This window comes from Sorangium sp. So ce117 (assembly GCF_051524395.1).
GTDB classification, from domain to species: Bacteria; Myxococcota_A; Polyangia; order Polyangiales; family Polyangiaceae; genus Sorangium; species Sorangium cellulosum_B.
Genome location: NZ_CP150309.1, coordinates 9,032,052 through 9,089,088 on the forward strand (window position 1 = coordinate 9,032,052; position 57,037 = coordinate 9,089,088).

Genomic DNA, 57,037 nt, shown 5'->3' on the forward strand with positions numbered 1-57,037 from the left:
CTGGCGCGGCTGCCGAACCACCCGCTCCTGATGGAACGGCTGCGCGAGGTCACGGAGCTGGCCTCGGACGCGCGGGTGGTCGTGCGGGCGGCGACCGACAACGAGAGCGGCACGCGGGCCGTCCCGCGCGGCAGCGAGCGGCCGGACGAGGATCGCGCGTTCGACATCGCCGAGTCGCTCAAGATGATCGACGAGCTCGAGGTCGTGCCGGGCTCGGTGACGGGCGTCCAGGACGATCCGCGGCAGATCAGCGTCGAGAGCGTCTTCGAGCAGTTCAAGGCGGGCGTCGCGGCGCAGATCTCCGAGTCCGACGCGTCGACGCACTACGATCTCGGCGTCGCCTACAAGGAGATGGGCCTCTACGCCGACGCCATCGGCGAGTTCGAGCTCGCCGCCCGCGACCCCGGGCGAGAGTGCGTCTGCCAATCGATGATCGGCGTCACCCACCTCCAGATGGGCAACATCGAGGCGGGCATCGACGCGCTCATCCGCGGGCTGCACGCCTCGCACAAGACGGTCGAGCAGGAGCTCGCGCTGACCTACGAGATCGCGAACGCCTACGAGCTGCGCGGCGTCCCCGAGCAGGCGCTCTACTACTTCCAGCGCGTCGCCCGGATGAGCCCGAGCTACAGCGACCCGCGCGGCAGCGTGGCGGAGCGGCTGCGCCGCATCGACGTCCCGAAGCCGGCCGCGCGCGCCGTCGGCGCCGAGATGATCGCGGACGAGTTCGACGCCGCCTTCGACGATATGCTCCCGAGCGGCAAGCTGCCCTGACAACCGCTCGCGTGCGGTCGCGCGGTCGCGCGGGCGCGCCCGGGAACCGCCAGAAATTGGGCCACGGCGAGCGCTCTCCGGTACCGGACGAGCATGAACCGACCGCTCCTCCTCGCCGCCCTCACCTCGGTCCTGGCTGCTGGCTGCGGCGCCGGGATCGAGACGAACGCTCGCTCCGGTCGCCCGCAGGACGCCTCCGCCAAGGTGGCGGCGCAAGCGCGGCGCGAGGTCCCGCAACGCGCGAAGGGCTCGGACGAGCGCGGCCCGATCGCCGAGGAGGCGCCCGGCGCGCGCAAGCCCGGCGATTATGTGGCCTACCGGTTCTCGGGCAGCTTCAGGAAGACGCCGCTGCTCCTCACGCAGCGTGTGGTCGCGCGCGAGGGGGACGTCCTCGTGGTCGACGTGACCCTCGAGGACGGCAAGAAGACCGAGGCGCTGCGGGTCCGCATGAGCGACGAGCCCAGCAGGCGCGGTGAGATCCTCGGCGCGGCGTGGATCGACGACGGCGCGGAGCGGCCGGCGACCCTCTCGGCCTACGACGCGATGATGGCCAAGACCGCGCTCGCCGCCGACGAGAACGAGGACGTGCTCGGCAGCGAGGCGGTGAACGTCGAGGTCGGCGGCTCCTCCATCCCGTGCCAGCGGACGAGCTTTCGCGTGCGCATCGGCAAGACGAAGGCGACGATGCGCACGCTCCAGAGCGACGACTTCGCCTGGGGCGACGTGGGCGGTGAGATCACGGCGGAGGACGGGCGCGTGCTCTACCGCGCCGAGCTGATCGACAGGGGCCACGCGGACACGGATGAGCGCGCGGCCGCCAGCGCAGAGCCCGGCCCCGCGCCCCGGCCGGCGACCGTGGCGCGCTCCGCCGACGAGGACGAGGCGTACGACGACTACGAAGACTGAGCCGACAGGGGCGCGTCGCCCCGATTTCCCTTCGCGACGAGGATCTCGATCGAGCGCGCGGCCGCCGCTTTGACAAGGTGGCCCATCTTCGGGTGCTCGGGCTCGAGATCCGGCTCGATCCCCTCGGCGCGCAGCGCCTCCGTGCAGACCGGCCCGATGGACGCCACCACGCCCCGCGCGAGCGCGGCGCGCAGCCGCTCGACGAGCCCCTCCTCGGCCGCCACGAGGAGCGCGTGCTCGACCTGCGCGCGGCTCGTGAAGAGCGTGATCGCCGCGCCGCCGTCCGCCATGAGGCGGAGCGCCTGCCGCAGCGGCGCCGTGTCCTCCGGGAGCGCCCAGCGGTACACCGGCACCGGCGTGACCTGCGCGCCGGCCGCCGAGAGGCTCGCGTAGAGCTCGTGGCTCGGCGCGCCGTGCTCCTGGACGGCGACGCGCTTTCCGCGCAGGTCGCCGAGCGCGCTGACGGCCTCGACGATCTCTCGCCAGGTGTTGGGCTCACGGACGGTGATGAACCCGGTCAGACCCAGCTCGCGCAGCGCCGCGGCCGGCTTGGGGCCGCGCACGACGATCTGCACGGACGAGAGCGCCGCCGCCAGGAGAGATACGCCCTGGGCGTCCGCGCCACCGTCGCTAGCGGACGCCCCGCCGCCGCCCTGGTTCGGCTCGAGCGCAGGCGCCGCCTCAGCCACGAGCGCCCGGGTCCCGACGCCGGTCATCAGGACCACGAGGTCGAACTCGGCGCCCGCGAGGCGCCGCGCGAAGTCGAGGGCGCGCTCGTTCCTCTCGATGGGCACCTCGCGGAGCGTGGGCGCCGTGACGGGCACGCCGCCATACCGCTGGATCAGCGAGGCCATCTCGGAGGCGCGGCGGCTCTCGAAGCAGATGACGCGGCGCCCGGCGAAGTCAGACGGCGCGGGCGGAGAGGGACGGTCGTTTCGTGGGTGGGTGGGCGTGCTCACCCGCACAGCATAGCCCGGGTCCGGCGCTGGCGGGTTTCGGGCGGTGGACCAGTTTGCTAAGCTCCTCCGTGTGAGCCATCCGATGAGCAACGAGGCTTCCGGGGTCCAGGGGAGCGGGCTCTCGCGTGCGACGTCGGAGAACGACGTCGGCCCTGATCCCGTCATCGGCGCGGGCATCGCGCTGCTCGGCATCTTCTTGATGGGGGTGGGGGGCGCGCAGGGCGCGCACTACCTCTTCAACTTCGGCGTGCTCGTGGCGGTGCTCGGGGCCGTCCTGTTCGTCCTGTTCGTGGCGCTCACGGCGCTGAAGCAGCGACGGGCGCTCGGCCTCGCGAGCCGCGCTCCGAGCCCTGAAGGCAGCGCCGAGCAGCGCGACGCGCGCGACTGATCGGCCGAGCGCCACTGGCGCCCGGCAGCAGCGCGACGCGCGCGACGGATCAGCCGAGCGCGCTCGCGCCCGGCTCACGCCGGGGGCTCGCCGCCCGGATCGCTCCGATCGTCCGGCGGCGCCGGGGAGCCCGCCTGATGGCCGGCCTCGACGGAGAGGTCGGGCTCGATGTCAGCGAGCGAGACGCCGAGCTCCTCGGCGATGCGCTCGATCTCGGCCCGCTCGGCCGGCGTGGGCGCGCCGTCCGCCGCCGCGAGCCGGATCAAGAGGCGCACGACCTCCACCCGCTCGCTCGCGTTGCAGAGCGCCTTGAGCTCGCGGTAACAGCGGTCGACCTCGCCCTCCTGGAGCGCGGGCAGCTTGCCCTGGAGGGCGTTGAACACCGCCTCGACGCCGCTCGGCGCGAGCCCGTCGACGTGCGTGAGCAGCTCGCGGAGCAGCTCGTCCTCCTTGTCGGAGAAGCGGCCGTCGACGCAGGCAACCTTGCCGAGCAGGACGATGACGGTGGCGATGTAGCGGAGGACGACCGCCTCGTCGTCCGGGAGCGCCGTGCGGAGCTCCGTCAGGAGGGCGTCGAGGTTCGGGAACGAGCCCCCCTGCTTCAGGCCGAGCCAGGCGAGGAGTCCCACGTGATGAGGCTACCAGATCCTCGCCGGGCAGGGCAGCCCGGCGGAGCACCGCCCTCTACGCCCGTCACCGCGGTCGTCCATGTCGCCGTGGCTGTCGTCCCATTCGTCCATTTCCCAGCGGCCTACTCCTCGCCGCCGCGGTCCGCAATCCAATCGTCCACGGGGTTGTCGGACTTCGGGGTCTTCAGGATCGAGCCGTCAGGCCCGTCCTTGCGCACGACCAGCGTGCGCCGCGTCGTGGTGTCGGGCGTCTCGCGCGCGACCACGGTGATCACGTTGACCCCCGGCCGGAGCGGCGCCTCGAACGCGAACTCGGCCTTCTTCGGGTCGGCGCCGTCGCGGTTCGACTTGTAGTAGAGCTTCCGCGACCCGACGAAGATGAAGGTGTCGAGCAGCCGCTCGCTGTCCGACGCCGTCCCCGTGATCTTCATGGTGCCGGCGGTCGTCGCCAGCGCCGCCGCGGCGATGTCCAGCGTCGGCGGCGCGTGCGAGTAGAGGTCCTCGAACGCGACCGCCGCCGGGGCCGGCCCGCCGCCAGGGGCCACCTCGCGCGCCGCGACGAACGCGAAGCGCCCCGCGCCGAGGTCGATCTTGAGGAACCCGCCTGGCGCCTCGCCGAGCACCTTGACCACGGCGCCCGCCGGGAGCCGGCCGAAGCCGCGCGCGCTCGCCTCGGGCGACGGGAGCAGGGTCGCCCCCTCCGCCCCGGCCTTCATGGTGGAGCCGCCGCCGCTCAGCTGGATGCGCGGCGAGATCGGGATCTTCACCTTCTCGCTGGCGAACTCGCGGAGATCGCGATCGCCGACCGAGAGCGTGAGGGTCGCCTCGGGCTCCGACAGGTGCTGCTCCACGTCGAAGCTGAAGACCACCTTGCGCACGTCGCCCGGCTTGATGTTCGAGACGTCGAAGCGCCCCGCGTGCAGCATGAGCCCGTCGCCCGAGAGGTTCGCGATGTTCGCCTGCGTCTCGTACGACGGCCCCTTGCCGACGTTCTTGACGGTCAGGTACATGCTGACCCGCTCTCCCTTCTGGATGAGCCCGTCGCCGTTGCCCTCGCGGTCGTCCGCGAGCTGATAGGCGTACTGGAAGAGCGGCCGGTCGAGCGCGCGCACCGTGGGCCGGATCTCGACCGCCGGCGGCTCCGGCGCGGCGGCGACCTCGAACTTCACCTTGAGGCCGTCGCTCCGCGAGAGGGCGTCCATCGGGATCGTGCAGACGCGCTTCTCGTTCGCCTTCCTCGGCTTCGTCGAGCCGACCTTCCGCCCCTCGACCTCGCACCAGCCGAGCGGCACCTTCGCGCTCTTCGTCTGGCCGGGGCCGATCTTGCCGAAGATGAGCTCCTTGCTGTCGAAGTACGGGTTGTCGCTCTCCGTCGTCCCACGGAGCCGGTAGACCGGCTGCTTTCCGTTGTTCTTGACCGTGACCCGGAGCTCCATCGGCTGCCCCGCGGTCACCTCGGCGTTGGGACGATCGGTCTCGACCTTCACGTCGAGCTCGGACTTCGCCGCCGGCGTGACCCCCTCGGGCGCGTCGGACCAGTCGACGCCGAGCTTCGTCAGCTCGGCCGCGACCTTGCCGAGCTCCTCCTTGCCGACCTGATCGATGTAGTCGTGCATCGCCCGGAGCTGCTGGAGCCTCGGCGTGGAGGGCGGCATCCGCGCGGCGAGCTCCCGCGCGAAGCGGATGGGGAAGTCGACGGAGAAGTCCTCGTCGATGTCGCCCCCGCGCTCCCGCATCTGCTCGCGGTCGGCGCTCGTGAGCTGGTAGCGGACGACCTCGGACGGCTTGCCCGCGGCCGCCGCGCGCGCGTTCGAGAGGTGCGCCGAGAGATCGCGCTCCCGGAGCCCATCCTTCTGGACCGTGAGATCCATCTCGAGCTCGTCGACCGTCATGGGATCGAGCTCGATGTCCGGCGTGACGCCGACGCCCTGGATGGAGATGTCGCCCGGCGTCAGGTACTGCGCGATCGTGAGCTTGAGGGCCGCCTTCTCGGCCGTGACGTCGGGGAAGACGAGCTGCACGCTGCCCTTGCCGAACGTCTGCGAGCCCACGATGACGGCGCGATCGTTGTTCTTCAGCGCGCCGGCCACGATCTCGCTCGCGCTCGCGCTGTTGCCGCTCACGAGCACCACGATCGGGTACAGCGGCTCGGTGCCCGGCCCCTTGGCGCGCTTCTCCTCGCGCCCCTCGGAGGCGCCGACCGTGGACACGATGACGCCGTCGGCGAGGAACTTGTCAGCGATGCGCGCGGCCTGATCGAGCAGGCCGCCCGGGTTGCCGCGCAGATCGAGCACGAGCCCCTTCAGCTGCCCCTTGCTGCGCAGCCCGTCGAGCGCCGCGTCGAGCTCCGCGGTCGAGGTCGCCTGGAACGTCTTGAGCCGGACGTAGCCGACGCCGCCCTCGAGGGCGCGCGACTCGACGGACCTCACCTTGATCACCTCGCGGGTCAGCTCGAAGGCCTTCGGCCCCTGCCACCCGCCGTCGCCCTCGCGGGTCACCCACACGGTGACCGGGGTGCCGGGATCGCCGCGGAGCCTCCGCACAGCGTCGTCGAGCGGCATGTTGAGCGTCGACTCGTTGTTGATCTTCACGATCCGATCGAGCCGCTTGAGGCCCGCCCTGCCCGCGGGCGTGTCGGGCATCGGGTTCAGGACGGTGAGCATCTGGTCGCGGATCGAGATCACGACGCCGAGCCCGCCGAACGCGCCCGACGTGGAGAGGTTCATCTCCTTGTACGCCTCGGGGCTCAGGAACGACGAGTGCGGGTCGAGCGTGTGCAGCATGCCGTTGCACGCGGCGTACTCGACGTCCCGCAGATCGACCTCCGTGCCGCGGAGGTTCTTCTGGAGGAAGGTGAAGACCTCGCGGAGGCGCGCGGAGACGTCCCAGGGGCCCTGGATGTTGTCGATCCGGAACTTCTTCGCGCTGGTCTCGACGCGGACGGTGACCTCGTTGGGATCCTCGTTGAGGACGATCACCTGCGCGACGTCGCGCTGGACGGCGTTGAGCGCCGACAGCAGCATCTCCTTGGGCTTGACGCGATCCGGCTCGACGTACTTGTCCCGGATCATCTTCAGCGTCTCGTTGACGGCCTCGAGGCGCGTGAGGTCGTACGGCGCCTTGGCCACCTGCCCGGTGACCGCGAGCGCCGGCTCGAACCCGCGCCAGAGCCCGCCAGGGCCGAACTGAAGGACGAAGTACGCTGCCAGCGGGAACGCGGCGGAGACGACGAGCGCCTTGGCGACGCGCTCCAGGGGTCGGTGAGGCATACGGCGATCGAGTATAGACGCACCCCAGCGAGCGTCGACCGACGTCGGCGCTCGATCGCCCCGATCGCCCCCGAACGCCACGTTCCAGCGCGGGCGCTACACGGGCTTCTGCGTGTCTTCTTGCTTCTCTTCGGGCTTCGCCGGCAGCTGCTTGGCGGGATCCTCTTCCTCGTCGTCGCGGATCCCCTTCTTGAAATTCCGGATGCCCTCGCCGATCCCCTTCCCGATGTCGGCGATCCTCCCCGCGCCGAAGAGGAGCAAGGCGAGGCCGATGAGCAGGGCGATTTCGAGCGGTCCGATGCGGCCCATAGCGTTGATCCCTTGAAGGCTGCCGCGCGCTCGGCGGCAGGTCGGCGGGCCACGGCCCGGTTTGCGTCGACCCATACCACCCATCCTCCGCACCGGCAATGCAGCGGTTCGAAGCGCTGAGACCCGTGCTAGGCTCGCGCACCGGCTTCGCTGGAGGAGAGACGAGGCGCGTATGCGCCCGCTCACTCCGCCAGCGGTTCACAAATCAAGACCGGCTCGACGACCCACACGGGATCGCCGGCCGGCCGGCCCGGACGCCGGCCTCGGATGAGGCCGGCGGTGATCCATGGCTTGAGCCCTCGCAGGCTTCGCGACAGTCGACACGGGGAAAACACGATGCCGATGAACCGCTTGAATCGAAAGGCAGCGCATTGTCTGGCAGGAGCGTCGGTGGCCGCGGCGGTGCTCGCCGGCGCCGCCGGGCGCGCGAGCGCTCAGGAGGCGAGCGAGGGCGACACGGTGAGCGTCGACGGCAAGGGGATCGTCGGCGGCGCGCTGCTCGGCGGCGAGGTCGTGATGCTGACCATGGGGGCCATCGGGGTCGAGCGCGCCTGGCCGTACCTCGTGTTCGGCGGGCTCGGCGCGGTGGGCGGCGGCGTCGCCGGCTACTTCGTCGAGGCGGCGGATCCGCCCGCGGAGGTGCCGCTCTACATGCTCGCCGGCGGCATGGCGCTGGTCATCCCGACCGTCGTCGTCACCCTGAACGCCACCGCATACAAGCCCCCCGACTCCGACCAGAGCGAGCCGATCCGCAACGAGCCGGCCGCCGAGCCCCCGCAGCCGGGGATCAACGTCCAGCTCACGACGGACGCCGCGCAGATCCTCCGGCGGGCCCGCTGGGAAGAGCCCCGGCTCGGCCTCGTCGACATCACGCCGCGCCGGGTCGCGCTCGGCGTGCCCGCGCTCTCGTTCAAGCCGCTCTACTCGCAGGACGAGATGTTCAAGTTCGGCGTGGCGCAGGGGCATGAGGTCCGCGTCCCCGTCCTCCGGGCGACCTTCTGAGGGGCCCGGGGTCGCCCCGGGCGGCGGCGGCGGGGCAGGCGCCCCCCTGCCCCGCGCGCCGGTCTCTGTGCCGATCCCTACGCTCGGCGTTAGGCTCTCGCCGTGGCCGACCTCCACGATCCTCCGCTCCCCTGGTCCACGCGGCTCTGGTTCGCCTTCGCCTGCTTCTTCCGCGTGCTGTTCGATTCCCAGTTCGCCGCGCGGGCCTGGCAGGCGCGCGCGGCGGCCGCCGCCCTGCCGCCGGCCGAGCGCGCTGAGCCGCGACGGCTCGAGCGAGATGGAGCAGGCCGCGCGCCCGCCGCCCCCGAGGCCGCCGCGAGCGAGCCCGCCCCCGCGCCGGTCGCCGCCCCCGCGCCGGTCGCCGCCCCCGCGGCGAGCTCGGCGCTCCAGCTGCTCTCGCTGCTCCAGCGCGAGGGGCGGCTCGTCGACTTCCTCGAGCAGGACATCGCCTCGTTCGGCGACGCGGACGTCGGCGTGGCGGCGAGGATGGTCCACGAGGGGTGCCGCAAGGCGCTGCGCAGCCACGCAAAGCTCGCGCCCGTGCGGCGCGAGGACGAGGGGGAGAAGGTGACGCTCGAGGCCGGCTACAACCCCTCCGAGATCAAGCTCATCGGCAACGTGTCCGGGACCGCGCCCTACAGAGGGGTGCTGCGCCACCGGGGCTGGCGCGCCGACGACGTCTCGCTGCCGACGCCGGTCGCCGGCCACGACGCCAGCATCATCGCCCCCGCGGAGGTCGAGCTATGAGCGCGCGCTACATCATCGGCATCGATCTCGGCACCACCCACTGCGCGCTCGCCTACGCGCCCCTGCCCGAGGACGGAGCCGACGCGCGGCTCACGCCGTCGCCCGAGGTGATGGCGGCCCCGCAGCTCGTGGCGCAGGGGACGCTCGAGGCGCGCCCGCTCCTGCCCTCCTTCATGTACATCCCTCACGAGAGCGAGGGCCCCCAGGCGCTGCCCTGGGACGCCGAGCGGCGCTTCGCCGTCGGCGAGCACGCCCGCGCGCGCGGCGTCGACGCGCCGGCGCGCCTCATCTCGAGCGCGAAGAGCTGGCTCAGCCACGCTGGCATCGACCGGCGCGGCTCGACGCTCCCGCTCGGCGCGCCCGAGGACATCGAGAAGATCTCGCCCGTCGAGGCGTCGTGGCGGTACCTCGAGCACCTCACCGAGGCGTGGGATCACCTGTTCGCGAAGGACGATCCGGCGCTCGCCCTCGCGAAGCAGGAGCTCGTGATCACGGTGCCCGCGTCGTTCGACGCCGCCGCGCGCGATCTCACCGTCGAGGCCGCGAGCGCCGCGGGGTTCGAGGACCTCACCCTGCTCGAGGAGCCGCAGGCCGCCGTGTACGCCTGGATCGACGCGGCCGGCGAGGCGTGGCGCAAGCACCTCCAGCCGGGCGACGTGCTGCTCGTGATCGACGTCGGCGGCGGGACCACCGACTTCTCCGCGATCGCCGCGGTCCCGCGCGACGGCTCGCTCGAGCTCGTCCGCGTGGCGGTCGGCGACCACATCCTGCTCGGCGGCGACAACATGGACCTCGCGCTCGCGCACGTCGTGAAGGCGAAGCTCGCCGCCGAGGGCAAGGAGCTCGATCGCTGGCAGATGTCGTCGCTGACCCACGCCGCGCGCGTCGCCAAGGAGCGGCTGCTCGGCGATCCGTCGATCAGCGAGGCGCCGATCGCGATCGCCGGCCGCGGCTCGAAGCTGCTCGGGGCGGCGATCCGGACCGAGCTCACGCGGGACGAGATCACCCGGACGCTCGTCGACGGGTTCTTCCCCGAGGTCCCCTCGTCCGCGCGCCCCGCGACCCGCGCGCGCGCCGGCCTGACGCAGCTCGGCCTCCCGTACGCGCAGGACCCGGCGATCACCCGCCACCTGGCCGCGTTCCTGGGGCGGCAGGCCGGCGCGACGTCGAAGCTTCCGGGCTTCGCCCCGCAGGGAGGAGCGAACGCCGAGCCCGGCCGAGCGCCGCTCCTCCTGCACCCGACGGCGGTGCTCTTCAACGGGGGCGTCATGAAGAGCGCGGCGCTGCGCGAGCGGCTGGTCGCGACGCTCGGCGCCTGGCTCGAGCAGGACGGCGCGCCCCGGCCGCGGGTGCTCCCGAGCGACGACCTGGATCTCGCGGTCGCGCGCGGCGCCGCCGCCTACGGCCTCGCGCGGCGCGGCCGCGGGCTCCGGATCCGCGGCGGGACAGCGCGGGCCTACTACGTGGGCATCGAGGGGGCCGTCCCCGCGGTGCCCGGCCTGGAGCCGCCGATCACGGCGCTCTGCCTCGCGCCGTTCGGCATGGAGGAAGGCACCGAGGCGACGCTGCCGCCGCAGGAGTTCGGCGTGGTGGTCGGCGAGCCGGTGCGCTTCCGCTTCTTCAGCTCGTCGGTGCGCCGGGATGACCAGGCCGGGACCGAGCTCGAGAGCTGGAAGCCCGGAGAGCTCGAGGAGCTCTCGCCGATCGAGGTCACCTTGCCCGCGGAGGGCCGCCGGGAGGGCGACATGGTGCCGGTGCAGCTGCGCGCGTCGGTCACCGAGGTGGGGACGCTGCTCCTGGAGGCGATCCCCCGGGAGGCGCAGAAGCCGAACGAGCGCTGGCGGATCGAGCTGTCGGTGCGCGCCGAGGCATGAGCACGGGGGTGCCCGACATGGCACCGACGATTCGCAGGCTCCGCGTCGTCCATTCGACGAGATACACCTACGATCGCCCGGTGGAGCGCAGCGTGCACAAGCTGCATCTCTGCCCGGTGCACGACTGGGATCAACGGGTGCTCTCGCACACGCTCACGATCGATCCCGGCGTGACCACCATGGAGTTCGAGGACGTCTTCGGGAACCGGGCCACACGCTTCGAGATCAACGCCCCGTATACCGCGCTGACGATCTCGGCCGACTCGACCGTGGAGCTCTGCGACGCCGATCCGTTCGCGTTCGCGAAGAAGAAGATCCGGCCCGCGTTCCCCCTCGTCTGGATGCCGTGGGAGCAGGCGATCATCGCGCCGTACGTGCGCCCGGCGGAGCTCCCCGACACCCGGCTCCAGGCACTCTTCGATTACGCCATGTCGTTCGTCGAGAAGAACGACGCGGACCTGATGGAGACGCTCTTCGCGATCAACTTGACCCTCTTCCGCGAATACCAGTACGTGCCGGGCTCGACGAACCTCGCGACCACCCCGTATGACGTCTTCGTGAACCGGCGCGGGGTCTGCCAGGATTTCGCGAACCTGTTCATCTGCATGGCGCGGCTGCTCGGCATTCCGGCGCGCTACGTGTGCGGATATCTCTATACCGGCAACGTCGGCGCGAGCCGCGCCGGCTCCGACGCGACCCACGCGTGGGTGCAACTCTACATCCCGAACATCGGCTGGAAGGGGTTCGACCCCACGAACGGCGTGCTGGCCAGCCTCGACCACGTGCGGGTCGGTTACGGCCGCAACTACATGGACGTAACGCCGACAGCGGGGACGCTCTACACGGCCGCCGCCGAGACAATGAACGTCGATGTGACGGTGAGCGAGGTCGACTAGGTCTCTCCGCGGGATCGCCCGCCCACCGACAGGCGCCTGTCGCGCCGAGCCCACAGCGACAGCGGAGAGCGCGAAACAGCGGCCGCGGGCGAGGCAGGCGTCCCGCCCCTCCCTGCGGCCGCAGCACGAATCGCCGAAGGTCGCACGGACGGATCCGCGAGACCTCGGCGCGTCGCGATCACTGGCCGTCCTGGAGACAGGCGGTGCCCTGTTCGATGCACGCGCCCTCAGCGGTGGTGGCCGCCGCGGTACCGCACGCCTCGCACTCGGCGTCCGGTGCCTCGTCCGAGTTCGGGTCGCACGCGGCAAAGCAGGGGTCGCCCTCCGCCGCGCCACACGTCTCGCAGATACAATCCGTAACCGCCTGGTATTTCGGAATCGAGGACTCGCAAAGGTCCGCCGGGTCGGCGTTGGCCACGAGAGGCGCCGAGCAGGTCACACACGCGTCGCTGCCGCCCGTGCCGCCGCCACCGCCCTCGCCGCTGCCGCCCTCGCCGCTGCCGCCCTCGCCGCCCGTGCCGCCGCCGCCACCCTCGCCGGCCGAGCTGCTCGCGGTGGTCCCGCCGCCCGTGCCCGTCTCGGTGTCGTCCCCGCAACCCGCGGAGAAGGCGGTCGCGCCAAGGATGAGAGCCATCGAGCCAATGCTGACAAGATTAATATTACGCATGTTGTCCTCCGGCGCGCTCGAACGAGCGCCCGTCGTCGATCGTCGCTTCGTCTGTCAGTCCCAAGGGGACTCGCCGGTCGCGACAACCCCCGCGTGCCGGCGGCGGCACACTACTCCACCCAGGCTGTGACGCTCAACTATCTTCCATGCGGCGCTCGAAAACAGCTGTCCGCGCCTCGCCCGGTCGAGCGACCCCAAACACCATGGCATGAGCGTTGAGGACGAGCCCACCAGCGCCCGCGGCTCGGGGATCGCCCGACTCCGACGCCCGGACGAAACCACACCGAAATCACGCGTCGCGAACCGCGGGCATCGCCGTGGCCGGGGGCTCGCGGCTCACGCTCGCGGCGAGCGTCGCAGCGAATGCCGCAAGTCGCGAGTTCCGAGCCTCCTTGTGCTCCACGGAACGCCGCGCCGTCGCCGGGATCGCCGCCGCCCGCGCCGTGCGCTGACCGCAGCGCTGCGCCATCTCGATGCCTCGCGGGAATCTGGAGATGGCGGCGAACGTCGCCCGGAGCGCGCGCCTTCGACGACTTGAAGGTGGAAGTTGGAAAGCGCTCGTGACAGCGGCCCTTGAGCACGGATCTGCTATGATCAGAGGCGCGGCGCCTGCATCGCGCGCGATCGCAGAGCCCGGCCTCGCGCTGCGATCGCGCGCGACGGGCGCCAGCGATACGGCCCCACGCGCGCCGCGAAGCGACGGCGAGGCGCGGGGCTCGTCGCGCGTCACGGGGGAGGGCACGATGGGCATTTGTTTGCGCGTGTTGCGCGTATTGCGCGTGTGTCTGGCGGCGACGCTCGCGGGCCTGTGCGCCTGCGCGAGCACGTCCGTGCAATGGCCCTCGCCGGAAGGGCAGCCGAAGCTCCCGCCCCCACGGGAGATCAACGCCGTCGCGCGGCCGGACGCCGCGCGCTGCACAGCGATCGTCGGGGCCACGCTCATCGACGGCCGGGGAGGGCCGCCCGTGCGCGACGCCGTCGTCGTGGTCCGCGGCGACCGCATCGTCGCCGCGGGCGCGCGCGGCGCCACCGACGTCCCGGCCGGCGCGGAGGTCGTCCCGGGCGTAGGGCTCTCGGTGCTGCCCGGCCTCATCGACGCGCACTTCCACCTCGACGCCGATGACGGGCTGCCCGGCGTCGTCCTGCAGCGCGGCGTCACCTCGCTGCGCGAGCCGGGGAACTGGATCGAGGCGTACGACGCCGCGCGCAAGCTCGGCCCGACGCCGCGGCTCTTCCTGGCGGGGCCGCTGCTCGACGCGCCGTATCCGGCCTATCCGGAGAGCGCGATGCTTGTGCGCGACGCGGCCGAGGCGCGCTGGGCCGTCGATCAGCTGGTCGAGCGCGGGGCGTCGGCGATCAAGGTCTATTTCCGCCTGCCCCTCGGGCTCGTCGAGGAGGTCGCCAAGGCCGCGCACGCGCGCGGGGTGATCGCCGTCGCGCACCTCGAGACCGTGGACGCCGCGGCCGCGGTCCGCGCCGGGCTCGACGGCATCGAGCACATCACGTCGCTCGGCACGGCCCTCGTGCCGCCGCGCGAGGCGGAGCGCTACCGCCAGTCGGTGATCGCCGACAACGACGCGCGCTTTCCGGGGCGCTTCGAGGTCTTTCGCGGCATCTCCCTCGGCGCGCCGCGGACCCGAGCGCTGCTCGGGCTGCTCGCGGCGCGGGGCACCTTCCTCACCCCGACGCTCGCCATCTTCGAGCGCCGCGCCGGCGACGCGGGCGCGACGGAGACCCAGGTGCGCGGCTTCGAGAACATGATGAAGCTCACCCTCGCGGCGCGCCGCGCCGGGGTGCGGGTGGTCGTCGGCTCCCACGGCAAGGCGCCGGGCGCCGAGCGAGGGTGGGCCTACCAGCACGAGATGGAGCTGCTCGTCGAGAGCGGCCTCTCGCCCATGGAGGTCCTCGTCGCTGGCACGCTGGAGAACGCCAGGTACTTCCGCGCCGACGACCGGCTCGGCAGCGTCGAGCCGGGCAAGCTCGCCGACCTCGTCCTGGTCGAAGGCGACCCGCTCGCGGACATCCGGGCGATGCGCCGCGTGAAGCGGGTCATGCTGAACGGGAGGTGGGTCGGCCCAGCTCAGGCCGAGTGAGCCGCACGCGCGCTCGCCGCCGCGGGCTCGGCGCGCGCGTTACGTGGAGTCGCGCGGACAGGGCGAGCGCACGCGGAGCGCGCCGCCGCCATCGCGCGGCGCGCTCCGACAGAGGGCCTTCAGCCCATCTCGATCTCGACGCGCACCGTCGAGCCGGCCGGCGACAGGGGAATCACGTTCCCCGCGACGGTCTTGCCGTCCACGGTCAGCTTCTTCACGCCCTTGCACACCCCCGAGTTCTTGACGCTGATCTCGTAGGTGGCGCCGCGGAAGCGGCGGGAGATGGAGAAGCTCTTCCACGCCTTGGGCACGCAGGGATCCAGCTTCAGGCCGTCGTACTGGGGCTGCACGCCGAGGATACCCTGGCTGACGGACACGAACGTCCAGGCCGCGGTGCCGGTGAGCCAGGCATTCTTGGCTTCACCGAAGACCGGGGCGTCCTTGCCGGCGATCATCTGCGCATAGACGTAGGGCTCGGCGCGATAGGTCTCGATCTGGCTCTCCTTGGCCGAGGGGCAGATGGAGAGATAGTACTCCAGCGCGCGCTCGCCTTCGCCCAGGAGGCACCAGCCGAGGTGGATCCAGGTGTTGTTGTGGCAGAAGATGCCCGCGTTCTCCTTCACGCCCGGCGGATACGAGGTGACCTCGCCGAGCTCGAGGTGATAGGTCGAGTACGCGGGCTGCTGCAGCACGATGCCGTTCTTCGTGTAGAGGTGCTTGTGCACGCTCTCCATCGCCTGCTTGGCGCGGCCGTTGTCGGCGCCAGCGCCGCCCAGGACGCACCAGCCCTGGCTCTCGATGAAGATCTTCCCCTCCTCGTTCTCCTTGCTCCCGACAGGCCGGCTCTCGGCGTCGTAGGCGCGGCGGTACCACTCACCGTCCCAGGCCTCCTTCTCGACAACGGCCAGCATCTCGGCGTACTGCTCACGCATGCGCGCGGCGTCGGACTTCTGGCCCGTCCAGTCGTACAGGGCGGCCATCTCGCGGCTGGCATAGAGGAAGAGGCCGGCGATCATCACGGACTCGGCCTTCGAGTCCTTCACGTCACCCGCGGTCTGGAAGCTCTCGTTGGGCTCGGTGCTGAAACAGTTCAGGTTGAGGCAGTCGTTCCAGTCCGCGTGGCCGATCAGCGGCAGGCCGTGCGGGCCCCGCTTCTTCATCGTGTAGGCGATGGACGTCTCCAGGTGGTGAAGCAGGTCCTCCTTGGAGCCCGGCTTGTCGGCGTAGCCCACCGCCTCCTTGAGGATGCCCTTGTCGCCGGTCTCCTTGATGTACGCGCACGTGGAGAGGATCAGCCACAGGTGATCGTCGTAGAAGTCGCCGCCGATGTCGGCGTTCCCCTTCTTCGTCAGCGGCTGGTACTGGTGGTAGCAGGTGCCGTCGCTGAGCTGGGTGGCCGCGATGTCGAGGATGCGCTGGCGGGCGCGCTCGGGGACGAGGTGCACGAAGCCCAGGAGATCCTGGTTCGAGTCGCGGAAGCCCATGCCTCGACCGATGCCGGTCTCGTACATGCTGGCCGACCGAGAGAGGTTGAAGGTCGCCATGCACTGGTACTGATTCCAGGTGTTGAGCATGCGTGTCGCGTGCTCGTCCGGGCAGTCGGCCTGGAAGTTCGAGAGGATCCCGGCCCAGTCCGCCTTCAGCTGAGCGAACGCGCCGTCCACGACGCCGGGCGCCGAGTACTTGGCCAGGATCTCCTTGCCCTTCTGCTTGTTCAGGACGAAGGGCGCCTTGAACTTGGGCAGGTCCCCGTGATCCACGTACGAGAGCACGAAGCTCAGCGTCTCGCTCGCGCCGGGCTCGAGCGAGAGGCTCACCTGGTGGCTGCCGATCGGGTTCCAGCCAAACGCCTTGGAGTTCGTGGCCTTCCCCTTGGCCGGCACCTGGGCCTCGTGGAGGCCGTGGTGGACGCTGCCGCAGAAGGCGTCACGGCTCGTGTCGAAGCCGTCGATGGCGCGCGTGCAGGCGAAGAGCGTGTAATGGGACCGGCGCTCGCGGAACTCGGTCTTGTGGTAGATGGCGCTCCCCTCGATCTCCACTTCGCCGATGGAGTAGGTGCGCTGGTAGTTCGTCATGTCGTTGAGCGCCTCGAAGAAGCAGAACTCCTGATAGGAGAACAGCTGGATGTCCTTCTTCGCGCCGCTCTTGTTGGTGACCCGGGTGCGCCAGATCTCCACGTTCTCGCCGGGAACGATGAAGTAGAGCACCTCCACCTCGACGCCGTTCTTCTCGCCCGTGATCTTCGTGTAGCCCAGGCCGTGGCGGCACTCGTAGCGATCGAGGGCCGTCTTGAGGGGCTTCCACATGGGGTTCCACACGACCCCGCCGTCGTTCACGTACAGGTAGCGCCCGCCGAGGTCCATCGGCACGTTGTTGTACCGGTAGCGCGTGAGCCGGCGCAGCTTGGCGTCCTTCCAGAACGTGTAGCCGCCCGCCGTGTTGGTGCAGAGGCCGAACATCTCGTCCGAGCCCAGGTAGTTGAGCCAGGGCAGCGGCGTGTCGGGCCGGGTGATGACGTACTCGCGGCTCTCGTCGTCGAAGTGGCCGTACTGATTGCTCATGGACGCGCGGTCTCCGTGGATAGCGACAGAAAAAAACCCGGAGGCAGCGCTGCCCCGGGTCGGATAAGCCGTTATTTGTCAGGCCTGGGGCCTCCGAGCGAGCTCAGAGGGCCGCCACTCTAGACCCCGGCACCTCCGCTTGTCAACCGGGCCTGGGGGCGCGCCTCGCTCGCAGAGCCACGTATCCGCCGCTTCAACCTACCTTGAACGTGTCGTAACGGCCGGCGCGCGGCGCGACGCGCGCCTCCAGCGCGGCGCGCTCGGCGGGCGGCATCGGGAAGGAGAGGGACCGCGCGCCCAGGTTCTCGCGCACCTCGGCGATCGACGAGCAGCCGATGATCACCGTGTCGGCGTGGCTGGCCGCGTAGTGGATGAGCTCGCTCGCGCTCGCGGCGCGATCCTGGAGCAGGCGGCCCGCGGCCATGATCTTCATGCCGATGACGCCGACGCCGCGCCGCCGCGCCTCCTCGACCACGGTCGTCAGGAACGGGAGCCGCGCCGGATCTGCGGGGTTGACCGCGCAGAGCACGGTATCCACAGGATAACGCCGCATCGCCTCCAGGAGGATCCGCGGGTCGTGGTGGCCGGTGATCCCGACGTGGCGCACGCGGCCATCCGCCCTGGCCTGCTCCACGGCCTCGATGGCGCCCCGCTTGCCGAAGATGGCGTCGAGCTCCTCGATCTCCCGCAGATCGTGCAGCTGCCATGAATCGAGGTGGTCTGTCCCGAGCCGACGCAGGCTGTCGTCGAGCAGCCGCAGCGCGCCGTCGCGATCGCGCGCGTGGGTCTTGGAGGCGAGGAAGACCTGCTCGCGCGCCTTCGGGCCGGCGGCGCGGAAGGCTTCACCGTAGTAGTCCTGGCTCTGCTGGTATGCAGGCGCGGTGTCGCAATACCTGACCCCGAGGCGCAGGGCCTCCAGGATCACGGGCACCGCCTCGCGGTGACGGCCGGTCGTCCGGAGGATCCCCTCGCCCCCGAGCGACACCGGCTCCACCTGCGCGCCCGTCCGCCCGAGCGTGCGCGACGGCGCCTCGCCGGCCGCAGGCGCCGCAGGCGACGGGCAGCCGGCCGCCCCGACCGCCACGGCCGCTGCGGTCGTGGCGACCGCTCCCAGCACGCCACGACGGCCACCGTCGGCACTTCCCGTCTCGCTCGGCTCGCGCATACGGCCCTCCTTGGAGAGGACTCTACCAACCGACAGGTCGAACGTAAACCGAGGCCTGGATCTTCGGCGAGAACGGCGCCGACGCCGCGCGCGCGGCGAGGGTCCGGCGCTGGTGGTACGCGCGATGTCCGGCCTCGCGCCGGGCACGGCTTCAGGCCTCGGCAGAGCCGAGCTCAGCGGGCCACCGATTCGACCGCCCACGACCTCATGGACGAGCCTTGGGCACGCGGAAGTGGCCGCCAGTCACTCGCTACCACCGGTCGTCGGAGTCGTCGTCGTCCGACCGATCGTCGTCCTCGAACACCAGCCTGCCAATCACCACCTGGCGCACCGTCGTGGCGTAATAGGCCGTGACAGCGGCCGTGCTCCAGGTGTGCCCGACGATGGTTTTCGAGGTGTTCGTGTAGAGCCGCATCGTCCCGTAGCCGGCGCCGGAGGCCCCCCGGCCGCTCGAGGCGTACCTGGAGTCGGACGAGCCGTGGTGCGTGCTCGTCGAGTCGACGATGCTCACCTCGAACTGGAGTGTGCCCGCGACGAGGGGTGTGACGGGGAGCTTCGCCCTCGGCGTCCGGCGGAGTATCGCGACGTGCCCGGTCGACGACTCGCCAGCGGGGTAGCGGATGGCGATGATGTCGGCGGCGCGCGCGTCCTTGGGGTCGTGGATCCTCTCGAATCCGTTCTCCTCGACGATGGCGTCGTAGTAGGCAGCCGCGCTCGGGCTCCGGCTGCCCAGCCAGTCGTTGAGCGACGCTTCGGTGAAGCCGTAGCCCCGCTTGAGCAGCTCCGTCAGGAAGCTGGCGCACTGCGTCCGGTTCGCGTAGCGCCGCGCGCCGGCCACGCCGGCCCAGCTGATGAAGCTGGGGCTCGATTTGTATTCGTTGTTCTCAGGGCTGATGTTGTCCACGAGGCTCTCCGCCCACCTGAGATGGTCGGCGTGATGCGCATCGGCGGTGCGCGGCGAAAGCCACGCGAGCCCCGGAAGGACGAGACAAGCGATCTCCAGCATACGACGACGAACGCTCGCCATGATCCACCTTGCAATGCAGTGAGTTGCTCGAACTGGCGCGTCGCACTCAGCGCGCGGATTCCCGTGATGTATTAAGTACGATCGAGAGGCGCCGTTCAATGCAAATTTGCAGCACAATCATCTTTGGGAGTCGCTTGTCCCACAGGCGCACAGACGGACAGACGGACAGACGGACAGACGGACAGACGGACAGGCATCCTCGCGCTCGCGCGCCTCGGCACGCGCCGACGTCGACGAAATCAGTCGATTTCGAATGAGGGTCTGTGTTAACCTGGCCTGTTGTTCCGATGCCCGGATGGCCGGGGGAGCAGGCGCGGGGAGGAGCGTGTCGGACCTGGAGCGACGAGCGGGCGGCCTCGATCGGCCGCCAGCCGGTCACTTCGACTTGATGCGGAACTCCACGCGCCGGTTCACGGCGCGGCAGCCCTCGTCGTTCGTGAAGCAGAGCGGCGCGCCGGCGCCGTACCCCGGCGCCGTCATCGGCGTCGCGACGCCGCGCTGGACGAGGTAGCGGACCACGGCGTTCGCGCGGCGCTCCGACAGCTTGATGTTGTGCTCCACGCTGCCCTGGTTGTCCGTGTGCCCCTCGACCGTGAGCGCGGTGATCTCCGGGTGCGTCCGCAGGATGTTCGCCACCGCGTCGAGGACCGAGAACGACTCCGGCCGGATCTCGTCCTTGTCGAGGTCGTAGAAGATCGGCCGGGCGATCTTGATGCGATCCCCCTCGATGACCGCCTCGGCAGGCGCCGCCGGCTGGACGGCCACGGGAGGAGGAGGCGGCGGCGGCGCCGCGCTCGCCGCCACCGACATCTCGGTCTTCGCCGACCCGCACCCCGCCGCAAGGGCGCCCAGGACCACAAGCCAGATCGCTCGCTTCGCTCGCATTTCGCGGCTCTAGCACGGGGAATCGCCCGGAAGAACCGGAACAAGTACGCCGACCCCGCCTACGGCTCCCGCGCGGGCGCACGCGACCGGAGGACGGGGGCGGCGGCGGTGCGCCCTGCGACGCCCCCCCGCGCGAGCCGGCGCGGCGGCGCGCCGGACCTGCGGAATGCGCCGCGGCGATCCAGTATCGTTGCTGCGCGCACGCATGTCCGCCCCCGCGAAGAGCCCGAGCCTGATCGTCGGAATCGACCTCGGCACCACGCACACCGTCGTGGCGTGGGCCGAGCGCGACGCCGATCCCGGTGCGATCCGCGTCTTCTCGATCCCGCAGCTCGTGACCGCCACCGAGATCGAGGCGCGCCCGCTGCTGCCGTCCCTGCTCTACGCGCCCCTCCCCGGCGAGGCGCAGGCCGATCCTTTCGGCGACGCGCCCTTCGCGATCGGCGAGCACGCGCGCCGGCGCGGCGGCGAGATCCCCGGGCGGCTCGTCGCCTCGGCGAAGAGCTGGCTCTGCCACCCCGCCGTCGACCGCACGGCGCCCATCCTGCCCTGGGGCGCGGCCGAGGAGGCGGCCTCCCTGCCGCGCGTCTCACCGCTCGACGCGAGCGCCCGGATCCTCGCCCACGTGCGGCGCACCTGGGACGACGCGTTCCCGGAGCGCCCGCTCGCGGCCCAGGAGGTCGTGCTTACCGTGCCGGCCTCGTTCGACGAGGTCGCGCGCGAGCTGACGGTCGAGGCCGCCCGCCGCGCCGGCCTCTCGGCGCGGCTCCTCGAGGAGCCTCAGGCCGCGTTCTACGACTTCATGCGCCTCGCCGGCGCGGACGGCCTCGATGCCCTGCTCGAGCGCTCGGGCGGCCAGGCGATGGTCCTCGTCTGCGACGTCGGCGGCGGCACGACGGATCTCTCGCTCATCCGGGTCGCTCGGGGCGCCGGCGCGGCCAAGGGCCACCCCGAGGTCTCCCGCGTCGCGGTCGGCCACCACCTCTTGCTCGGCGGCGACAACATGGACCTGGCGCTCGCCCACCTCTGCGAGCCGCGCCTCGTGGGCGCAGGGGAGAAGCTCGACCCGGCGCGCTTCGGCCAGCTCGTGCTGGCCTGCCGCGCCGCCAAGGAGCGCCTGCTCGCCGGCGGGGCCTCGTCCGGCGGCGCCGACAGCGCCGCGCCTTCGCCGCGGGACGACGCGCCGGTCACGGTGCTCTCGCACGGCGCGCGGCTCGTGGGCGGCGCGCTGACGACGCGCCTCGGCCGCGACGAGGTCGAGGGCGTCGTGCTGGACGGCTTCTTCCCCGAGGCGCCGCGGGACGCCCGGCCGCAGCGCGGGCGGAGCGGGCTCGTCGCGTTCGGCCTGCCCTACGAGCGGGACGTCGCGATCACCCGGCACGTGGCCTGGTTCTTCGCGCGCCACGCCCCGGAGGCGCGAGGGCCGACCGCGCTGCTCCTGAACGGCGGCGTCTTCCGCGCCCGCCGCGTCGCGGAGCGCCTCGCGCAGGTCGTCGAGCGCTGGGGCGGCCCGCCGCTCGATCTGCTCCCGCACGCCGACCCCGACCTCGCGGTGGCGCGGGGCGCGGTCGCGTATGGCCTCGCCCTCGCGGGCCGCGGCGTGCGCATCGAGGGAGGCGCGGCGCGCGGCTACTACGTCGGCCTCGAGCCGCCCGCCGGCGGGGGGCCGCGGCCGGCGGTCTGTGTCGTGCCGCGCGGCGCGAAGGAGGGCAGCGTCCACGCGGCGGCCGGGCGGACGTTCGCGCTCGTCGTGGGGCGCCCGGTGCGGTTCGACCTGTTCGCGTCGGACGACGCGCGCGCCGATCGCGCGGGCGACCTCGTCCCCCTCGAGGACGACCGGTTCGAGGCGCTGCCGCCGATCGCGGTGGCGTTCGACGCGGGGGACGCGGCGCGCGCCGCGATCGGCAAGCAGGCGGAGGTGCGGGTGCAGATCGAGGGAGAGCTCACCGCGATCGGCACCCTGGATCTCGCCTGCGTCGAGGTGGACGCCGCGGCGCCGCGCCGCTTCCGGCTGGCGTTCCAGCTGCGCGAGGATGGCCGCGGCGCGCGCGCGACCGAGGCCGAGGGAGGCGCGCCGGGCGGCGCCCCGGCGGAGCGGGCGCAGGCGAGGCCTCACGCCGCGGCGACGCCGGGCGGCAAGCGCCTCGACGAGGCCCGGGAGGCGATCGAGCGGGTGTTCGGCAAGGGGCGGCCCGACGTGGCGCCGCGGGAGGCGAAGAACCTCGTGCGCGAGCTCGAGCGCGTCCTCGGGGAGCGCGCCACCTGGACGACGGAGACCGCGCGGGCGCTGCTCGACACCCTCGTCCCGAGCGCGCGCTCGCGGCGGCGCTCGGCCGATCACGAGCGCGTGTTCTGGTCACTCGCCGGCTACTGCCTCCGCCCCGGGTTCGGCGACGCAGGCGACCCGGCGCGCGTCGCCGCGCTCGCGCCGCTCTTCGCCGAGCGGCTGGCGTTCCCGCAGGAGGCGCGCTCCTGGCAGCAGTTCTGGATCGCCTGGCGCCGCATCGCGGGCGGCCTCGACGAGCCGCTGCAGGTCGCGATCCGGGATCTGGCGGATCCGTTCCTGGCCCCGGCCGAGCAGCGGCTGAAGAAGCCGAAGGGGGTGAAGCCGGAGGCGCTCGACGATCTGCTCGAGCTGTGCGCGTCGCTGGAGCGCGTGCCCGCCGGCCGGCGGAGCGAGCTCGGCGCGTGGATCCTGGAGCGCACATGGACCGACCGCGACGCGCGGCTCTGGGCGGCGATCGGCCGCCTCGGCGCGCGCGTCCCGGCCTACGCCAGCGTCCACCACGTGGTGTCACCGGCGGCGGCCGAGCGGTGGATAGACCACCTGCTGCGCGAGAAGTGGCAGGAGCTGCCGTCCGCGGCGCCGGCCGCGGTGCAGCTGGCGCGCAGGACCGGGGACCGGGCGCGCGACGTCTCGGACCGGGTCCGCGGCGATGTGGAGCGGCGGCTCGTCAAGGTGGGCGCCCCCGAGGCGTGGCTCAAGGCGGTGCGCGAGGTGGTGGCCGTCGAGGAGTCCGAGCGCGCGGCGTTCTTTGGAGAGGGGCTGCCGGTGGGGCTGCGGCTTGTGAGCGAGTAGGGAAAGCCCTTCTGCGCGCTTCGAGGTCCACTGGCGACCTCACTTCCAGAAAGAGCAGGCGCCGCCCACACCCCCGCAGACCACCTCCGGGCTCAGGCGGTCTCGGGTCGAGATTCCGTCGCTCGGCGGGTGATCATGGCAGAGATCGCCGCCGCAGCGTTCAGCGGCGAAGTCGGCCCCTGAACTGCACCCCGCTCTACTCGCCGGAAGCCGCCTCGATGCACGCATCGAGCTCCGGAGTCGCCCGCCAGCCGCACTCGCCCGACGCGCCCCGCTCGCACACGCTGTGCTCCTTGTAACACCCGTACTCCTCGAGCCACTCGCACGTGGTGACGATATCCGCACCCTTGTCCGCGCAGATCTGCCCGCTGCAGCCCGTCGCCACGCACGGCGCAGCCTCGCCGCCGCCGATGCACGCTTCGAGCTCCGGCGTCGCCCGCCAGCCGCACTCGCCCGACGCGCCCCGCTCGCACACGCCGTGCTCCTTGTAGCACGCATACTCCTCACGGTACTCGCAGGTCGTGGCCACCTCCTCATCGGCGCAGACCTGACCGCTGCAGCCGGTCACCACGCACGGGGCAGGCTTGTCGCCGCCAATGCACGCCTCGAGCTCCGGCGTCGCCCGCCAGCCGCACTCGCCCGACGCGCCCCGCTCGCACACGCCGTGCTCCTTGTAACACCCGTACTCATCGCGCCACTCGCAGGTCGTGGCCACCTCGTCATCGGCATCGGCGCAGACCTGACCGCTGCAGCCGGTCACCACGCACGGCGCAGGCTCACCGCCGCCAAGGCACGCCTCGAGCTCCGGCGTCGCCCGCCAGCCGCACTCGCCCGACGCGCCCCGCTCGCACACGCCGTGCTCCTTGTAACAGGCATATTCCTCCCGGTACTCGCAGTCCGTGACCACGTCCTCGTCCGCGCAGACCTGGCCGCTGCAGCCGGTCACCTGGCACGAGACCGGCTCGCCGCCCGCCACCCCACCTCCCCCAGGGCCTTCCCCCCCGCCCTCGATCGGGCCCTGACAGCCTTTGCCCTTGGCGCCGGTGAGCAAAGGTACGAAGAGCACGAGCATCGCAACGACAAGTCGGTGACGTTTGCTGAAAAGATCCATCGTCAAGCCTCCTATCAAATAGTGACGAACCTGCCATTCGGCAGCCGCAGGCGCCAGGATTCACACCTCGTGCCAAGCACGGCACCGGCGCATCCCCACGCATCCCCGCGCGCAGACGCGATGCTCCCGGGGTGACGAGCGGCTGCCCACAAGCCGCGTGAGCCGCCTCCAGGTCATGAGAGCTCACCCCGGGATCAGGGCATCGAACATCGCCACGGCGCACGCCTTGCGGGCAGGCCCATGACCGCCGGCAGCCCGCCGGCCGCACACTCTGGCACAAGCCACGGGAATACCCGCAAATTCCTTGGATCTTCCGTGGGGTTCCGCATGGCCCGTTATTTGCTGAGTGCGCCGGGCACGGGACCTGAACAGTGCACGCGCACCGGCGCAGACATGACGCCCTGTGTCTCGTCCTCAACGAGGTGAACTATGACCTTCCTGTCTAGAACTTACGCCGGCTGGCTCGTCCTCGCGACGGCGGCGGCCTCGGCCGGACTCACCGGCTGCGGGAAAGGCTCGACGGGGCCTTCCGAACCCGGCTCGACCGATTTCATCTCTGACAATCCGAGGGCCGGCGGTGGAAGAGATACGGCCGCCGATGGCGGCGGCGAGGGCTCAGCGGGCACCGGAGGCGACGGCGCCCCGACCGCGCCCCCGGCCGACGGCGACGCCGAGCGCGCGATCACCGAGGCCGACATCATCCAGGTCAAGGACGGCAAGCTCTACGCGCTCTCGCAGTACTCGGGGCTCAGCATCATCGACATCTCCCGGCGCGACCGGCTGAGCCTCCTCGGGCGCTACCGGGCGAGCGGGATCCCCTTCGAGATGTACCTGCGCGACGGGGTCGTCTACGCGATGTTCTCGTCGTGGACCCAGTACATCTACGACGCCGCCACCGGCGAGTACTCCTATGAGCAATCGAGCCACATCGAGGCGCTCGACGTCTCCAACCCGGCGGCTATCCAGCAGATCGGCTCGTTCGACCTGCCGGGCGCCATCTCCGACTCGCGCATCGTCGGCGACGTGCTCTATACCGTCACGTTCGAGGACGGCGGTTGCTGGGGGTGCAAGGAGTCGCGGAACACAACGGTCACCTCCCTGGCCGTCAGCGACCCCGCCGAGATCGCCGTGGTCGATCAGCTGAGCTACGACGACGACCCCAACGACTACGGGTGGCAGCGCAGCGTGAGCGTCACCCAGGACCGCATGTACATCGCGGGCATCGAGTGGGACGGCACCGACGAGGGGCACTCCACCATCCAGGTCGTCGACATCTCCGATCCCGGCGGCGCGCTCGTCGAGGGCGCGAGCGTCGAGGCCGTCGGCCAGATCCAGAGCCGCTGGCAGATGGACGAGCACGAGGGCGTCCTCCGCGTCGTCAGCCAGCCCGGCCTCTGGCGGACCGACGCGCTGCCCGGCGTCCAGACCTTCACCGTCGCGTCCTCGCAAGAGCTCACGCCCCTCGGCTTCACCGAGCTCACCCTGCCCAGGCCCGAGACGCTGCGCTCCGTGCGCTTCGACGGCGACCGCGCCTACGCGATCACGGCGGAGCAGACCGACCCGCTCTTCACCATCGATCTCAGCGATCCGGAGCACCCCGCCCAGCTCGGCGAGCTCGAGATGCCCGGCTGGGTCTACCACATGGAGCCGCGCGGCGACCGGCTGCTCGCCCTCGGCTTCGACAACGCCGCCACCGACGGCGCGCTCCACGTCTCGCTCTTCGACGTCTCCGACCTCGCGAAGCCCACGATGCTGGAGCGCGTCCATTTCGGCGGCGACTGGGCGAGCTTCGCCGAGGACCAGGACCGGATCCACAAGGCCTTCACCATCCTCGACGATCTCGGCACCATCCTCGTGCCGTACAGCGGCTGGGACATCGACGAGGCCGAGGGCTGCGGCTCGTACGAGAGCGGCGTCCAGCTCGTCGACTTCACGGCCGACACGCTCACGAAGCGCGGCTCGGCGCCGGCGCGCGGCCAGGCGCGCCGCGCCTTCGTCCACGACACGCGGCTCTTCGCCGTCTCCGACCAGGAGGTCGGGACGTTCAACATCGATGATCGCGACGCCCCCGTCGAGGCCGCCGATCTGGCCCTGGCAACGGTCGTCAGCAACACGGTCGCCACCGGCGATCTCGTGGTCCGCATGGGCGCGGACTGGTGGACCCAGGCCGCGGAGCTCGAGGTCGTGTACGCCGCGGACCCGGGGCGCGCCGAGCCGATCGGCAAGCTCGACCTCTCGACGCTGGCCTCCGGATCGAAGAGCGACTGCTATGGATCCGGCCTCTCCAGCGCGCAGCTCTTCGCGCATGGGCAATACGCCTACCTGCTCTGGCCCTCGTACACGGACTCGACGAAGACGAGCCTCGCCGTCATCGATCTCACGAACCCCGAAGCCCCCCGGATCGCGAGCCAGCGCGATCTGCCGTTCACCAGCAACGCGCTCTACTATAACGGGTACTACGGCAGGATCGTCTCGACGGGCGCCGCCGTGGTCCAGGCAGGGAGCACGCTCGTGCTCCGCAACGTCGAGGACCCGTACTACTACTACGAGGACGGCGGCGGCGCCCCGCCGCCGCAGCCCCGCGATCCTTCGCTCGAGATCATCGACCTCTCGAACCCGTCGAGCCCGACGCACCGCTCGCTGCCCCTGCCCGACGGCGCCGGTTACACAGGCCTGCAGCTCGACGGCACCACCGTGCTGACGTCGCACTGGGTGCCGCTGCAGGGCGACTCCTCCAGGGCGCGCTTCTACCTCGACCGCATCGACGTGGCCGATCCCTCCTCGGCGGTCGTGCGGACGCCGGTCAACGTGCCCGGCTCGCTGCTGGCCTTCGATGGCGCGTCGGACCGCGCGCTCACGGTCGATTACGAGACGATCGAGTTCCAGGTCCCGGGCTACCAGGAGTGCTTCAGCGCGTTCAGCTACTACGCCGAGTTCGTGCCGGCGAACCAGCAGAACTACGATGGCCCCGGCGTCTGCCGCGGGACGCGCCACACCCTCAAGCTGCTCGACGTCGGCAGCGCGAGCGCGAGCCTCCGGGACGAGCACACGCTCGACGACGACATCCGCCTGGACCAGGTGTTCGTGGGCGATGACCGCGTGTTCATGTACACCTCCGGGTACTACGCCGTGGGCGACGCGGTGGGCGGGGAATCGTACACGTCCGGGATCCTCGTCGCCAGCGGGCTCGAGGGAGGCAGCATCGATGTCGCGACGAAGGAGCTCTCGAGCCCCGACGCCGGCTGGCCGCGCGCCGTGGACGGGACGCGCCTCCTCCTCGCCGGCTACAACCCGCCCGGGCTCTCGGTGCTCGACGCGGCCGACCTCGACGAGCTGACGCTCGAAATGAAGGGCGAGCTCTCGTCGTACGTCTCGCAGGTGACGATCTCCGGCGACAACGCGCTCTGCGCGCTCTGGTACCACGGGCTCGAGGTCGTCGACCTCGGCGACTGATCCGCGCGCCGCCCCTTCACCCCGCGCGGCTCGTCACGGGCCGCGCGGCGAAGGCGCCGCGCGGCCGCTACCCTCCCCCGTAGATCTGCCCGATCTTCTGCACCGAATCCCACACGTACACGCAGCCCGAGCTGAGCAGGAGCCCCGGCAGGATCACCGCCGACCAGGCGAGCGAGAGCCGCGCGCTCGGCGCGGGGCGCTCCGTCTCCGCCAGCGCGTCGCGGGCGAGGCGCCGGACCGCGTCGGCCCGGGCCGGGTCGAGCGGGGCGACCGGCGGCAGATCGGCGAGGCCCCTCGCCAGCGGATCCTCTCCTGAGAACGGCTTCATCGAGTACCTCCCCGCGTCTGTCCATCCGGCGCGTCCGCGGCGTCCGCTGCGGAGATCGAGGTCGTCGATCCCCGCCGGGGCCGCTCAGCATTTCGCCTTTCGAGGCGGGCCGCAAGCTCGGCGCGGGCGCGCGACAGGCGCTTGCGGGCGGCGTCCTCGCGGATGCCGAGCACCTGGGCGACCTGCGCCGTGTCGAGCCCCTCGACGGCCCCGAGGAGCAACACCTCGCGGTGCACCGCCGCGAGATCGCGGAGCGCCGCCTCCAGCGCCGCCACGTCGGCTCGGGCGTCCGCCGTGCCCTCGGGCTCGGGCGCGGCCGGCGCGGGCTCGCGGGAGAACAGCGCGGCGCGGGCGAGGTCGAGCAAGGCGGAGCGGCGGTGGCTCCGGTAGCGGTTCCTGGCGATCGTGAACAGCCACGCGGCGAGATCGGTGTCCTCGGCGAGCCGGCCGGCGTGGCGCGCGACGGCGAGCCATGTGTCCTGGAACAGGTCCTCGGCGACGTCGCGCCGGCCGGAGAGGCGCACGAGGAAGCCGAAGATCCGGGGGTGGTAGCGCGCGTAGAGCGCGTCGAAGGCGCGCGGATCGCGGCGCCTCAGGCGAGCCGCGAGCTCGGCGTCGGACGGAGCTGCTGCGCCCTCCCTCTCCACGCCGGCATAACGCGCGAGGGCCGCGGGCGTGACAAGGAAGTTTTCCGGTCACGGGATCCGCGGCGCCGCGTTGGGGCTCGTGATGGCCGGCGCACACGGCGGCGGCGGCGATACGCGGCAGGCAGAGAAGAGCAGACGAGAGGGAGGCACCGATGTTCGATTTCTTCGTCGAGGGCGGCTGGGGGATGTGGCCTATCCTGGTCTTCGGGATGGTCACGGTCGGCGCGGGGCTGCAGTTCGCCCTGCGGCCGGAGCCCGGGAAGCTCGGGTTCATCGCGGCCATGGGGCTGACGACGCTGGTCGCGACGATCCACGCGACGTGGATCGACCTCGGCGCTGTGTTCAGCTACCTGTCCGACCCGGCGAAGGTGCCGGACGGCGAGATCGCGCGTGTGCTCGTCGTGGGGCTGAAGGAGAGCACGCGGCCCGGGTCGCTCGGCGGGTTGCTGCTCGCCATCGCGTGCCTGCTCTCGGCGGTGGGCGTGCTGCGCGCCGGTCGGGCGGCGTGATCCGCGGCGCGTCGGCGCTTGGCGCCGGGGCCCGGGTGCGGCACACAAGGTCCATGGGCAGAGCCGAGCTCGCGCAGCTGATCGACCGCGATGGCCTCGACGCCTCGGACGGCTCGCGAGGCCGCCTCGCGATCGCCGTCCCGGCGGCGTGGGCGCGCGACGGCGCCGACATCGAGATCGCCGTGCCCGCCCGCGTCACCTGCGCCCGCTGCGACGGCGGCGGCTGCGACAGCTGCGCCCGGAGCGGCGCCCACCGCGCCCCGGCGGAGGTCGCCGCGAGGACGCTGCGGCTCCGGCTCCCCCCCGATCTCAGCGGCGGCGTGACGCTCCGCCTCGTACGCCCCTTCGGCGAGCGCGCCCCGCTCGATCAGCTCCTCGTCGAGCTCCGCGAAGACAGCGCGGCGTCGCCGGGCGTGCACCGCGTCACGCCGCCCCCGTCGGACGCGCTCGCGCGCTCTCCGGGGGCGAGCGGCGGGCGCTTCCGTGTGCTCGGCGCCGAGCTCGGCGCGCCGGCCGTCATCGCGACCCTCGCCGCGATCGCGGCGGTCCTGGGGCTCCTGCTCGGCCGCTGAGGGCGCAGGGAGGCCGCGCGCTCCGCCCTCGGTCGACGCGGGCGAGGCCGGCTGGAGGGCCTCGCTGCCGTGCTTTGCTCATGCTAGCGAGAGGCCCGCGGACGCGCGCGGGAGCCGACCGCACCGCCACCGCCGCGCAGGGAGAGCAAGCACATGAGCCTCAGCGAGCCCATGCGGGCCAGGATCGCCACCATCATCCGCGAGAGCGATGTCGTCCTGTTCATGAAGGGCACGCGCACCGTGCCGCAATGCGGGTTCTCCGCCACGGTGGTGAACATCCTCGACGAGCACCTCCCCGAGTACCAGACGGTGGACGTGCTCTCGGATCCCGCGCTGCGCGACGGCATCAAGGAGTTCTCGAGCTGGCCCACGATCCCGCAGCTCTACGTCCGCGGCGAGTTCATCGGCGGCTGCGACATCGTGAAGGAGCTGCACGCGACCGGGGAGCTCGTGAAGGCGCTCGGGCGCGCGCAGGGCGAGGCGCAAGCGCCGCCCACGCTCCGCGTGACCGCGGCGGCGCTCGCGGCGTTCGCGGCCGCGAGGGAGTCCGAGGCCGACTTCGTCCACATCGAGATCGACCCGTCCTACAACTACGGCCTTTACTTCGGCCCGCGGCAGGCAGGCGACGTCGAGGCCCAGGCGGGCGGGGCGGTGTTCCTGCTCGACCGCGCGAGCGCGCGGCGCGCCGAGGGGCTGTCGATCGACTTCGTCGAGGGCCCCTCCGGCGGCGGCTTCAAGCTGGAGAGCCCGGACGAGCCGCCGAAGGTCAAGCAGATCTCGTCGACCGCGCTCAAGGCCCTCCTGAGCAGCGGCGAGGCGATCGAGCTGTTCGACGTCCGGACCGAGCAGGAGCGCACGATCGCCAGGATCGACGGGGCCCGTCACCTCGATCAGGCAGGGCAGCGGTACCTGGAGACGCTCGCGAAGGACGCGCGGATCGTCTTCCACTGCCACCACGGCGGCCGCAGCCAGGCGGCCGCGGAGCACTACCTCGCGAAGGGCTACAGGAACCTTTACAACCTCCAGGGCGGAATCGACGCGTGGTCGCAAGATGTCGACCCCTCGGTGCCGCGGTACTGAGCGCCTCGGCCAGAGGCACGCCCGCGGCGAGCAGCCGCACACCCACGATTGAGAGAGGCGCGGGCATCGCGGCTCGATAGATTTTTTTAACCATAACGGCCGACATCCGAGAGCCTTCAGGGCCGGCGTGGGATCATGTATGCGTAAGGTGTGGGTGCCGACGATCAGTCGACGATCAGGGCGTCCGACACCGCGCGGTCGGCGTCGCCGGAGGGGGCGACGCCTGGCCTGGTGGTCATCTTCGCCCGCGGCCAGCCTGCCTGCGCGCCGATCCCGCTCGAGGGCGGCGCGGTCGTGCTGGGCCGCGCAGCGGCGGACGACACGGTGGTGGTCGAGGACGAGCAGGTGTCGCGCCGGCACGCCCGCATCGCGCTGTCGGGCGGGGGTCTCCGGATCACCGATCTCGGCAGCAGGAACGGCACCTTCGTCGATGGAGCGCAGATCGAGGATCAGGTCTTCTCGTCGCCCCCGCGCGTGATCCGGCTCGGGAGCACGCTGCTGCGCTTCACCGCGGACATCGCGCCGTTCCAGCGCGGCGGGGTCCTTGAGCACGAGGATGGGCTAGTCGGCCCCACGCTCAGGCAGGTCCGCGAGGCGATCCACCGCGCGGGGATGCGCGGGGATACCTTGCTGCTCACCGGGCCGAGCGGCTCGGGCAAGGAGCTCGGGGCGCGCGCCTACCATGCGGCGACGGGCCGGGGCGGCCCCTTCGTCGCCGTGAACTGCGCCGCGATCCCGGAGGGCCTCGCGGAGCGGCTGTTCTTCGGGGCGCGGCGCGGCGCCTACTCGGACGCGACCGCCGACGCCGAGGGCTATGTCCAGGCGGCTCACGGCGGCACGTTGTTCCTCGACGAGATCGCGGAGCTCGACCCGGCGGTTCAGCCGAAGCTGCTCCGCGTCCTCGAGACCCGGGAGGTGGTCGCGCTCGGCGACACGCGCCCGCGCAAGGTGGAGTTCCGCCTGTGCGCGGCCACGTTGAAGGATCTCCAGGCCGAGGTCGCGGCGCGCCGGTTCCGGGACGACCTCTATTACCGGATCGGCCGGCCCGAGGTGCGGATCCCGTCGCTGACGGAGCGGCTCGAGGAGATCCCCTGGCTGGTGGCGGCGGAGCTCAGGCGCACCGGCGCGCGGCTCGCGCCGGGGGCCAGCTTCCTGGAGTGCTGCGCGCTGCGCGCGTGGCCGGGCAACGTGCGGGAGCTGCTCTGCGAGGTGAGGCAGGCGGGCATCGCCGCGCTCGCGGCCGGGCGCACCGCCGTGGAGGTGGCGGACCTCGCGCCGTCCGCGGGCCTCGACATCACGGAGGTCGCGAGGCGCACGCCGGCGCCGCCGGAGATGCGGCGGCTCGCCATCGAGACGGCGCTGCGGCGCGAGCAGGGGAACGTCACGCGCGCAGCGCGCTCGCTCGGGATGCACCGGAACCAGCTGCGCCGGTGGCTCGCCCGGCATGGCATCGACTCGTCGGCCTTCGCCGTCGCGGGCAAGCGCAAGGGCGGCGCCTCCCTCCCCTCCGCCAAGGACGGCGAGCGCCACGAGCCCTCGTGACCGGGGGCGGATGAGCGGTTGAATCCGGCGGTCGACAGCCTAGGAAGGCGGACGGGGAGTCTTCATGAGCTCAGAGATCAGAACCACGGATCTATGCGACGAGCACCCGGACGTCCTCGTCGCCGATCCGATCTTCCGGGATTACGGCGGAGCCCGGCTGTTTCACGGGCGCATCACCACGGTGAAGGTCCACGAGGACAACGTGCTCGTCCGCAAGGCGCTCGAAGAGCCCGGCCAGGGGCGGGTGCTTGTCGTGGACGGAGGCGGCTCCCTCCGCTGCGCGCTCCTCGGAGACAACATCGCCGCCATGGCCCACCAGAACGGCTGGGCCGGGGTGATCGTTCATGGGTGCATCCGCGACGCGGAGGCGATCGGCCAGATCCGGATCGGCGTGAAGGCCCTCGCGACGCACCCGAGGAAGAGCGCCAAGAAGGGCGCGGGGGACCGCGACATCGCCGTGACGTTCGCCGGGGTCACGTGGGTTCCTGGCGAGCTCGTCTATGCCGATCATGACGGCATCGTTTGCGCGCAGGCGCAACTTGCCTGAGAGCCCGCGCGCGCGCTCGCGTCCGAGGTGCGGCAAAACGCACGTCCCTGGGCGCTTTTGCCACACCCGGAGAGGAGGGCGCGCGGCGGCCGCGCCCGGTATGGATGGGCTCGGATCCGGTCAGGACGCGTGAAGGTCGCGCGCCGCGTCGAAGCGCGCCAACTGGCGCGGCCAATGCATCACGAGCAGGGGAGGAGCGATCAACACTCGTAGAATCGGGAGGACAAGAATGGGCAACATCACATCGGAACTGAAGAGCGATCTGAACAAGAGCCTGGAGTCGCTCCAGACCCTGCGCGACGAGATCCGCGTCAGGCTCCACCTTGCCGGCATGGACGCGAAGGACGCCTGGGACAAGCTGGAGCCCAAGCTCCTCGACGCCGAGAAGCTGGCCGACGACGTCTCCGAGGCGTCGCGGCACGCGCTGCGCGAGATCGTGGAGAAGGTGAAGGAGTTCCGCTCGTCGCTCCCCTCCTGATCACCGCGTTACCGCGGCGGAGACGGAATCGAGACGAGACGAGGTGGGGGCGCGACGCCGGGTCAGCCCCGCAGCGCGGCCGCCACGACGCGCGCGACGCTCCCCCACCCTGGATCCGCCGCGCAGGCCGCGAGCCGCTCCCCGACGACGTGGGAGCGCCGGTGATCGTAGAAGCCGGGCGGCCGCGGGAAGGCGGTGAGCGGCGCGCGCAGGAGGGTCTTCTCGACCTGCGCGAGCATGGTTGTGTTGTGTACGAAGCCGAGCCCGCTCCGGATGTCGGCGAGCGTCGAGCCCGGGTGGCCCCCCCAGGGCGGGACGACGGCCGCGTGCGCGGCGGCGGGCGCCTGGTTCACCGCGATCACGCCGTACCGAAGATCGAGCAGCGCGCGGTCGAGCGCGGCCCCGACGGCGGGGTCCTCCTCGCTCATCGGGTGCACAACGATCGTCGCGCCAAGGCTGCCCCGGAGCCGGTCATTGCAGAAGCGGGTCGCCGCCTCCAGGAACTCCACCGGATCGCTTGAGCCGACCTCGACGACGGAGAGCACGCCGCCGAGCGGCTCGGTCGAGAACAGCGGCTCGGCGGCGTCCGACGCGTCGAGCCCGGCGGTCAGCGTCCAGGGGAGCTCGCCCGGCCCTGGCGCGCCGATGCGCGCGACCCCGCACGGCAGCGGTACGTCGGCGGAGGCCTCGAAGCGCTCGGGCTCGATCGGCGCGCGCCCGGCCGTGAGGGCGGCGTACCGCGCGTCGCCCTCCGGGTCGGCGGCGCGCCGCGGCGGCACGGCGGTGAGCGCGCGGCGCAGCATCCGGAAGAGCAGCGGTCGCTGCGTGAAGCCCCTGGGCAGGACGAGGACGCTCGCGGCGTGGCCGCCGTGCGACGCGCCGCTCACGACCTGGCTCGCGAGGCACCTCGCCTGGAACCAGAGCTCGTCGCCGCCGTAGAGCCACGGCATCACGAGGACCGGGCTGGCCCCGCCGAGCGTGGAGGAGATGGGCTTGTCGAGCAGCCGCTCTCCCGAGGCCCGCCGGCGCGCCTGCGCCGGGCCCGGCGGCCCCCAGACGAGCGCGTCGTGCGCGCCCGCCGGGCCGGTGACGTGGACTTCCGAGACGGCGGGGTGGGCCGCGAGGTAGGCGCCCGACTCGGCGCCGCCGTAGACGAAGCGGAGGAGCCCGCGCGCGACGAGCGGCGCGAGGGCGCGCTCCATCAGCGCGCCGAGGGGCGCGCTCCGCGGGCTCATCGCGAGCGCCACGACGCGCCCCTCGACGAAGAGCTTGTGCAGCGCTTCCCGGAGGGGGACGCCGGCGACGTCGCCCGCGCCGAGCACCAGCGCGACGCCCCCTTCGGGGTCGCGCTGCTGGTAGAAGCGCGCCTGCTCTTCCCGGACGCTCTCGCGCGTCGCCCCGGGCTGCATCAGCACGCGCGCGCGGAGGGGCCCGTGCAGGGCGGTGTCCTTCAGGCGCGTCGGGAACACCTCCACCTCGATCCGGCCGTCCGCGCGGGCGCGCACCGCCCCGCGGCCGAGCCGGGGGCGCCCGCGCGCGGCGATGTCCTCGAGCGCCTCGGCCAGGCGGCGCACCTGCGAGAGCGTGACGCAAGGCCCCGCGAGCCACGCCTCGCCGCTCGCCGCCGAGCCGGGATCGAGCCCCCGGTCGGCGCACGACACCTCGACCTCGGCGCGTGCGGCGGCGAGCAGGCCCGGGAGCGACGCGCGGAGCAGGGAGGCCTTCTCGAGGGCCGGCATGCGAGCGAACCCGAGCGCGGCGTCACCCAGCTCGGACAGCGCACGATCGAGCTCGGCCGGGGCTGCCTCGGCGCCGCTCGCGGCGCGCGGATCGACCGCCGGCACGGCCGCGGCGCTGCTCGAGGCGGCGCTTCCGGGCGCGAGTTCTGTGACGGCGGCGACTTCGGGGACTGGCATCGGGACGGAGATTACAGGCTGGAGATCGCGCGCGCGAGCGCGGCGACGGTTCGCGGCGCGCGTGTAGCCGGCGTGCTCGGGATTCGGTACAGTCCACCGCCATGGATTGCGCTTTCACCACGGGTCTGGGCCCCGCGCGCGCGCCCTCCTCCAGGGCAGCTCTCCGCCCGGCAGCTTGCGGCCTCCTTCTCGGCCTCGGCGCGCTCCTCCTCGCGCCAGCGGCGACAGCGCAACAGAACGCTCAGCCGATCCCGCAGGGCCAGGCGCAGCCCGGCGGAGCTGCCCAGGCGCCGTCCGGGTATCCCCAGCAGCAGGGGTATCCTCAGCAAGGTTACCCTCAGCAGCAGGGGTATCCGCAGCAACAAGGGTATCCTCAGCAGCAGGGATACCCTCAGCAAGGGTACCCTCAGCAGCAGGGATATCCTCAGCAGCAGGGATATCCTCAGCAAGGCTATCCTCAGCAGCAGGGATATCCTCAGCAAGGCTACCCTCAGCAGCAGGGGTATCCGCAGCAACAAGGATATCCTCAGCAGCAGGGATATCCTCAGCAGGGCTACCCCCAGCAGGGATACCCTCAGCAAGGTTATCCTCAACAGCAGCCCGGCTATGGTCCGGGCTACGCCTTGCCGGCCGGGCCCCCGCCGCCCCCGAAGCCCCCCGAGTCCACCTGCTGCCGCTGGTCGGTCCGCTACAACGCGCTGGATCTCCTGTTCGGAAAGATGACCTTCGAAGGCGAGGTCGCCGTCATCGGGCCGCTCACCCTCGGGATCGCGCCGTCGTGGATCTGGGGCTCGCTCGAGGACGCGTCGCTCGACACGACCGGCTACGCGCTCGCGGCCGACGTCGGTGTCTACGTCGAAGGCAAGGCGCTGCGGGGCTTCTGGGTGAAAGGGCGCATCGGCTACGAGTCGTTCGAGGCGGTCATCACCCCTCCCGGGCGGCTCGAGGGCCGCGGCGATGTGAGCAGCGTCGTCCTCGGCGGCATGGTGGGGAGCACCAACGTGCTCAGCCGAGACGGCGGATTCGCCATGTCGGGAGGCTTCGGGATCGGCGTGGCGCTCGCCGATCCCGTGACGATCACCGCGGGCCCCTACCAGTATTCCTTCTACGAGAAGGCGGGGAAGATCAAGCTCATGGGGTCGCTCTCGCTCGGCGTCGTCTTCTGATCGACGCCCTCGCTCACCGCGGCCCCAGTACCGCGGGGAACTTGGCCCCGCGCGCGGCGACGTGGGACTCCTGCACCATGCCCTCTCGCATCGCCCGCCGCCCCGGGCCGGCGCTGCTGCTCCCGTTCCTGGCGGCGCTCCTGTCGATCGCGTTCGCCCTCCCCGCGCGCGCGTGGGTCGAGGTGCACATCGCCGGAGACGACGTGCGCCTGTCGATCGACCGGGCCGGCGCCGCGACGGTCGAGCACAAGGTCACGCTGAAGATCTCGGGCGGGCCACTCCGCGGGCTCGACATCCAGGGCGTCGACCCGGACGCTCAACTCGATCAGGGCAGCTACGCCGTGCCCTTCAAGGCCGCGGAGGCGGGCTCGCTCGCGTCCGCGACGCCGGTCGCGATCGAGCTCCTGCCGCCCGACCCCCGGCCGCGCGAGGACGGCACGCGCCGCCCGGCGGCGATGCGGGCCCGCTTCGACGGCAAGGGGCTGAGCCGCGGGGTGTTCGTGCTCTTCTTCCGCTACCGCACGGACCTCATGAAGCGCGGGCTCATCCGGCAAGACGGCCCGAGCTCCCGCGTTTCCTGGAGCGGCCCCGTCTGGGACGACGGCTACGACTCGGCGCGGCTCACCGTCGCGCTCCCGGCCGCGCCCGACGAGCCGCGCGTCGACGAGGCGCGCGTCGGCGAGGCGGGCGAGGAGGCGTCCCCCGACGCGCTCCCGGCGCCGACGACGCTCTCCACGCTCCGCCGCGCGCTCGACAAGGACGAGCTGGAGCTGCTCCGCCCGTACGCCCCCAAGGCCGAGCCGATCCGGTGGGCGATCCGCGCCGACGCGCGCGCCTTCCAGCCCGAGCCCGCCGCGGCGAAGCCCGGGGCCGACACGCTCGGCCGCATCTCGGACGCCGCGGCCGGCAGCCCCGATCGCAGCCGCACCCTCTACGTGGCCGCGGGCGTGGTCCTCTTCGCGCTCTACAGCGCCCTCGTCGCGCTCAAGGCGCGCGAGCACGAGCGCCTCGCGCGCGCCGCGGGCGCCCTGCCGCGGCCCCTCGTCCCGATCCCGCTCGCGCCGCGCGCCGCGCTCGCGGGGCTCGCGCTCGTCGCCGGCGTCGCCCTGGAGCTCCTCCTCAGGGACGGCACGCCGGGCGCCGCGCTCGTGGCCGCGGCGACCGCGCTCGCCGCGCACCGCACGCCCCGCCCGGAGCGCACCGCCGCGACCTTGCGGCGCCCTGGCAAGTGGCTCCCCATCGCGGAGGCCGAGGCGTTCCGCGAGCCGCCGCGGGCGCGCGGCGTCTACCTCGACGTCTCGACGCGCGCCGGAAAGGCGCTGCTCGTCGCGCTGCTCGCCGGGCTCGGCGCGGGCGTCCACGCCGTGGCGGCCGCCTCGCCGTACCACGCCCACCTGCTCGCGCTCGACGCGACGGCGCTGCTCGCGATCTTCTGCACCGGCCGGCTCGCCGAGCTCCCCGCCGATCCGGCGGCGCGTCCGGTCGCGTTCCTGCGCGACGTCGCGCGGCGCGTGCGGCGCCTGCGGAAGGCGCCCGCCGGCGCCGCGGCCGCGGCGCAGGAGCTCCGCGTCGTCGGCCGCCTCCGCATCCCGGACGGCAGCCCCGACGCCGACGAGCTCCGGCTCGGCCTCTCGCCGCGCGCGGCGCTCCCCGGCTTCGTCGGGATCGAGGTCGGCGTCGTCTACGCGCCCGGCGCTGGCGGCGCCATCGGGCTGCCCGAGGTCCTGCTGCGCGTCGCCCCCGGCTCGCCGTGCGAGCGCGCCGTCGAGGGGCTCGCGAAGAGCGGCCGGTCCTCGCGCGGCCGGCGCCCCGGCGAGCGCGTGCTCGCGTTCACGCCGCGCCTGCCGACCGCGAGGATGACGGCGGCCATCGCCGCCGCGCTGGTCCGCGCCGTGTCCACCCCGCCCGCGAGCGCCACGCCGACGAAGCCGTCCGGCGCCGGCGCGGCCGGGGCGACCCGCGCGCCGCGCCCCCGCAAGAAGGCGGTCTCCGCTGCGGCGTAGCGCCGGGTCAGCCCCCGTCCCGACACGCTTTCGCGATCCGCGAGCCCCCCGTCAGCGTTCGTAAGCCTCCGTAAGCCTCCGTAGACAGCGCGCGAACATCTCGATATATGGCCGCGCGATGAGCTTCGGAGTTGCGGGCTCGAGCTTTCTTACGCGGTTCCAGCCCATGCGCGCGCCGCTGCTCGTCAGCGAGCGGATCTACGCTGCTGCCGGGGGCTTGCTCGGGCTGCTGGCCACCGGGTTCGTGATGCACGCTTGCCTTGGCCCCACCGCGCACGCTCCGCTCCTGATAGCGCCGATCGGCGCTTCGACCGTGCTCGTGTTCGGGGTCCCCGCCAGCCCGCTCGCCCAGCCCTGGTCCGTGCTCGGAGGCAACGTGCTGGCGGCCGTCATCGGCGTCACGGCGGCTCGCGCCATCCCCGATCCGCTGTGCGCCGGCGCCGTCGCGGTCGCGGTCACCATCGCCGTCACGAGCCTGCTCCGGTGCTTGCACCCGCCCGCGGGCGCGGTGGCGCTCACAGCGGTCATCGGCGGGCCGGCCGTGACGAGCCTGGGCTATCACTTCGCGCTCGTGCCTGTCGCCATCAACTCCCTGCTGCTCGTGGCAGCGGGGCTCGTGTTCAACAACCTGGTGCGCCGCAGCTACCCGCACGTCGTGACCTTGCCGGCCTCGCCCCACGGCACCGCCGATGCCCCGCCCGAGCTCCGCGTCGGCTTTTCGCCGAGCGACATCGACGCCGCGCTCGAGCGCCTCGGTACGCCGCTCGACGTCGAGCGCGAAGATCTGATCGCCCTCGTCCGGCACGTCGAAGAGGAGGCGCACCGGCGCCTGCGCGGAGGCGTCACCTGCGGCGAGATCATGTCGCGCGATCTGGTCACGATTCACCCCGACGATCCGAGCGCGCTCGCGCTCCGCCGCCTCCGCGAGCGCGCCCTGCGCGTCTTGCCGGTGGTCGACGAGCGAGGCGTCGTGCACGGCGCGATCGACGTCTCGATCGCGTCGGCCATGCCCGAGGCCACCGTGCGCGACCTGCCGTCCATCTACTTCGAGACCGCCGGCGAGGACACGCCGATCAACGAGCTCTTCCAGCTCCTCTCCCGCGGGCGCGTGCACGAAGCGCTGATCGTCGACGCCAAGATGCGCCTGCGCGGCATCGTGACCCAAACCGATCTCCTGGCCGTGATCAGCCGCGCGCAGCTCGCCAAGGGCTCGGCGCTGGTCGGGTAGCGCGCCCAGGGCAGTACGCCCCTATGCGACACAGGCGTGCATCGCCACAGCGCACCATCCATGCACACGCCTTCACGTGCAGGAACACCCTGCTACACCGGCAAGACGACAAAACGACAAGACGACAAATCGCCGGCTGCTCCACTCGAGCGTATAGCGGGCGATGATCGAAGCATGATAGTCTCGAGATAATCGTCTTTGTCTCCAGCGCCATCGCTGAAACGGATCGAATCGTGCATGGGTCGGCGCTCTCGCGGCCTCTCCAGCATGGGCTGAGCGGCCAGTCGACGCTCGCGACCCCATCGTCGGCCTTGGTCACGTCGGAGTTTGGTCACACGGCACATTTGCATGTGTTGATGCACGTGTTGAGCCGGCCCTGAAGGAGCTCTGGCACCCATCACGCCTGTTGAGATCATCTGTCCTCGAACAGGCCCCAACCGATCGGGAGCGAACATGGCAGAAAGACCCCTTGTCCGTGTCATCAACTCCACGCCGCTGTCCGTGTGTGCTGCGGCCTGCGCCTGGCTCGCTGCGGGCGATGCGCTGGCGGCGTACCAGTTCGACGCCACGGAAGCCGCGTACGACGCGACCTACGCGGCGGCCCCCATCGACGTGACCGGCGTCGTCGTCGACGAGGCGGGGTCGCCGATCGCGGGGGCGGAGGTGACGGCCATCGGCTGGGGGAGCGGCGCGGTCAACCACGGCGAGATCGCGTTCACCGACGGCGCGGGCGCGTTCACGCTGCCGGCGCTCGCGCGGCGCTCGGTCCTGCTGCACGTCGAGGTCGACGGGTACTACAGCGAGATCGTCCCTGCCGATCTGCACCTGCCGCTCGCCGAGGCGGCCGCCGGGGTCGGCCGCCTCGTGCTGACGGAGCAGCGCGCGGGCCGCGCCCGGATCCTCGTGGGAGGCGACACGATGTTCGGTCGGCGCTTCATCGACAGCGACGAGGACGGCGTCGAGGGAGAGGTGGGCGATCTGATCCGCCCCGCGACACGGCAAGCCGACGCGAGCGCGATCCTCTCGTTCCTGCGCGACGTCCTCTCGTCGGCCGACTACACCCAGGTCAACCTGGAGTGCCCCGTCACTGCCAACCCGCAGACGCCCCACCCTTACAAGTCGTTCACGTTCTTCTCCTACCCCGAGACGGTCAGGGCGCTCGCGCTCTCCGGCGTCGACGCCGTGAGCCTCGGCAACAACCACATGTTCGATTACCTGGGGGCAGGCGTCGCCGACACGCTCACCGCCGTCCCGAACGCCGGCCTCGACTGGTTCGGCGCGGGGCTCGACGAGACGATGGCGAAGGGCACCGTGCTCTACCGGACGCTCCGCGGCGTCGACGTGGCCTTCCAGGGGTTCAACCAGCTCGTCAACGACGGGACGACGCTCCCGGAGTACACGCTCACCGCCTCCGACGGGCCCCCTCCCAAGGCCGGCGCGCTCGAGCTCAGCCTCACGGAGATCAGCGACTTCATGGCGGAGGACGCGGTCGGGCGCTTCGCCATCCCGGTGCTGCACGGAGGCATCGAGTACAGCGACTATCCGTCGTCCGGCATGCGGCGGCGGTTCACCCAGTTCGTCCAGAAGGGCGCCGGCATGGTCGTGGCGCACCACCCGCACACGATCCACGGCATCGGGCTGTACAACGCCGGCGCCGGCCCCCGCTATATCTTCATGTCGCTCGGCAACATGGTCTTCGATCAGGACGTCTTCGAGACGTACCAGTCGTACCTCGCCGCCATCGACATCGACGAGGACGCGAGCGGCAACCGAGCGGTGCACCGCGTGCAGCTCATCCCGTTCCAGAACGAGGACTACGTCCCGAAGCTCGTGGGCGGCGCCTGGCTCGGCCGGGCGATCCGCCACATCGGCCACCTCTCCACGACGCTGCCGGCGGCGCCCGCGCCCGGCGAGGCGGCGGACGGCCTGACCGGGGCGGTCGTGTTCCCGAGCGGCCCGCGGGCCGCCGCGGCGAGCAACGCCTCGCAGTACACGACGAGCGATGCGGTCGAGACGCGGAGCGTGCCGCTCACGAGCCGCCGTACAGGCCCCCTCGCGCACCTGCGCTCGACCCCGGCGGACTCGCTCGCCGCCGTCCGGACGACGGCCGCCGCGAGCTGCGATTACGGCCGGGAGATCATGCTCTACGGCGACTTCGAGGACGGCGACGTCGACGACACCTCCCACGAAGGCTCGATGTGGTCGATGAGCGAATACCGCTACATCGAGAACAGCGTCGTCCACGGCGGGACCGGCGCGATGGTGTTCCTGCGCAAGTCGAGCAGCACATCCGAGGTCTCGACCTATATGAACAACCGCGTCAAGTTCGAGCCCGGCCGCAAGCTGACGCTGACCGGCTACATGAAGGGAAACAACGCCGGCCAGATGCGTGTGCAGGTCTACTGGTACACGAGCGGCGGGACCAGCGTGTCGAACAGCGTCGTGTTCACGCGCGCGGCAGGCACCTACGGCTGGCAGCCGTTCACCGTCGACCTGACCCCGCCGGCGAACGCGGGCTCGGTCCGGTTCTATTTCAGGGCGGGTGTGCCGGCGAGCGGCGAGGCCACCTCGTTCCTCGACGACGTGTCGCTCATCGAGTGGGAGGGCACCGTCGCCGACAGCTCCCTCGGGTTCGCGTTCGCCACGCCGAACGACTGGAGCTTCGTGCGTTGCACCGCCACGGATCCGGCGCTCACGAGCCTCGGCGTGACGATGACGCACCGGTCGTACGCGCTGGCCCCGGCGACGCCCTGAGCGCGCCGCCGCGGCCCGCGAGGGCAGCGGGCGCGGCGGGCGCGCGAACACGCCGAGCGGCGTCGAGCAGGCCGAGCTCGACGCCGAGGCAGAGCTCGGGCCCGCCGCCGACCTCGAGCGCGCCCTCGCCCCGCAACGTCACGTAGCCGCCGGCGCAGACGAACGGCGAGAGGCGCTCCGCAAGCGCGTACGAGGCCGAGACGCGCGCCTTCAGCACCTCGTTTCGCCCGGGGAGAGACCCCTGCAACGGGCCGCGGTGGTAGGCGCCGACGTCGGCGCTCAGCGAGAGGTCCTCGACGTCGAGCGGCAGGCGCGAGCCCATCGCGAGGCCCACGGCGTACAGGGGCTCGCGCTCCGCCGCGCGCCCGCCGTCGACGTTCGGCACGTCCGGCGCCTCCAGCGCGCGCGGCTCGCTGTGGAGCCCGAAGCTCAGGATCGTGTAGGCATACCGGCTCGAGAACTTGAGGCCGACGTTGCCGTGCAGGCCGGTGCTCCCCCAGAGCGCGAGCCGGATCCCCCCCTCGCGCGGCAGCGGGATGAGGCCGAGCGACTCCCCCTTGAGGTTGTCGGTCACGTTGATGACGCCGATCTGGAGGCCGTCGATCTTGCGGGCCACGTTGATGATGCCGATCTGGAGCCCGCGCTGCTCCTGCGAGACGTTGATGGCGCCGATCTGGAGCCCATCGACCCGGCCGATGTTGATGCCGGCCGCCTGCACGCCCGTCACCTGCCCGCGAGCGACGTTGACGGCGCCGGCCGCCTGCAGGCCGTCGACGTCGGCGTACGTCTGGTTGGCGACGCCGGCGATCTGCGCGCCGGTGACCGTCGTGCTCGCCCAGCCGAAGAGCCCCGCGAGCTGCACCCCCGCGAGCGGGGCGTCCGCGAAGGCGAAGCCGCCCGCGAGCTGCAGCCCCTCGGCGCGCCCCGAGACGACGCTCGCGACCCCGAGCTGGACCCCGCGCAGATCCCCCGACGTCCACGAGAACAGGCCGACCTGGGCGCCGTCCACGAACCCGACGCGCCCGAGCAGGAGCGCGAGATCGAGGTGGGTGGCGAGATCGGGCGCCGTAGCGTTGGTGCTCAGCGGGAAAATGAGCGACAGGTTGACGGGGAAATAGGGCGTCTCCGGGCCGCGGCGCGCCGGCTCCTCGCCCGCGCCGCCGGCGCCGGGCGGGTCGCTCGGCCAGGCCGACCGCGGCGGGGCGCGCCCGGGCGCCGCCTCCGCCAGCTGCTGCGCGGAAGCGCTGCGCGGCGCCAGCACGGCCGGGGCGACCGCGCAGGCCGCGAGGATCGGCGCGGCCTGGAGAGGACACCTCGCTCGACGCGCGCGCGGCGACATCGCACCATCGTACACGCGCGCAGCGCCGAAAGGCTGCTCCGCAGGCGAGGAATCGAGCGACGTCGATGGCGGCGCCGCATGGATCCATCACAGCACCCCTGACCTCGACTTCCGCGCGCTGCTTCGATAGCCTGCGTGTGGGCGCTGCGCCGTGGACTCGCCACCTGCGCGGAGCCCATGCGCCACGGATTTGCCACCATGAAGCCATCGTCTCTCGCGCCCGTGCTGGCCCTCTCCGCGCTCGCTGCCGGCTGCGGCTCGGAGCCTGAAGGCCCAGACCTCGTGTGGCCGATCGGGGGGACGGACGAGATCCAGCCGATGTCGTCGAGCTTCGGTCCCCGCCTGCAGACCTCGCGCGATGGCGTCTACGACTTCCACCGCGGCATCGATATCCCCACCGTGATGGGCACCCCGGTGTACGCGGTCGCCGACGGAAAGGTGATACGCGCAGGCCGCTACCAGGATTTCGAGGACGTCGTTGTGCAGATCGAGCACTGCGATCAGCCGGGCGCGTGCCTCTACAGCAACTATATCCACCTGACGATGCCGCTCGTCGAGACCGGCGATCAGGTCGGGCGCGGTCAGCACATCGGCTATACCGGGCTCGCCGCCAGCAGCCTGTTCCCCCACCTGCACTTCGAGATCCGCGAGGGAGGGCACGAGAAGGCGTACTGCGTGCACCCGCTCCGCTTCCTCCCCACGCCGGGCGGGCTGCCCCCGGCGCTCTCCGTGCGCCGCACCGACGAGGACTCCACGTCGAGCGTCTCGGTCGAGGTCGAGGCCACCCTGCCAGGCATCTCCCCGGGCCTCGTCGAGCTCGCGGTCGCGACGTCCAGCCGGTCGACCGGGGAGGTCATCGAGGAGCGCGTGTTCAACTACGAGGAGTGGAACCGCAAATATACTGGGGAAGGAGACGCCACGACCATCGACGAACAGAGCCTCGGAGGCATCCGGATCGAGCCGGCGAAGTTCAACGCGCAGTCCGCGGCGTACGTGATCGGGTTCCGCTTCAGCGATCTCGGCGGGACGGCGACGGCCGACGATCTCCAGATCACGGCGCGGGCGCGCGACGTCGACGGCCATGTCGTCGAGGCGCGCGCGCGCTGAGGCGACGCGGCGCGGCGCGCGGCTCAGGCCTCGCCGACCAGCGCCGCCATGTCCGCGGGCAGCGACGACGTCACCACGAACGCAGGCACCGCGTCGCTGCCGCCCCACCCGATGTAGTGCGCGTGCAGCGCGTGGCGGCTCAGCCCCTCCACCGCGGGCCCGCCGTAGAGCACGTCGCCGGCCAGCGGGTGCCCCACCGACGCGAAGTGCGCCCGGATCTGGTGCCGCAGCGCCCGCGGGGCCCGCGCCTCGACGAGCTCCCAGAGCCCCACCTGCCGCACGCGCTTGTACATCGTCGCGGCCGGCCTCGGGGCGTATCGCGCCACGTCGCGCGGGTGGATGCACGGGTAGACCCGCTTCTTGTCCTTCGGGTGCGGCGCGAGCGGCACCTCGATCGAGCCCATCTCGGGAAGATCGCCGATCTGGCAGATCAGCAGGTAGCGCTTGTCGAGCCGCCCCTCCTTCAGCCCGGCGCCGAGCGCCGCGAACGCCGCGGCCGTGCGCGCCGCGAGCACGAGGCCGCTCGTGTCCGTGTCCAGCCGGTGGCACAGCCCGGGCTCCCGCGGAGAGAAGCCGATGCCCGCCATCTCGGGGTACCGCGCCACGAGCGCGTTCGCGACCGTCCCGCGCTCGCCCGGATGGAGCGGCGCCGTCGGCACCCCGGCGGGCTTGTTCACCACCACGAGGTCGTCGCGCTCGAGCACCACGTCGAGCGGCGCGGAAGGATCCGGCGTCGCCGCGCCGGAGGCCTCCGTCGGCTCGACGTCGACCTCCAGCACCTCGCCGGCCGCCGCCACGTCGCCCTTCGACGCGCGCCGGCCGGCGCCGCTCTTCCCAACGCCGAGGACGCGCACGCGCCCCTCGGAGAACAGCCGCTTCGCGCCCGCACGCCCCAGCCCGGGGAGAAGCTGCACGAGCAGCTTGTCGAGGCGCGTCCCTGCATCCAGCTCGGTGATCGTGATCTTCATAGCTCCTACGGAATCGCCCCCTGCCACCCGAGGCCGAGCGCGGGCGCTCGCCGGCTCCCGACCACGCTCTCTCCTATCACTCCCAGCATGGGCAGGCCGTACCGGTTCCACGAGGGGCCCGCGCTGCGGGCTCCGGCGCCGGCAGGGCGGGTCACGCGCCACGCGACGCCCGCCCCGATCAGGAAGCCCGCCGCCGTGGCGCCGACCCAGGCCCGCTGCTGCGCCTCGGTCGGGGACTCGAACACGAGCGGGCTGGCCAACGCGGCGGCGCCCAGCCCGCCGAGCATCGCGCCCACGTCGATCGCCAGGATCTCCGAGGGCGTGACGTCGAGCTGCGTGGCCGCCGCGGCCGCCGCCAGCCAGCCGAGCGCTGCGCCGTAACCCATCCCAGCGATCGGCGTCCGCTGCACGTCGCCCCGCCCCGCCCACTCGACGAGCCCGCCCAGCATGAGCCCCAGCCCGCCGCCCGACTGCGCCATCAGCGCGCCGCCCTCGGACATCCGGCCCAGCGAGAGCCCGAGCGCCGCCAGCGTGATCCCGGCGGTCCCGCCGATCAGCCCGGACGCCCAGCGCTCCTGGGCCGGATCCGCCGCGTGCTGCGCGAAGCGGCCCTGGTAGATCAGGTGCCCCGCGATCGTCGGCCACCACGTGCCGGACCCGAGGTACCACGCGTCGGCCACGCCGACGTCCCACTCCTCCGCGATGATGATCGCACCGCCGAGCCCGATGCCGGCGCCGACCGCCAGGAGCGGGTAGAGCAGGCGCGGATCGTCCGAGCCGCTCGATCGCTGGATCGAGAAGCCCACGAGGCCTCCGTAGAGCGTCGCGTTGGCCGCGAGCGTCGCCTTCCCCATGCTGCGCGCCGGCGTGGCGAGGCGCCCGCGGCACCGCTCGGGGCACGGCGCCTCGCGGGCCGACGCAGGGCCCGCGGCGGCGCCGGCGTCGAGCTCGGCCAGGAGATCGCGGAGCATCACCGCGGCGCGCACCGCGAGGTCGTCCCGCGCGACGCGCTCGACCCGCACCCTCAGCGACCTCGATCCGCCGGACGCAACGGCGAGCCTGAGCTCCACCTCGTCGCCGCGCAGCTCGAGGCTCGGCGCGATGACGAGCTCGTCGCCGGAGCGCGCGCGCTCGATGAGCTCGGCCTCGTCGGGGCGCGATCGCGAGGCGACGCGGCCCGCCAGATCCACCGACAGGCCGAGGTCCTGCGCCGTGTCCGACAGGAGCGCGTCGAGCGCGCTGGCGAGCGGCGCGGCGCGCTCCTCGGCCTCGGGCGCGACGGCGGTCGCGAGCACCACGGCCGATCGCGACGGCCGATCGGGTCGCGGCGACGGTCGCTCGTCTCCTCCGGAGCGCGCGGGTGACGCCGCGTCTACAGGCCGAGTCGGGGCGGGCAACGCCGCGCCTTCAGGCTGAGCCGACGCTGGCAGCGCCGCGGCGAGCGCCGCGGCGAGCGCCAGGGCGCCCGCGCCACCGCGGAGGTGCCAGGGGTCGATCATGGGGTTGCTGCTTCGGCCAACAGCGGCGCTCGCCGCGTGGCCACGCCGCTCGGGGCGTCGATCAGAACATGAACGTGCCGCTCGCGAAGAGGTCGAACGTGTTGCTGTCGTTGACGTAGAAGCGGCGGCCGACCGCGTTGATGGTCGGGCGGTAGTTGGGGTTCGGGCTGCCGGTGACGGTGAGGCGCCCGTCCGCGTCCTGGCGGCGGCAAGGCCCTGCCGCCCCGAGGCTGTCCTTGAACTGGGAGTTGCACGGCTGGTCGCCGCCGATGCCGTGCCCCCCGTCATGGCGGAAGCCCGCGCCGATCTGGAACTTCACGAGCTCGGCCGCCCGCCACGTCACGCTCGCCGAGGCGCGGTACGAGCCGTACGGCTGGACGTCGCTGAGCCCCGTGAAGTACGTCCGCTGCGAGCCCTCGTCGACGATCGACGGCGAGCAGGCCCTCGCGTCGCCCGTCCTGCACAGGTCGGGGTCGTACGCGTCGTTGTCGCGGAACGCCGCCCACTGCGGCTGGCGCAGCGAGCTCGCGTCGCTCGAGCCCAGGGCGTCGAACAGCTCCGAGTAGTCGCGCCCCTCGGAGTGGTACTCGCCGGTGAAGCGCAGATCGAGCGTGAGCCCGGTGTACTTCTCGCGGTTCTCCCAGGGGACGATCAGCACGCCGAGCATCACGCTGCCGACGAGCGGCGGGTGGTTCACCAGCGACGTCTTCAGGTCGGTGAGGCCGTAGTCGCTCGACTCCTGCTGGAACTCGAACAGCGCCTTGAACCCGCCGTACGGCTCGACGTACTTGATCCGCTTCGACAGGTACGTGTGGACCTCGAGGCCGATGGTGCCGCGCGACACGCCTGGGTCGCGCTGGGCGACCCTCTGCCCCTCGAACTCGCTGTCGCTGCTGTTGTTCCGGTTGACGTCCGACGGATCGGCGCACTTCACCTGGCCGCTCTTCGGCGACTCGGTGCAGGCGTGCATCGGCTCGCTCACGGGGAAGCGCCCCTCGACCCCGAACAGCCAGGTCGGCTTCGTCCGGTCGCGCGCCTGGTTCATGATGTTCACGTCGAGGCCGACGGCGAGGTACTCGATGCCGCTCCGGTTCGGCGACGTGAAGGGCATCTGGAACAGCTGCTCCCCGGGGGCCCCCGCGAGCGCGACGGCCTGCGCCTCCGCCCCGGCGCTGCCGTTGAGGTCGGTGAGCTCGCGCGCGTGGTTCAGGATGAGCGGCATCCTGAGGTAGAGCGCCAGGTCCCGGTAGAGGCCGACGTCGAGGCGCAGGTTGAGCTTCGAGGTCGCCTCGTTGTAGGTCGCGACGTTGAGCAGGTTCGACGTGTAGCCGCCCGACGACAGCCCCGGCCCGGCGATGCTCGTCTCGCGCCGGATCTTCGCGCTCTTCGACGCGTACTCGAAGCCGAAGCTGAAGTTCAGATCAAAGGTGTCGCCGTCGTCGAAGGCGTCGACGACGCTCGTGATCTCGCCGGTCTCCATCATGAGCCGCGGCTCGGTGGCGCTCCGCGGCTCGTCGGCGGCCGCGGGGGACGCCGCGAGGAGAGCCGCCGCTAGGGCCGCGAGCGACGCGAACGCCGAGCCCCCAGCCACATTGATGGCGACGCGAGCGAGATGGCCTTCGCAGTACCTTCTGCCGTGCATGCTCATGGTTATCCGTCGGACGGACGCTACCGGCCGGGGCAGGAGGGTGTCAATCCGCGAATCGCTCGCCCGGCTCGCGCGGCCGCGCCCCGCCGCTCCCGCCGCGGCAATCCGCTCCGTTCTGCTCCGTTCCGCTCCGTTCCGCGCGGCCGTGGCCGCGGGGGCGCCGCTCAGCGCGCCAAGGAGCGCTCTTCGGAGGCGAACGGGCTCTTCCCTTCCTCGCTGTCGGGGAAGATCTCGCTCGTGATGTCCTCCGCGGCGAGCTCCTCGCGGGCGGTGCTCAGGTCGCGCGACGTCTGATCGAGCCGGTCGGCGAGCACCCCCAGGAACTGCCAGAGCAGCTTCACGGCGAGCTCGTGCTCCTTGCGGAGGATCTCGAAGAAATCGGCGCGCCGGACGGCGATGAGCTCGCTCTGCTCCACGGCCGAGACGGTGGCCGAGCGCGGCATGCTGCGGATGAGGGCCATCTCGCCGAAGTGCTCGCCCGGGCCGACCTCGCTCAGCACCGATTCGCCGCGGATGATCCGGACGAGGCCCGAGAGCACGATGAAGAGCTCGTCGCCGCGATCGCCCTCGCGCACCACGATCTGGCCGGGCTCGAACGAGAGCACCTCGGCGACCTGCATGACCCGGAGCATCTCGCGCTCCTGCAGGCGCGCGAAGAGCGGCATCTTCGCGAGCACGTCGCGCTTCAGGGCGAGCAGCCGGGCGCGGACGCTGTCGCGGTGGTCGCCCTGGCCGAGCCGGACGAGGATCGCGGTGATGTTGTCCTTGCCGCCCTTCCTGTTCGCGAGATCGATGAGGCCGTTCGCCGCGACCTCGCCGTTCTCCTCCTCGAAGAACGGCTCGAGCTCCGCGGTGTGCGCGATGTACCCGTGGAGCCCGTCCGACGCGAGGAGGAACTGGTCGCCCGGGAGCACCTCGATCGTGAGCGTGTCGACCTCGACGCGCTCGTACACGCCGACGGCGCGCGTGATCGCGTTCTTCTGCGCGACCTTCTCGATCTGATCGCGCGTGAGCTTCCCGCGCTTGATGAGCTCGTTGTAGACGGTGTGGTCCTCGGTGACCTGCTGGATGCGGCCCTCGCGGAGGAGGTAGATGCGGCTGTCGCCGACGTGCGCGATGTAGCCGTGCGAGCCGGCGATGAGGAGCGCGGAGAGCGTCGTGCCCATGCCGCGCTTCGTCGCGTCGGCCTTCGCCTCCTCGTGGATCCGGGCGCACGCGCGCTGGACGGCGTGCTCGAGCAGGCTGAGGACCTCCTTCATCGCGGCGCGCCGCACGTTGCTGCGCGCCTGGTTCTCGATGAGGTCCCGCTCCTTCTTCAGCTCCTCGTGGATGATGCGGACGGCGAGCGCGCTCGCGACCTCGCCTGCGGCGTGCCCGCCCATCCCGTCGGCCACCACGAAGAGCGCGAGCTTCTTGTCGACGAGGTAGTTGTCCTCGTTGTGGTCCCGCATGCGGCCGACGTCGGTCGCCGCATAAAACCTGATGTTTTCGGACAGGCCCATCGGTTCGGGCAGGCTAACCGAGGGCGCGGGAGGAAATCACTACCGATTGCGCCCACCGCGAACTAGACGGTGGAGGACGTCGACGGACGACCTCCTCCCGTCCATCGCGCCCTCGCCGCGCCCGGGGCGTGCTCGCTGACGTACGGCGCGTGCGGCGCGGCGCGGCGCGAGGAGGAGCGGCGTCGGGAGGCGCTCGGGGGGCGGGTGGGGAATCGACCGCGTGGCCGAGGTTACGAGCGGCGGTACATTCGGAGCGCGTAGAATGGGGGGTTGTATGCGGCTCGTCCTCTTCGATAACACCGACGTCGGGTGGGGTAACGCGCGGCGGGCAAACGGCGCGAGACGTCGCGATGGCGCGGCGGCGCGCGCGCACCCAGCTGCGGCGGACGCCGCCGGTTCCGCCGAGACCGGGGACCTCGAGGTCCTGGGCGAGGCCGTGGGCGCGACGATCGGGCTCACGCCGATCTGGCGCGCCGGCGCGCTGCTGCACCGCATGACGGGCGCGGCCGACGCGTGGCAGTCCGCCGCGAGCTGGGCCGAGGCGCTCGGCTGGGCGGCGCGCGCGGCGCGGGAGCGCGGCCGGAAGATCGCGTCGCTGCAGGCCTGGGGGCACGGCGGCTGGGGGTACATGCGCATGGGCGCGACGCGGCTCGACGAGGCCGCGCTCCGGCCCGGCTCGCCGCTTGATGACGCGCTCGACGCCCTGAGGGCCGAGCTCGCGGGGCCGGACGCCGTCGTGTGGCTCCGCTGCTGCAGCGCCTTCGGCCACACCGGCCGGTCCTTCGCGCAGGCGCTCGCGAGGCGGCTCGGCTGCCGCGTCGCGGGGCATACGTACATCATCGCGTTCTACCAGAGCGGGACGCACTCGCTGCGCCCGGGCGAGACGCCGTCGTGGGATCCACACGAGGGCGTGCGCTTCGACGGCGGGGTGCCGACCGGCGCCAAGTGGTCGTCGCGCGGGGCGCCGAACACCGTCTCGTGCCTGGCGGGCGATCTCCCGCAGGGCTACTGACGCCGAAGGCGCGGGTGACGCCCCGTCGCAGGTGAGGCCCCGCCGCGGGTGAGGCCCTGCCCGCTCGGGCGCTCGACCCGCGCCGCCGCGCCGGCGTACGCTGCCGCCATGACGTCGTCCGGAGCGCAGCGAGCGCGCGCGCTCGATCTGCTAGGCCGCGGAGACATGGCCGGCGGGATCGCCGGGCTCGAGGGGCACGTCGCGGGCGCGCCGGACGACGCGGGGGCGTGGCTCGCGCTCGGGGCCGCGTACGCGGCGGAGGAGCGCTGGGCGGACGCGGCGAGGGCGCTCGCGCGTGGGGTGGAGCTCGGCGGAGGGGAGGAGGGAGAGGAGGAGCTGATCGAGGCGCGCCTCGCCTACGCCCGCGCCCTGGTCCGCCTCGGCCGGCTCGACGAGGCGGCCGCGGAGCTCCGGCGGGGCGCGGCGATCGAGCCGCCCGATCCGCGGGCGCTGCGCGAGCTCGGGGTCGTGCTGTACGATCTGCGCCTCTACGACGAGGCGGCGCGCTGGCTCGCGCGCGCGTGTGAGGCCGCGCCGGAGGACGCGCGGGCGGCCTTCGCGCTCGGGCTCGCGCACGAGGCGCGGCGGGAGATCGCGCCGGCCATCGCGGCCTACCGCGAGGCGGTGAGGCGCGCGCCCTCGTTCGCCGACGCCCGGCTCACGCTCGCGGACGCGCTCGCGTCGATCGGGGAGCACGCGCGAGCGCTGGGCGAGCTCGAGGCGCTGCTCGCGCGCGAGCGGAGCCACGAGCAGGCGGCGAGGAACCGCGAGGTGCTGCAGCGCGCGCTCGCCGAGATGCGCGCGCGCCGGCTGCTCGGCAAGACGGAGCGGGAGCTCGCGCGGTCGGCGCTCGTCATCGAGGCGCAGCTCAGGCGCCGCGAGGCGCGCGCGGCGCCCGCGACGGCGGAGGGCGCGGCGGCGCGGCAGATCGTCCGCTACACGGCGCCGCTCCTCGAGCTCCACGTGACCCTCGACTCCCCGAACAATGGCCCCGGGAGCGGCGCGATCGAGGCGCTGCACCTCGCGCTGACCGATCCGGACCGCGCCGCGCGCGCCGAGGACGACGTCTTCAAGGTCACGGTGATCGGCGAGGACGGCCGGCAGGCGCCGGTCAGCTACGCGACGGGCGCGTCGCTCACGCTCGTGCGCGAGGCGATCGGCTGCCCGATGACGCAGGCGAGCGCGCTCTATACCTCGCTGCTGAAGGGGAGCCCGTCGGTCGACTGGGGCGGCGCGACGCTGCGGTTCGCGAGCGTGCCAGGCACCGGAGGGGCGCCGGGCGGAGAGCGGCACGGCCTCCTCGTCGGCCAGCGCGCCTAGCCACGGCTCGGCGGGGCGGCGCCGCGCGGCGCGTCGCCGGGCGCGATCATCCCGAGATCGAGCAGCGAGGAGTAGTGCCCGTCCGGCGCGAGGATGACATGGTCGACGAGCGGCACGCCGATCACCTCGCCGGCGGCGGCGACCGCGTTGGTCATGGCCACGTCCTCGGGCGACGGCGCCGAGTCGCCGCTCGGGTGGTTGTGCACGAGCACGAGCGCCGAGGCCGCGTCCGAGAGCGCGGCGCGAAGGATGTCCCTGGCCGTGACGGAGCAGCCGTGGAGCCCGCCCTGCGCGACCCTGCGCGCTCCCCTCATCCCGTTGCGGCCGTCGAGCGAGATCACCCACATCTGCTCGTGATCGAGCGGTCCGAGCTGCGCCGCGCACCACGCCGCGATCGAGGCCGAGGTGCGCACCGGAGGCCGCGGGCGCACCGCGCGCTCGAAGGCGCGCCGCCCGAGCTCGAGCGACGCGGCGATCCGGAGCGCCTTCGCGAGCCCGAGGCCGGGGTGCTCGGCGAGCGCGTGCGGGCCGAGCCGCGCGAGCCCCTCCAGCCCGGCGAAGCGCGAGAGGAGCGCGGCGGAGACGAGCGTCACGGGGGTGCCGACCAGCCCTGTGCCGAGCACGATCGCGAGCAGGTCGGCGTCGCCGAGCGACCAGATCCCCTCCTCGAGCGCTCGCTCGCGCGGGCCGATGAAGGCGGCCAGCGCCGAGGGGTCGTCGGTGCACGTCTCGGGGAGGTGATCGGACAGCAGGGGGGCGCGCTTCCACGGGCTCATGCGCGAGCGACAAGCACGCGGCGGGCCCGCCTGCCCGCCCGGGGCGCCGCGGGGGCGCGCGCGACGGCGAGGCGGCGGAGCGGCGGCGGAGGGTGGCGGCCGCCAGGCCCTGGCGGCCTCCCGGCCCTCACGCCGTCGCGCCCTCGCCCGGAGCGGGAACGGAGGCGCGCGTCACTCGACGCGGACGATCGTCTCCGCGGGGAGGCTCTCGGCGAAGGCGTCGCGCGCCGCGCGCACCCTCGCCTCGACGAGGCCGTCGAACGTGAGCTTCGTGCGGTACTCGACGCCGGACCACCTCGGATAAGAGCCGATGTCGACGTCGCGGTGCGCCTCGACCACGCGGTCGAGCATCGGCTTGAGCTGCCCCTCGTCGAGGGTCGTGAACACCGCGAGCGAGACGAACGGCGCCCCGCCGGAGAGCTCCGCCTGGATGAGCGCCTGCTTCGCCCGGAAGATCTGCGGCACGCCGGGCAGCATCCACACGTTGCGCATCACCACCCCGGGCCACGCGGCGCTGCCGCCGGTCACGAGCCGCGCGCCCTCCGGGATGCGGGCCATGAGCAGGTGCCCCTCGGTGAGCCGATCGCCGTAGTAATCGCGCAGGAGGCCCTCGATGTTGGGCGCGCTGACCACCGGCACGCCGAACGCGCGCGCGACGCCCGCGATCGTCAGGTCGTCGTGCGTCGGGCCCACGCCGCCGCTCGTGAAGACCCAGTCGTGCGACGCCGCGAGCGCCCGCACCTCGGCGGCGATCACCTCGATCTCGTCGAGCACCATGACCGCCCGCTCCAGCTTGACGCCGAGCGCGCGCAGGGTGCCCGCGAGCACGACCAGGTTCTCGTCAGCGATCTTCCCGCTGAGCAGCTCGTTGCCGATGATCAGCGCCGCTGCGGTCCTCATGTCACCCTTCTTCCGCTCAGCTCTCGAACTCGCGCGTCACCGGGCGCCCGTCGGCGTCCATCCCGAGCAGCTCCTCGACGCGCTTCTCCGCGCGATCGAGGCGCTCCTGCGCCGACCGCGAGAGGCGGATGCCCTCCTCGAAGAGCGAGAGCGCGCGCTCGAGCGGCAGATCGCCGCCCTCGAGCTCCGCGACGATCTTCGCGAGGCGGCGCGTCGACTCCTCGAACGACATCGCGCCGGCGCCCGCGTCGCCGCTCCGCGGAGCGCGGTCGGCCTCGGCCTTCGCCGGCGCCCCGGCGGCGCCGGGCTCCGCGCTCGATTCGGCGCGTGACTCGGCGCGTGATTCCACGCCCGCGCCGCCCTCGTCCGTCGCGTTGCTCATCGTCGTCATGAGCCAGCGTCCCCCGGGGGTGCGGCCGGCGCAAGCAGGACGGCGCTCGCGCCGGGCGGCACCGCCGGCACGAGGAGCACGCCGTCGGGATCGGCCACGACAGGGACCGCGAGCCCATCCGGCCGGACGAGCCGTGCAGGACGCGAGGAAGCGCTCCCGGACGCGCTCCGGTCGTTCGGGACGATGGCCACCCACACGACGCCCGTCGCCAGCGCGGAGCGCGGCCGATCGAGGGCCCGCGCGTCGGCGCCGGAGAGGGCGGCCCGCGCGAGCGCGCGCACCCCTTCGTCAGGATCGAGATCCCGCGCCGCGACGAGGACGCGCCTGCGCTGCACCTCGGTGCGCCGGGACAGGCCGCGGACGATCGCGCGGCGCACCGCGGGGTCGTCCTCGAAGCGGTAAGCGCGGGCGAGAAGGGAGACGCTGTCGGGCATCGGGTCGCTCCCGAGGCCGAGCGCGACGTGCGCGCGAACGACGGGATCGCTCCCCTCGAGCAGCCGCTCGATCCTGCCGCGGACCACCTCGTCGTCGCGGGCCGCGAGCGCGCGGGCGGCGAGCGGCGACAGCGGTCCGCCCGCCTCCGCGAGGGCGGCGAGCCGCGAGGTGGCGAGCGCCCCGCCCCCGGGCTCCGCGAGCAGCGCGACGCCGGCGGAGATCGCCGCCGCGTCGGGCGCCGCGTCGCCGCTCTTCGCGGCGCTCGCGGCGCCGGGCGGCGACCCGGCGCCCGACGCCGCGAGCGCCGCGAAGAGCGGCGCGAGGGCGGCGAGGGCGCGCTCGCCCCGAGCGAGCGCGCCGCGCGCCGCCGCGTGGACCGCCGCGCGATCGCAGGAGGACGGGGAGCAGGCGCCGACGACATCGACCGCGTCGCGGAGGCCGAGCGCCACGGCGCCGAACACCCCGACGGCGCGATCGCTCGACCCGCTCGGCGCGGCGAGCGCGGCGAGCAGCCGCTTCTCGAGCGCCTCGGGCGCGTCGCGCAGCACGAGCCCGCGGACCACCCCGGCGCGCAGGCCGAGCCTGCGGAGGTCCGCGTCCTTCGCGGCGCGCGGGCCGTCGAAGAGCTCCGCGACCGCGGCCCGCGCCTCGGCCCCCGGCATCGTCGCCAGCGCGAACGCGGCCGCCGTCGCCAGCTCGGGGCGCTCGCTCAGGACCCGGCGCAGCTGCCGCGCCGCCTCCGCGCCGCCCGCGCGGCCGATCGCCGCGACCGCGCGGGGCCGCGCGTCGTCGGCGAGCAGCGGGAGGGCGCGCGCGAGCGCCGGCACGAGCCGCTCCGCCGGCCCGAGCTCGGCCAGCCTGAGCCCCTCCATCCGCCCGAGCTCGGATCCGAGCAGCGCGGCCACGGCGTCCGCCGCCTCCGGCGCGCCGAGGTACACGAGGATCTCCGCCGTCGGCTCGAAGAGCCCCGGCTCTGGCTTGCGGAGCCACGCGCGGGCCTTCGCCAGCGCCGCCTCGTCGCCGAGGCGCGCGAGGGCGCGCGCCGCGGCCACCTGCGCCGCCCTGTCGCCGCCCTCGAGCATCGGCCGGAGCGCCGCGATCGCCCGGAGATCGCCGAGATCGCCGAGGAAGCTCGCGAGCGCCGGCTCGAGCCGCTTGCGGCTGCCGAGCAGGAGCTGGAGCGACGCGGGCGGGTGCGCCTTGATCGCGCGCGCGGCGGCCTCGCCCGCGGCCCCGCCCTGCACGATCGCGTTCACGAGCACGCCGAGCGCGCGCCGCTCACCCGTGCGCGCGAGCGCGAGGGCGGCGGTGCCGCGCAGCACCTCGCCGAGCGGCGACGCGGCGCCGCGCCCGGGCGCGCTCTCCGAGAGCTCGCGCGCGAGCAGCTGGCGCACGCTGTCGCGCTGCGCGTGGGCCGCCAGCGCCCGCACCGCCGCGAGGCGGGTCCTGGGATCGCGCGCCCCCGGGGCGCCGTGCTGATCGAGCGCGGCGAGCAGCGCGCTCACCGCCTCCTCGGTGCCGATCGCCCCGAGGCGCTCGATGCCGCGGAGCCGCGCCGCCGGGTCGCTCGACGAGA

General features: G+C 72.7%; 46 protein-coding genes (2 of these 46 only partly in view). 23 read left to right on the plus strand and 23 right to left on the minus strand.

The window, feature by feature from the left end:
• Positions 1-774: the final stretch of a tetratricopeptide repeat protein gene (locus WMF46_RS33835; RefSeq protein ID WP_437980976.1), read on the plus strand. Its footprint begins 1,998 nt before the window's first position; the window shows 774 of its 2,772 coding nt (coding positions 1,999-2,772); the start codon falls outside the window, past its left edge; the stop codon is at positions 772-774.
• A gap of 93 nt (positions 775-867) precedes the next feature.
• A complete protein-coding gene (locus WMF46_RS33840; RefSeq protein WP_437980977.1) occupies positions 868-1,680 on the plus strand; it encodes a hypothetical protein in 813 nt (270 codons plus the stop codon).
• Here the strand turns inward: WMF46_RS33840 and WMF46_RS33845 are convergent.
• A complete protein-coding gene (locus WMF46_RS33845; protein ID WP_437980978.1) occupies positions 1,668-2,639 on the minus strand; it encodes a uroporphyrinogen-III synthase in 972 nt (323 codons plus the stop codon). The genes WMF46_RS33840 and WMF46_RS33845 overlap by 13 nt on opposite strands.
• Positions 2,640-2,721: 82 nt before the next feature.
• Between WMF46_RS33845 and WMF46_RS33850 the strand changes: the two genes are divergently transcribed.
• On the plus strand, positions 2,722-3,027 hold the full coding sequence (locus WMF46_RS33850; protein WP_044966374.1) for a hypothetical protein: 306 nt from the start codon (positions 2,722-2,724) through the stop codon (positions 3,025-3,027).
• A gap of 74 nt (positions 3,028-3,101) precedes the next feature.
• On the opposite strand, the gene WMF46_RS33855 is transcribed toward WMF46_RS33850, so the two are convergent.
• The 3 genes from WMF46_RS33855 to WMF46_RS33865 all read right to left on the minus strand — a co-directional run bounded on the left by WMF46_RS33855 (position 3,102) and on the right by WMF46_RS33865 (position 7,234).
• Complete coding sequence (locus WMF46_RS33855; RefSeq protein WP_437980979.1) at positions 3,102-3,656, minus strand: TerB family tellurite resistance protein; 555 nt, start codon at positions 3,654-3,656, stop codon at positions 3,102-3,104.
• 122 nt (positions 3,657-3,778) lie between these two features.
• Entirely contained in the window at positions 3,779-6,925 is a 3,147-nt protein-coding gene (locus tag WMF46_RS33860; protein ID WP_437980980.1) for an MXAN_5808 family serine peptidase, read from the minus strand.
• A 96-nt stretch (positions 6,926-7,021) separates the two neighbouring features.
• Complete coding sequence (locus tag WMF46_RS33865) at positions 7,022-7,234, minus strand: twin-arginine translocase TatA/TatE family subunit (protein WP_044966375.1); 213 nt, start codon at positions 7,232-7,234, stop codon at positions 7,022-7,024.
• Positions 7,235-7,576: 342 nt separating this feature from the next.
• Between WMF46_RS33865 and WMF46_RS33870 the strand changes: the two genes are divergently transcribed.
• From WMF46_RS33870 to WMF46_RS33885, 4 genes are all read left to right on the plus strand, one after another.
• Complete coding sequence (locus WMF46_RS33870; RefSeq protein ID WP_437980981.1) at positions 7,577-8,236, plus strand: hypothetical protein; 660 nt, start codon at positions 7,577-7,579, stop codon at positions 8,234-8,236.
• A 102-nt stretch (positions 8,237-8,338) separates the two neighbouring features.
• Entirely contained in the window at positions 8,339-8,983 is a 645-nt protein-coding gene (locus tag WMF46_RS33875; protein WP_437980982.1) for a DUF2760 domain-containing protein, read from the plus strand.
• Entirely contained in the window at positions 8,980-10,857 is a 1,878-nt protein-coding gene (locus WMF46_RS33880) for an Hsp70 family protein (RefSeq protein ID WP_437980983.1), read from the plus strand. The genes WMF46_RS33875 and WMF46_RS33880 overlap by 4 nt, the downstream gene beginning before the upstream one ends.
• Before the next feature lie 17 nt (positions 10,858-10,874).
• On the plus strand, positions 10,875-11,753 hold the full coding sequence (locus tag WMF46_RS33885) for a transglutaminase family protein (protein ID WP_437980984.1): 879 nt from the start codon (positions 10,875-10,877) through the stop codon (positions 11,751-11,753).
• A gap of 178 nt (positions 11,754-11,931) precedes the next feature.
• Here WMF46_RS33885 and WMF46_RS33890 read toward each other — a convergent pair whose 3' ends face one another.
• Positions 11,932-12,387, minus strand: a complete 456-nt coding sequence (locus WMF46_RS33890; RefSeq protein WP_437980985.1) for a hypothetical protein — start codon at positions 12,385-12,387, stop codon at positions 11,932-11,934.
• A gap of 794 nt (positions 12,388-13,181) precedes the next feature.
• Here WMF46_RS33890 and WMF46_RS33895 point away from each other — a divergent pair.
• Positions 13,182-14,513 carry an amidohydrolase family protein gene (locus tag WMF46_RS33895; RefSeq protein WP_437980986.1) on the plus strand — a complete coding sequence of 444 codons (1,332 nt, stop codon included), beginning with the start codon at positions 13,182-13,184 and terminating at the stop codon, positions 14,511-14,513.
• 119 nt (positions 14,514-14,632) lie between these two features.
• On the opposite strand, the gene WMF46_RS33900 is transcribed toward WMF46_RS33895, so the two are convergent.
• From WMF46_RS33900 to WMF46_RS33915, 4 genes are all read right to left on the minus strand, one after another.
• Positions 14,633-17,074, minus strand: coding sequence for a GH36-type glycosyl hydrolase domain-containing protein (locus WMF46_RS33900; protein WP_437980987.1), 2,442 nt, complete (start codon positions 17,072-17,074; stop codon positions 14,633-14,635).
• 193 nt (positions 17,075-17,267) lie between these two features.
• The gene (locus tag WMF46_RS33905; RefSeq protein ID WP_437980988.1) at positions 17,268-18,239 is read right to left on the minus strand and encodes an aldo/keto reductase; all 972 of its coding nucleotides are present in this window, start codon (positions 18,237-18,239) and stop codon (positions 17,268-17,270) included.
• A gap of 250 nt (positions 18,240-18,489) precedes the next feature.
• Positions 18,490-19,143 carry a hypothetical protein gene (locus tag WMF46_RS33910; RefSeq protein ID WP_437980989.1) on the minus strand — a complete coding sequence of 218 codons (654 nt, stop codon included), beginning with the start codon at positions 19,141-19,143 and terminating at the stop codon, positions 18,490-18,492.
• A 498-nt stretch (positions 19,144-19,641) separates the two neighbouring features.
• Positions 19,642-20,151 (minus strand): OmpA family protein, encoded by a 510-nt coding sequence (locus WMF46_RS33915; protein WP_437980990.1) that lies wholly within the window; start codon positions 20,149-20,151, stop codon positions 19,642-19,644.
• 205 nt (positions 20,152-20,356) lie between these two features.
• Between WMF46_RS33915 and WMF46_RS33920 the strand changes: the two genes are divergently transcribed.
• A complete protein-coding gene (locus tag WMF46_RS33920; protein ID WP_437980991.1) occupies positions 20,357-23,230 on the plus strand; it encodes an Hsp70 family protein in 2,874 nt (957 codons plus the stop codon).
• 196 nt (positions 23,231-23,426) lie between these two features.
• Here the strand turns inward: WMF46_RS33920 and WMF46_RS33925 are convergent, their stop codons facing one another.
• A complete protein-coding gene (locus WMF46_RS33925) occupies positions 23,427-24,341 on the minus strand; it encodes a hypothetical protein (RefSeq protein ID WP_437980992.1) in 915 nt (304 codons plus the stop codon).
• A gap of 429 nt (positions 24,342-24,770) precedes the next feature.
• Here WMF46_RS33925 and WMF46_RS33930 point away from each other — a divergent pair, with 429 nt between their 5' ends.
• Positions 24,771-27,794 (plus strand): beta-propeller domain-containing protein, encoded by a 3,024-nt coding sequence (locus tag WMF46_RS33930; RefSeq protein WP_437980993.1) that lies wholly within the window; start codon positions 24,771-24,773, stop codon positions 27,792-27,794.
• A 67-nt stretch (positions 27,795-27,861) separates the two neighbouring features.
• Here WMF46_RS33930 and WMF46_RS33935 read toward each other — a convergent pair whose 3' ends face one another.
• The gene (locus WMF46_RS33935) at positions 27,862-28,122 is read right to left on the minus strand and encodes a hypothetical protein (RefSeq protein ID WP_437980994.1); all 261 of its coding nucleotides are present in this window, start codon (positions 28,120-28,122) and stop codon (positions 27,862-27,864) included.
• Complete coding sequence (locus WMF46_RS33940; RefSeq protein ID WP_437980995.1) at positions 28,119-28,769, minus strand: RNA polymerase sigma factor; 651 nt, start codon at positions 28,767-28,769, stop codon at positions 28,119-28,121. The genes WMF46_RS33935 and WMF46_RS33940 overlap by 4 nt, the downstream gene beginning before the upstream one ends.
• 152 nt (positions 28,770-28,921) lie before the next feature.
• Here WMF46_RS33940 and WMF46_RS33945 point away from each other — a divergent pair, with 152 nt between their 5' ends.
• From WMF46_RS33945 to WMF46_RS33970, 6 genes are all read left to right on the plus strand, one after another.
• Entirely contained in the window at positions 28,922-29,278 is a 357-nt protein-coding gene (locus WMF46_RS33945; protein WP_437980996.1) for a hypothetical protein, read from the plus strand.
• A gap of 53 nt (positions 29,279-29,331) precedes the next feature.
• Positions 29,332-29,850 (plus strand): hypothetical protein, encoded by a 519-nt coding sequence (locus WMF46_RS33950; RefSeq protein WP_437980997.1) that lies wholly within the window; start codon positions 29,332-29,334, stop codon positions 29,848-29,850.
• Between the two features lie 153 nt (positions 29,851-30,003).
• The gene (gene grxD, locus WMF46_RS33955) at positions 30,004-30,930 is read left to right on the plus strand and encodes a Grx4 family monothiol glutaredoxin (RefSeq protein ID WP_437980998.1); all 927 of its coding nucleotides are present in this window, start codon (positions 30,004-30,006) and stop codon (positions 30,928-30,930) included.
• Positions 30,931-31,080: 150 nt separating this feature from the next.
• A complete protein-coding gene (locus WMF46_RS33960; protein ID WP_437980999.1) occupies positions 31,081-32,472 on the plus strand; it encodes a sigma 54-interacting transcriptional regulator in 1,392 nt (463 codons plus the stop codon).
• Between the two features lie 64 nt (positions 32,473-32,536).
• Positions 32,537-33,019: a ribonuclease E activity regulator RraA gene (gene rraA / locus WMF46_RS33965; protein ID WP_437981000.1), complete on the plus strand. Its 483-nt coding sequence runs from the start codon at positions 32,537-32,539 to the stop codon at positions 33,017-33,019.
• 229 nt (positions 33,020-33,248) lie between these two features.
• Complete coding sequence (locus WMF46_RS33970; RefSeq protein WP_437543878.1) at positions 33,249-33,497, plus strand: hypothetical protein; 249 nt, start codon at positions 33,249-33,251, stop codon at positions 33,495-33,497.
• A 62-nt stretch (positions 33,498-33,559) separates the two neighbouring features.
• Here the strand turns inward: WMF46_RS33970 and WMF46_RS33975 are convergent, their stop codons facing one another.
• Positions 33,560-35,413, minus strand: coding sequence for a hypothetical protein (locus WMF46_RS33975; protein WP_437981001.1), 1,854 nt, complete (start codon positions 35,411-35,413; stop codon positions 33,560-33,562).
• An 11-nt stretch (positions 35,414-35,424) separates the two neighbouring features.
• Positions 35,425-35,994, minus strand: coding sequence for a hypothetical protein (locus WMF46_RS33980; protein WP_437981002.1), 570 nt, complete (start codon positions 35,992-35,994; stop codon positions 35,425-35,427).
• 42 nt (positions 35,995-36,036) lie between these two features.
• Between WMF46_RS33980 and WMF46_RS33985 the strand changes: the two genes are divergently transcribed.
• The 4 genes from WMF46_RS33985 to WMF46_RS34000 all read left to right on the plus strand — a co-directional run bounded on the left by WMF46_RS33985 (position 36,037) and on the right by WMF46_RS34000 (position 42,564).
• Entirely contained in the window at positions 36,037-36,579 is a 543-nt protein-coding gene (locus WMF46_RS33985; RefSeq protein WP_437981003.1) for a hypothetical protein, read from the plus strand.
• A gap of 77 nt (positions 36,580-36,656) precedes the next feature.
• Positions 36,657-38,582 (plus strand): hypothetical protein, encoded by a 1,926-nt coding sequence (locus tag WMF46_RS33990; RefSeq protein ID WP_437981004.1) that lies wholly within the window; start codon positions 36,657-36,659, stop codon positions 38,580-38,582.
• 118 nt (positions 38,583-38,700) lie between these two features.
• Positions 38,701-39,810, plus strand: a complete 1,110-nt coding sequence (locus WMF46_RS33995; RefSeq protein WP_437981005.1) for an HPP family protein — start codon at positions 38,701-38,703, stop codon at positions 39,808-39,810.
• A gap of 453 nt (positions 39,811-40,263) precedes the next feature.
• On the plus strand, positions 40,264-42,564 hold the full coding sequence (locus WMF46_RS34000) for a CapA family protein (protein WP_437981006.1): 2,301 nt from the start codon (positions 40,264-40,266) through the stop codon (positions 42,562-42,564).
• Here WMF46_RS34000 and WMF46_RS34005 read toward each other — a convergent pair.
• Positions 42,503-43,903: an LA_2272 family surface repeat-containing protein gene (locus WMF46_RS34005; protein WP_437981007.1), complete on the minus strand. Its 1,401-nt coding sequence runs from the start codon at positions 43,901-43,903 to the stop codon at positions 42,503-42,505. The genes WMF46_RS34000 and WMF46_RS34005 overlap by 62 nt on opposite strands.
• A gap of 198 nt (positions 43,904-44,101) precedes the next feature.
• Here WMF46_RS34005 and WMF46_RS34010 point away from each other — a divergent pair, with 198 nt between their 5' ends.
• Positions 44,102-45,010: a M23 family metallopeptidase gene (locus tag WMF46_RS34010; RefSeq protein ID WP_437981008.1), complete on the plus strand. Its 909-nt coding sequence runs from the start codon at positions 44,102-44,104 to the stop codon at positions 45,008-45,010.
• Between the two features lie 23 nt (positions 45,011-45,033).
• Here WMF46_RS34010 and WMF46_RS34015 read toward each other — a convergent pair whose 3' ends face one another.
• From WMF46_RS34015 to WMF46_RS34030, 4 genes are all read right to left on the minus strand, one after another.
• Positions 45,034-45,978: an RluA family pseudouridine synthase gene (locus WMF46_RS34015; protein ID WP_044966392.1), complete on the minus strand. Its 945-nt coding sequence runs from the start codon at positions 45,976-45,978 to the stop codon at positions 45,034-45,036.
• 5 nt (positions 45,979-45,983) lie between these two features.
• Positions 45,984-47,477 (minus strand): hypothetical protein, encoded by a 1,494-nt coding sequence (locus WMF46_RS34020; RefSeq protein WP_437981009.1) that lies wholly within the window; start codon positions 47,475-47,477, stop codon positions 45,984-45,986.
• A 61-nt stretch (positions 47,478-47,538) separates the two neighbouring features.
• On the minus strand, positions 47,539-49,119 hold the full coding sequence (locus WMF46_RS34025) for a hypothetical protein (RefSeq protein ID WP_437981010.1): 1,581 nt from the start codon (positions 49,117-49,119) through the stop codon (positions 47,539-47,541).
• A gap of 170 nt (positions 49,120-49,289) precedes the next feature.
• A complete protein-coding gene (locus WMF46_RS34030) occupies positions 49,290-50,627 on the minus strand; it encodes a Stp1/IreP family PP2C-type Ser/Thr phosphatase (RefSeq protein WP_437981011.1) in 1,338 nt (445 codons plus the stop codon).
• Positions 50,628-50,901: 274 nt separating this feature from the next.
• On the opposite strand from WMF46_RS34030, the gene WMF46_RS34035 reads away from it, so the two are divergent.
• Together WMF46_RS34035 and WMF46_RS34040 are read left to right on the plus strand one after the other, a co-directional pair.
• Positions 50,902-51,639: a hypothetical protein gene (locus tag WMF46_RS34035; RefSeq protein ID WP_437981012.1), complete on the plus strand. Its 738-nt coding sequence runs from the start codon at positions 50,902-50,904 to the stop codon at positions 51,637-51,639.
• A gap of 108 nt (positions 51,640-51,747) precedes the next feature.
• Complete coding sequence (locus WMF46_RS34040) at positions 51,748-52,959, plus strand: tetratricopeptide repeat protein (RefSeq protein ID WP_437981013.1); 1,212 nt, start codon at positions 51,748-51,750, stop codon at positions 52,957-52,959.
• On the opposite strand, the gene radC is transcribed toward WMF46_RS34040, so the two are convergent.
• The 4 genes from radC to WMF46_RS34060 all read right to left on the minus strand — a co-directional run.
• Positions 52,956-53,735, minus strand: coding sequence for a RadC family protein (gene radC, locus WMF46_RS34045; RefSeq protein WP_437543903.1), 780 nt, complete (start codon positions 53,733-53,735; stop codon positions 52,956-52,958). The two genes, WMF46_RS34040 and radC, sit on opposite strands and share 4 nt — an antisense overlap.
• A 171-nt stretch (positions 53,736-53,906) precedes the next feature.
• The gene (locus WMF46_RS34050; RefSeq protein ID WP_437903719.1) at positions 53,907-54,635 is read right to left on the minus strand and encodes a competence/damage-inducible protein A; all 729 of its coding nucleotides are present in this window, start codon (positions 54,633-54,635) and stop codon (positions 53,907-53,909) included.
• A 16-nt stretch (positions 54,636-54,651) separates the two neighbouring features.
• Positions 54,652-55,026, minus strand: coding sequence for an exodeoxyribonuclease VII small subunit (gene xseB / locus WMF46_RS34055; RefSeq protein ID WP_437543907.1), 375 nt, complete (start codon positions 55,024-55,026; stop codon positions 54,652-54,654).
• Positions 55,023-57,037, minus strand: partial view of a HEAT repeat domain-containing protein gene (locus tag WMF46_RS34060; RefSeq protein WP_437981014.1) — the 3' portion only. It continues 211 nt past the right edge of the window; 2,015 of the gene's 2,226 nt are visible here — the last part of the coding sequence; its start codon lies beyond the right edge, outside the window — the gene reads right to left on this strand; it ends in the stop codon at positions 55,023-55,025. Before WMF46_RS34060 ends, xseB begins: the two co-directional genes overlap by 4 nt.

Excerpts from the sequence above, each read along its gene's own strand:
- rraA (WP_437981000.1), top strand. The coding sequence starts at position 32,537 with ATGAGCTCAGAGATCAGAACCACGGATCTATGCGACGAGCACCCGGAC.
- WMF46_RS33925 (WP_437980992.1), bottom strand. The coding sequence starts at position 24,341 with ATGGATCTTTTCAGCAAACGTCACCGACTTGTCGTTGCGATGCTCGTG.
- WMF46_RS33995 (WP_437981005.1), top strand. The coding sequence starts at position 38,701 with ATGAGCTTCGGAGTTGCGGGCTCGAGCTTTCTTACGCGGTTCCAGCCC.
- WMF46_RS33850 (WP_044966374.1), top strand. The coding sequence starts at position 2,722 with ATGAGCAACGAGGCTTCCGGGGTCCAGGGGAGCGGGCTCTCGCGTGCG.
- grxD (WP_437980998.1), top strand. The coding sequence starts at position 30,004 with ATGAGCCTCAGCGAGCCCATGCGGGCCAGGATCGCCACCATCATCCGC.
- WMF46_RS33840 (WP_437980977.1), top strand. The coding sequence starts at position 868 with ATGAACCGACCGCTCCTCCTCGCCGCCCTCACCTCGGTCCTGGCTGCT.
- WMF46_RS33900 (WP_437980987.1), bottom strand. The coding sequence starts at position 17,074 with ATGAGCAATCAGTACGGCCACTTCGACGACGAGAGCCGCGAGTACGTC.
- WMF46_RS33885 (WP_437980984.1), top strand. The coding sequence starts at position 10,875 with ATGGCACCGACGATTCGCAGGCTCCGCGTCGTCCATTCGACGAGATAC.
- WMF46_RS34040 (WP_437981013.1), top strand. The coding sequence starts at position 51,748 with ATGACGTCGTCCGGAGCGCAGCGAGCGCGCGCGCTCGATCTGCTAGGC.
- WMF46_RS34035 (WP_437981012.1), top strand. The coding sequence starts at position 50,902 with ATGCGGCTCGTCCTCTTCGATAACACCGACGTCGGGTGGGGTAACGCG.
- radC (WP_437543903.1), bottom strand. The coding sequence starts at position 53,735 with ATGAGCCCGTGGAAGCGCGCCCCCCTGCTGTCCGATCACCTCCCCGAG.
- WMF46_RS33935 (WP_437980994.1), bottom strand. The coding sequence starts at position 28,122 with ATGAAGCCGTTCTCAGGAGAGGATCCGCTGGCGAGGGGCCTCGCCGAT.
- WMF46_RS33930 (WP_437980993.1), top strand. The coding sequence starts at position 24,771 with ATGACCTTCCTGTCTAGAACTTACGCCGGCTGGCTCGTCCTCGCGACG.
- WMF46_RS34020 (WP_437981009.1), bottom strand. The coding sequence starts at position 47,477 with ATGATCGACCCCTGGCACCTCCGCGGTGGCGCGGGCGCCCTGGCGCTC.
- WMF46_RS33970 (WP_437543878.1), top strand. The coding sequence starts at position 33,249 with ATGGGCAACATCACATCGGAACTGAAGAGCGATCTGAACAAGAGCCTG.
- WMF46_RS33865 (WP_044966375.1), bottom strand. The coding sequence starts at position 7,234 with ATGGGCCGCATCGGACCGCTCGAAATCGCCCTGCTCATCGGCCTCGCC.
- WMF46_RS34000 (WP_437981006.1), top strand. The coding sequence starts at position 40,264 with ATGGCAGAAAGACCCCTTGTCCGTGTCATCAACTCCACGCCGCTGTCC.
- WMF46_RS34015 (WP_044966392.1), bottom strand. The coding sequence starts at position 45,978 with ATGAAGATCACGATCACCGAGCTGGATGCAGGGACGCGCCTCGACAAG.
- WMF46_RS33860 (WP_437980980.1), bottom strand. The coding sequence starts at position 6,925 with ATGCCTCACCGACCCCTGGAGCGCGTCGCCAAGGCGCTCGTCGTCTCC.
- WMF46_RS33945 (WP_437980996.1), top strand. The coding sequence starts at position 28,922 with ATGTTCGATTTCTTCGTCGAGGGCGGCTGGGGGATGTGGCCTATCCTG.
- WMF46_RS33920 (WP_437980991.1), top strand. The coding sequence starts at position 20,357 with ATGTCCGCCCCCGCGAAGAGCCCGAGCCTGATCGTCGGAATCGACCTC.
- WMF46_RS33990 (WP_437981004.1), top strand. The coding sequence starts at position 36,657 with ATGCCCTCTCGCATCGCCCGCCGCCCCGGGCCGGCGCTGCTGCTCCCG.
- WMF46_RS34025 (WP_437981010.1), bottom strand. The coding sequence starts at position 49,119 with ATGCACGGCAGAAGGTACTGCGAAGGCCATCTCGCTCGCGTCGCCATC.
- WMF46_RS33975 (WP_437981001.1), bottom strand. The coding sequence starts at position 35,413 with ATGCCAGTCCCCGAAGTCGCCGCCGTCACAGAACTCGCGCCCGGAAGC.
- WMF46_RS33870 (WP_437980981.1), top strand. The coding sequence starts at position 7,577 with ATGAACCGCTTGAATCGAAAGGCAGCGCATTGTCTGGCAGGAGCGTCG.
- xseB (WP_437543907.1), bottom strand. The coding sequence starts at position 55,026 with ATGACGACGATGAGCAACGCGACGGACGAGGGCGGCGCGGGCGTGGAA.
- WMF46_RS33905 (WP_437980988.1), bottom strand. The coding sequence starts at position 18,239 with ATGCGCGAGCCGAGCGAGACGGGAAGTGCCGACGGTGGCCGTCGTGGC.
- WMF46_RS33915 (WP_437980990.1), bottom strand. The coding sequence starts at position 20,151 with ATGCGAGCGAAGCGAGCGATCTGGCTTGTGGTCCTGGGCGCCCTTGCG.
- WMF46_RS33880 (WP_437980983.1), top strand. The coding sequence starts at position 8,980 with ATGAGCGCGCGCTACATCATCGGCATCGATCTCGGCACCACCCACTGC.
- WMF46_RS34005 (WP_437981007.1), bottom strand. The coding sequence starts at position 43,903 with ATGTCGCCGCGCGCGCGTCGAGCGAGGTGTCCTCTCCAGGCCGCGCCG.
- WMF46_RS34030 (WP_437981011.1), bottom strand. The coding sequence starts at position 50,627 with ATGGGCCTGTCCGAAAACATCAGGTTTTATGCGGCGACCGACGTCGGC.
- WMF46_RS34010 (WP_437981008.1), top strand. The coding sequence starts at position 44,102 with ATGAAGCCATCGTCTCTCGCGCCCGTGCTGGCCCTCTCCGCGCTCGCT.
- WMF46_RS34050 (WP_437903719.1), bottom strand. The coding sequence starts at position 54,635 with ATGAGGACCGCAGCGGCGCTGATCATCGGCAACGAGCTGCTCAGCGGG.
- WMF46_RS33890 (WP_437980985.1), bottom strand. The coding sequence starts at position 12,387 with ATGGCTCTCATCCTTGGCGCGACCGCCTTCTCCGCGGGTTGCGGGGAC.
- WMF46_RS33950 (WP_437980997.1), top strand. The coding sequence starts at position 29,332 with ATGGGCAGAGCCGAGCTCGCGCAGCTGATCGACCGCGATGGCCTCGAC.